Annotated in this window: 54 protein-coding genes and 1 tRNA gene (1 of these 55 only partly in view); 26 read left to right on the forward strand and 29 right to left on the reverse strand. The window is 66.0% G+C overall.

The annotated features are described in order from the left end of the window. On the reverse strand, positions 1–216 hold the beginning of the coding sequence (locus tag AC5P74_RS05520) for a hypothetical protein (protein ID WP_171957323.1). 768 nt of this gene lie to the left of the window's left edge; only the first 216 of its 984 coding nucleotides appear in the window; its start codon is at positions 214–216; its stop codon lies off the left edge, out of view. Positions 217–354: 138 nt separating this feature from the next. Between AC5P74_RS05520 and AC5P74_RS05525 the strand changes: the two genes are divergently transcribed. Continuing rightward, on the forward strand, positions 355–1,320 hold the full coding sequence (locus AC5P74_RS05525) for a DUF2268 domain-containing putative Zn-dependent protease (RefSeq protein ID WP_053497308.1): 966 nt from the start codon (positions 355–357) through the stop codon (positions 1,318–1,320). Positions 1,321–1,369: 49 nt separating this feature from the next. Continuing rightward, positions 1,370–2,152 (forward strand): SGNH/GDSL hydrolase family protein, encoded by a 783-nt coding sequence (locus tag AC5P74_RS05530; protein ID WP_495204833.1) that lies wholly within the window; start codon positions 1,370–1,372, stop codon positions 2,150–2,152. On the opposite strand, the gene AC5P74_RS05535 is transcribed toward AC5P74_RS05530, so the two are convergent. Beyond that, positions 2,127–3,011, reverse strand: coding sequence for a LysR substrate-binding domain-containing protein (locus tag AC5P74_RS05535; RefSeq protein ID WP_495204832.1), 885 nt, complete (start codon positions 3,009–3,011; stop codon positions 2,127–2,129). The genes AC5P74_RS05530 and AC5P74_RS05535 overlap by 26 nt on opposite strands. A 104-nt stretch (positions 3,012–3,115) precedes the next feature. On the opposite strand from AC5P74_RS05535, the gene AC5P74_RS05540 reads away from it, so the two are divergent. Continuing rightward, on the forward strand, positions 3,116–4,246 hold the full coding sequence (locus tag AC5P74_RS05540) for an agmatine deiminase family protein (protein ID WP_495204831.1): 1,131 nt from the start codon (positions 3,116–3,118) through the stop codon (positions 4,244–4,246). A gap of 67 nt (positions 4,247–4,313) precedes the next feature. Beyond that, entirely contained in the window at positions 4,314–5,036 is a 723-nt protein-coding gene (locus AC5P74_RS05545) for a hypothetical protein (protein WP_111127365.1), read from the forward strand. 3 nt (positions 5,037–5,039) lie between these two features. On the opposite strand, the gene AC5P74_RS05550 is transcribed toward AC5P74_RS05545, so the two are convergent. Beyond that, the gene (locus AC5P74_RS05550; RefSeq protein ID WP_053497299.1) at positions 5,040–5,585 is read right to left on the reverse strand and encodes a thioesterase family protein; all 546 of its coding nucleotides are present in this window, start codon (positions 5,583–5,585) and stop codon (positions 5,040–5,042) included. A 69-nt stretch (positions 5,586–5,654) separates the two neighbouring features. Between AC5P74_RS05550 and AC5P74_RS05555 the strand changes: the two genes are divergently transcribed. The 4 genes from AC5P74_RS05555 (at position 5,655) to AC5P74_RS05570 (ending at position 8,308) form a co-directional block, all read left to right on the forward strand. Beyond that, positions 5,655–6,230 (forward strand): TetR/AcrR family transcriptional regulator, encoded by a 576-nt coding sequence (locus AC5P74_RS05555; protein ID WP_495204830.1) that lies wholly within the window; start codon positions 5,655–5,657, stop codon positions 6,228–6,230. A gap of 53 nt (positions 6,231–6,283) precedes the next feature. After that, positions 6,284–6,667: a nuclear transport factor 2 family protein gene (locus tag AC5P74_RS05560; protein WP_495204829.1), complete on the forward strand. Its 384-nt coding sequence runs from the start codon at positions 6,284–6,286 to the stop codon at positions 6,665–6,667. Positions 6,668–6,865: 198 nt separating this feature from the next. Beyond that, complete coding sequence (locus tag AC5P74_RS05565; protein WP_495204828.1) at positions 6,866–7,600, forward strand: hypothetical protein; 735 nt, start codon at positions 6,866–6,868, stop codon at positions 7,598–7,600. 189 nt (positions 7,601–7,789) lie between these two features. Continuing rightward, the gene (locus AC5P74_RS05570; RefSeq protein ID WP_495204827.1) at positions 7,790–8,308 is read left to right on the forward strand and encodes a hypothetical protein; all 519 of its coding nucleotides are present in this window, start codon (positions 7,790–7,792) and stop codon (positions 8,306–8,308) included. Positions 8,309–8,354: 46 nt separating this feature from the next. On the opposite strand, the gene AC5P74_RS05575 is transcribed toward AC5P74_RS05570, so the two are convergent. From AC5P74_RS05575 to hutI, 6 genes are all read right to left on the reverse strand, one after another. Further along, positions 8,355–10,466 carry a TonB-dependent receptor family protein gene (locus AC5P74_RS05575; protein ID WP_495204826.1) on the reverse strand — a complete coding sequence of 704 codons (2,112 nt, stop codon included), beginning with the start codon at positions 10,464–10,466 and terminating at the stop codon, positions 8,355–8,357. Between the two features lie 194 nt (positions 10,467–10,660). Beyond that, positions 10,661–12,097 (reverse strand): serine hydrolase domain-containing protein, encoded by a 1,437-nt coding sequence (locus AC5P74_RS05580; RefSeq protein WP_495204825.1) that lies wholly within the window; start codon positions 12,095–12,097, stop codon positions 10,661–10,663. Positions 12,098–12,261: 164 nt separating this feature from the next. Beyond that, positions 12,262–13,929 carry a urocanate hydratase gene (gene hutU / locus AC5P74_RS05585; RefSeq protein ID WP_495204824.1) on the reverse strand — a complete coding sequence of 556 codons (1,668 nt, stop codon included), beginning with the start codon at positions 13,927–13,929 and terminating at the stop codon, positions 12,262–12,264. Beyond that, positions 13,926–14,780, reverse strand: a complete 855-nt coding sequence (gene hutG / locus AC5P74_RS05590) for an N-formylglutamate deformylase (protein WP_053497287.1) — start codon at positions 14,778–14,780, stop codon at positions 13,926–13,928. The genes hutU and hutG overlap by 4 nt, the downstream gene beginning before the upstream one ends. Then, complete coding sequence (gene hutH / locus AC5P74_RS05595) at positions 14,777–16,318, reverse strand: histidine ammonia-lyase (protein WP_070489023.1); 1,542 nt, start codon at positions 16,316–16,318, stop codon at positions 14,777–14,779. Before hutH ends, hutG begins: the two co-directional genes overlap by 4 nt. Beyond that, complete coding sequence (gene hutI, locus AC5P74_RS05600) at positions 16,315–17,538, reverse strand: imidazolonepropionase (protein ID WP_070489089.1); 1,224 nt, start codon at positions 17,536–17,538, stop codon at positions 16,315–16,317. Before hutI ends, hutH begins: the two co-directional genes overlap by 4 nt. Positions 17,539–17,605: 67 nt before the next feature. On the opposite strand from hutI, the gene AC5P74_RS05605 reads away from it, so the two are divergent. The 4 genes from AC5P74_RS05605 (at position 17,606) to AC5P74_RS05620 (ending at position 20,409) form a co-directional block, all read left to right on the forward strand. Beyond that, a complete protein-coding gene (locus tag AC5P74_RS05605; RefSeq protein ID WP_053497283.1) occupies positions 17,606–18,976 on the forward strand; it encodes a formimidoylglutamate deiminase in 1,371 nt (456 codons plus the stop codon). Positions 18,977–19,003: 27 nt separating this feature from the next. Continuing rightward, positions 19,004–19,732: a histidine utilization transcriptional repressor HutC gene (gene hutC / locus AC5P74_RS05610; RefSeq protein ID WP_049438039.1), complete on the forward strand. Its 729-nt coding sequence runs from the start codon at positions 19,004–19,006 to the stop codon at positions 19,730–19,732. Positions 19,733–19,826: 94 nt separating this feature from the next. Further along, positions 19,827–20,003 carry a type II toxin-antitoxin system HicA family toxin gene (locus AC5P74_RS05615; protein WP_235642167.1) on the forward strand — a complete coding sequence of 59 codons (177 nt, stop codon included), beginning with the start codon at positions 19,827–19,829 and terminating at the stop codon, positions 20,001–20,003. A gap of 13 nt (positions 20,004–20,016) precedes the next feature. Continuing rightward, the gene (locus AC5P74_RS05620) at positions 20,017–20,409 is read left to right on the forward strand and encodes a type II toxin-antitoxin system HicB family antitoxin (protein ID WP_495204823.1); all 393 of its coding nucleotides are present in this window, start codon (positions 20,017–20,019) and stop codon (positions 20,407–20,409) included. 165 nt (positions 20,410–20,574) lie between these two features. Here AC5P74_RS05620 and AC5P74_RS05625 read toward each other — a convergent pair whose 3' ends face one another. The 3 genes from AC5P74_RS05625 to AC5P74_RS05635 all read right to left on the reverse strand — a co-directional run bounded on the left by AC5P74_RS05625 (position 20,575) and on the right by AC5P74_RS05635 (position 22,664). Continuing rightward, entirely contained in the window at positions 20,575–21,579 is a 1,005-nt protein-coding gene (locus AC5P74_RS05625; protein ID WP_070489017.1) for a restriction endonuclease, read from the reverse strand. Positions 21,580–21,815: 236 nt separating this feature from the next. After that, positions 21,816–22,307, reverse strand: coding sequence for a phasin family protein (locus AC5P74_RS05630; protein ID WP_053497278.1), 492 nt, complete (start codon positions 22,305–22,307; stop codon positions 21,816–21,818). Between the two features lie 81 nt (positions 22,308–22,388). After that, positions 22,389–22,664: a polyhydroxyalkanoic acid system family protein gene (locus AC5P74_RS05635; RefSeq protein ID WP_005417302.1), complete on the reverse strand. Its 276-nt coding sequence runs from the start codon at positions 22,662–22,664 to the stop codon at positions 22,389–22,391. Positions 22,665–22,789: 125 nt separating this feature from the next. Here AC5P74_RS05635 and AC5P74_RS05640 point away from each other — a divergent pair, with 125 nt between their 5' ends. The 4 genes from AC5P74_RS05640 to aroA all read left to right on the forward strand — a co-directional run bounded on the left by AC5P74_RS05640 (position 22,790) and on the right by aroA (position 27,533). Beyond that, positions 22,790–23,596: an FHA domain-containing protein gene (locus AC5P74_RS05640; RefSeq protein ID WP_032954286.1), complete on the forward strand. Its 807-nt coding sequence runs from the start codon at positions 22,790–22,792 to the stop codon at positions 23,594–23,596. A gap of 216 nt (positions 23,597–23,812) precedes the next feature. After that, a complete protein-coding gene (gene serC / locus AC5P74_RS05645; RefSeq protein WP_005417298.1) occupies positions 23,813–24,898 on the forward strand; it encodes a 3-phosphoserine/phosphohydroxythreonine transaminase in 1,086 nt (361 codons plus the stop codon). 51 nt (positions 24,899–24,949) lie between these two features. Further along, positions 24,950–26,149 (forward strand): prephenate dehydratase, encoded by a 1,200-nt coding sequence (gene pheA / locus AC5P74_RS05650; protein ID WP_053497275.1) that lies wholly within the window; start codon positions 24,950–24,952, stop codon positions 26,147–26,149. Positions 26,150–26,225: 76 nt separating this feature from the next. Further along, positions 26,226–27,533, forward strand: coding sequence for a 3-phosphoshikimate 1-carboxyvinyltransferase (gene aroA, locus AC5P74_RS05655; protein WP_070489009.1), 1,308 nt, complete (start codon positions 26,226–26,228; stop codon positions 27,531–27,533). A 224-nt stretch (positions 27,534–27,757) separates the two neighbouring features. On the opposite strand, the gene AC5P74_RS05660 is transcribed toward aroA, so the two are convergent. Next, on the reverse strand, positions 27,758–28,330 hold the full coding sequence (locus tag AC5P74_RS05660) for an energy transducer TonB (protein ID WP_005417293.1): 573 nt from the start codon (positions 28,328–28,330) through the stop codon (positions 27,758–27,760). A 119-nt stretch (positions 28,331–28,449) separates the two neighbouring features. Further along, positions 28,450–29,088, reverse strand: coding sequence for an energy transducer TonB (locus AC5P74_RS05665; RefSeq protein ID WP_053497271.1), 639 nt, complete (start codon positions 29,086–29,088; stop codon positions 28,450–28,452). 113 nt (positions 29,089–29,201) lie between these two features. Between AC5P74_RS05665 and serS the strand changes: the two genes are divergently transcribed. Beyond that, a complete protein-coding gene (serS, locus tag AC5P74_RS05670; protein WP_053497269.1) occupies positions 29,202–30,482 on the forward strand; it encodes a serine--tRNA ligase in 1,281 nt (426 codons plus the stop codon). A 178-nt stretch (positions 30,483–30,660) separates the two neighbouring features. Here the strand turns inward: serS and AC5P74_RS05675 are convergent, their stop codons facing one another. After that, a complete protein-coding gene (locus tag AC5P74_RS05675) occupies positions 30,661–31,011 on the reverse strand; it encodes an SH3 domain-containing protein (RefSeq protein WP_329842466.1) in 351 nt (116 codons plus the stop codon). Between the two features lie 137 nt (positions 31,012–31,148). Then, on the reverse strand, positions 31,149–31,736 hold the full coding sequence (locus AC5P74_RS05680) for an FMN-dependent NADH-azoreductase (protein ID WP_005417285.1): 588 nt from the start codon (positions 31,734–31,736) through the stop codon (positions 31,149–31,151). Between the two features lie 127 nt (positions 31,737–31,863). On the opposite strand from AC5P74_RS05680, the gene AC5P74_RS05685 reads away from it, so the two are divergent. After that, positions 31,864–32,856, forward strand: a complete 993-nt coding sequence (locus AC5P74_RS05685) for a LysR family transcriptional regulator (RefSeq protein ID WP_005410175.1) — start codon at positions 31,864–31,866, stop codon at positions 32,854–32,856. A gap of 72 nt (positions 32,857–32,928) precedes the next feature. Here AC5P74_RS05685 and AC5P74_RS05690 read toward each other — a convergent pair whose 3' ends face one another. Next, positions 32,929–34,275 carry a DUF7256 domain-containing protein gene (locus AC5P74_RS05690; RefSeq protein ID WP_188239396.1) on the reverse strand — a complete coding sequence of 449 codons (1,347 nt, stop codon included), beginning with the start codon at positions 34,273–34,275 and terminating at the stop codon, positions 32,929–32,931. A 151-nt stretch (positions 34,276–34,426) separates the two neighbouring features. Here AC5P74_RS05690 and AC5P74_RS05695 point away from each other — a divergent pair. After that, a tRNA-Ser gene (locus tag AC5P74_RS05695) sits at positions 34,427–34,516 on the forward strand. 144 nt (positions 34,517–34,660) lie between these two features. Here the strand turns inward: AC5P74_RS05695 and AC5P74_RS05700 are convergent. The 3 genes from AC5P74_RS05700 to acuI all read right to left on the reverse strand — a co-directional run bounded on the left by AC5P74_RS05700 (position 34,661) and on the right by acuI (position 39,913). Beyond that, positions 34,661–35,623: a hypothetical protein gene (locus AC5P74_RS05700; protein WP_049436696.1), complete on the reverse strand. Its 963-nt coding sequence runs from the start codon at positions 35,621–35,623 to the stop codon at positions 34,661–34,663. 395 nt (positions 35,624–36,018) lie between these two features. Further along, complete coding sequence (locus AC5P74_RS05705) at positions 36,019–38,772, reverse strand: UvrD-helicase domain-containing protein (RefSeq protein ID WP_495204860.1); 2,754 nt, start codon at positions 38,770–38,772, stop codon at positions 36,019–36,021. Between the two features lie 151 nt (positions 38,773–38,923). After that, entirely contained in the window at positions 38,924–39,913 is a 990-nt protein-coding gene (gene acuI, locus AC5P74_RS05710; protein ID WP_171957348.1) for an acrylyl-CoA reductase (NADPH), read from the reverse strand. Between the two features lie 101 nt (positions 39,914–40,014). Here acuI and AC5P74_RS05715 point away from each other — a divergent pair, with 101 nt between their 5' ends. The 4 genes from AC5P74_RS05715 to AC5P74_RS05730 all read left to right on the forward strand — a co-directional run bounded on the left by AC5P74_RS05715 (position 40,015) and on the right by AC5P74_RS05730 (position 43,543). After that, positions 40,015–40,362, forward strand: a complete 348-nt coding sequence (locus AC5P74_RS05715; protein WP_014037677.1) for a winged helix-turn-helix transcriptional regulator — start codon at positions 40,015–40,017, stop codon at positions 40,360–40,362. Between the two features lie 488 nt (positions 40,363–40,850). After that, positions 40,851–41,258 (forward strand): hypothetical protein, encoded by a 408-nt coding sequence (locus AC5P74_RS05720; protein WP_053497258.1) that lies wholly within the window; start codon positions 40,851–40,853, stop codon positions 41,256–41,258. Positions 41,259–41,334: 76 nt separating this feature from the next. After that, positions 41,335–42,201 carry a Smlt3025 familytype IV secretion system inhibitor gene (locus AC5P74_RS05725; protein WP_053497255.1) on the forward strand — a complete coding sequence of 289 codons (867 nt, stop codon included), beginning with the start codon at positions 41,335–41,337 and terminating at the stop codon, positions 42,199–42,201. Between the two features lie 19 nt (positions 42,202–42,220). Beyond that, positions 42,221–43,543: a Smlt3024 family type IV secretion system effector gene (locus AC5P74_RS05730; protein WP_346607440.1), complete on the forward strand. Its 1,323-nt coding sequence runs from the start codon at positions 42,221–42,223 to the stop codon at positions 43,541–43,543. Between the two features lie 49 nt (positions 43,544–43,592). Here the strand turns inward: AC5P74_RS05730 and AC5P74_RS05735 are convergent, their stop codons facing one another. Both AC5P74_RS05735 and AC5P74_RS05740 read right to left on the reverse strand, forming a co-directional pair. Then, on the reverse strand, positions 43,593–45,734 hold the full coding sequence (locus AC5P74_RS05735; protein ID WP_329842472.1) for a TonB-dependent siderophore receptor: 2,142 nt from the start codon (positions 45,732–45,734) through the stop codon (positions 43,593–43,595). 72 nt (positions 45,735–45,806) lie between these two features. Then, positions 45,807–46,451, reverse strand: coding sequence for a TetR/AcrR family transcriptional regulator (locus tag AC5P74_RS05740; protein WP_206620419.1), 645 nt, complete (start codon positions 46,449–46,451; stop codon positions 45,807–45,809). 81 nt (positions 46,452–46,532) lie between these two features. On the opposite strand from AC5P74_RS05740, the gene AC5P74_RS05745 reads away from it, so the two are divergent. Beyond that, positions 46,533–48,056, forward strand: a complete 1,524-nt coding sequence (locus tag AC5P74_RS05745) for an FAD-dependent monooxygenase (protein ID WP_329842473.1) — start codon at positions 46,533–46,535, stop codon at positions 48,054–48,056. Between the two features lie 8 nt (positions 48,057–48,064). On the opposite strand, the gene AC5P74_RS05750 is transcribed toward AC5P74_RS05745, so the two are convergent. The 7 genes from AC5P74_RS05750 to AC5P74_RS05780 form a co-directional block, all read right to left on the reverse strand. Then, entirely contained in the window at positions 48,065–49,768 is a 1,704-nt protein-coding gene (locus AC5P74_RS05750; protein WP_188218750.1) for an ATP-binding protein, read from the reverse strand. 185 nt (positions 49,769–49,953) lie between these two features. Next, the gene (locus AC5P74_RS05755; RefSeq protein ID WP_346607449.1) at positions 49,954–50,136 is read right to left on the reverse strand and encodes a hypothetical protein; all 183 of its coding nucleotides are present in this window, start codon (positions 50,134–50,136) and stop codon (positions 49,954–49,956) included. Between the two features lie 10 nt (positions 50,137–50,146). Beyond that, positions 50,147–50,395: a hypothetical protein gene (locus tag AC5P74_RS05760; protein WP_346607441.1), complete on the reverse strand. Its 249-nt coding sequence runs from the start codon at positions 50,393–50,395 to the stop codon at positions 50,147–50,149. A 113-nt stretch (positions 50,396–50,508) separates the two neighbouring features. After that, entirely contained in the window at positions 50,509–50,754 is a 246-nt protein-coding gene (locus AC5P74_RS05765; RefSeq protein ID WP_053500195.1) for a hypothetical protein, read from the reverse strand. Positions 50,755–50,878: 124 nt separating this feature from the next. Continuing rightward, a complete protein-coding gene (locus tag AC5P74_RS05770) occupies positions 50,879–51,148 on the reverse strand; it encodes a hypothetical protein (protein WP_005417254.1) in 270 nt (89 codons plus the stop codon). Positions 51,149–51,298: 150 nt separating this feature from the next. Continuing rightward, positions 51,299–52,510, reverse strand: coding sequence for an MFS transporter (locus AC5P74_RS05775; RefSeq protein WP_346607442.1), 1,212 nt, complete (start codon positions 52,508–52,510; stop codon positions 51,299–51,301). A gap of 127 nt (positions 52,511–52,637) precedes the next feature. Further along, positions 52,638–53,057, reverse strand: a complete 420-nt coding sequence (locus tag AC5P74_RS05780; protein WP_049415052.1) for an HD domain-containing protein — start codon at positions 53,055–53,057, stop codon at positions 52,638–52,640. 130 nt (positions 53,058–53,187) lie between these two features. Between AC5P74_RS05780 and AC5P74_RS05785 the strand changes: the two genes are divergently transcribed. Both AC5P74_RS05785 and AC5P74_RS05790 read left to right on the forward strand, forming a co-directional pair. Further along, positions 53,188–53,445: a hypothetical protein gene (locus AC5P74_RS05785; RefSeq protein ID WP_005417248.1), complete on the forward strand. Its 258-nt coding sequence runs from the start codon at positions 53,188–53,190 to the stop codon at positions 53,443–53,445. Positions 53,446–53,480: 35 nt separating this feature from the next. Beyond that, the gene (locus AC5P74_RS05790) at positions 53,481–55,160 is read left to right on the forward strand and encodes a type IV secretory system conjugative DNA transfer family protein (protein ID WP_061480696.1); all 1,680 of its coding nucleotides are present in this window, start codon (positions 53,481–53,483) and stop codon (positions 55,158–55,160) included. Positions 55,161–55,507: the final 347 nt, after the last annotated feature.

The raw sequence follows: 55,507 nt of genomic DNA on the forward strand, positions 1-55,507 counted from the left end.
CACACCCTCCACGCCATAGTTGCTGCGCACTTCACGACGCGGCAGCGCCTGCCCGGCGAGGATGGCATTGAGGGCTTCGTTGGCGCGGCGGTCGGCGTGGGCCTGGGCCTGGGCAGGACCCTCATCGGACCAGCCGAAGCGGCGTACGACCACCGGCCGGCCACGGAAACGGGCCTGCAGGCGGGCTTCGGCCCAGTACGCGGGAACGATCATCATCGTGCGGTGCTCCATCATCCATGGCAGGTGCCTGAGTGAGTCTGGCACAGCCCCGAAGGGCCTGCATGTGCCCGCTGCGGTGGCCGGGGCGGAGTGATAGATTGCGCGCTTCGCATGCACTCCACCAAGGACGGAGCGATGTCCAGTTTCCTGCGTTGCCTGCTTGCCCTGGCCTGTGCCGGGGCGGTCGGCGTGGCGTCGGCGGGTACCCCGCCGGGGCCGCAGATCCTCACCACCGATGCCAGCCGCTTCTACGCGCTCTACGACAGCACCGGCGGCAAGCCCAGCGTCGCCCAGCTGGCCGGTTACCTGGCCGAAGGCAGTCCGGGCCTGAGTGAACTGGCGAAGGCGCGCCGGGTCACGCCCGAACGCATGGCCGAAGCCATTGCCAGCCAGCCCGGGGTGTATGCGCAGGGCCGCAGCTGCCTGGCGGAGCTGCCAGCGGTGAAGCAGCGCCTGGTGCAGGTGTTCGGCAACCTGCAGGCGATCTATCCGCAGGCCGCGTTTCCTCCGGTGACCCTCGCGGTCGGCCGTGGTCGGCCGGTCGGGTTGACCTCGAAGAGTGGGGTGATCATCGGCCTGGAAGCGTTGTGTGCAGCCGATTTCATGAATCCCAACGTGCAGGACCGTTTCGTGCACGTGATCGCGCACGAGTACGTGCACATCCAGCAGACCGGCCTGACCGATTTCGAGCCTGGCGACCCGCATGCGACGGTGCTGCGTGTTTCGCTGGGCGAAGGCATCGCCGAATTCATCGCCGAATTGATTTCCGGCAACGTCGGCAACAGTCGCCATGCGGCATGGACGCGCGGCCGCGAGGTCCACATTGAAAGCGCCTTTGCGCTGGATGTGGACAGTACCGATCTGTCGCCGTGGCTGTACAACTACAAGCCCGGTTCGCAGGAGCCCTATGACCTCGGGTACTGGGTGGGCTACCGCATCGCCAAGGCCTATTACCTGCAGGCCAAGGACAAGCGCGATGCGGTGCGTGCGCTGATCCAGCAGGACAACCCGAAGGCAATCCTGGCTGCCAGTGGCTGGACGCCCGGCATGTGGATGCCGGCCAAGGTGACCGGCGTGGCCGCGCGGTCGGCGGCGCGGTAAGCGCGGGGCCGCGCGCTAGACTGGCCCGGACATTCAAGGGAGAGACCCCATGCGTTCCTTGTCCGGCGGCCTGGCCGCAGTTGCCCTCGGTATCGCGCTGAGCGCCCACGGGGTGGCGGCCGAGATGCCCGCGATCAACCCTTTGCTGCTGGAGCCTGTCGAAAGCCTGCGCGCGGACGAAGTGCGCTTCATGCAGCAGCGCCTGGCCGATTGGCCGCAACTGCAGCGTTATCGCGACGCCAACGCGCGACTGCCTGCCGCTGTACCGGGGCAACCACGCGTGGTGTTCTACGGTGATTCCATCACCGAAGGCTGGGGCAGGGAAGGCAGCGCATCGTTCTTTCCCGGCAAGGGCTGGCTCAACCGCGGCATCAGTGGCCAGACCACGGCGCAGATGCTGGTGCGGTTCCCGCAGGACGTGCTGGCCCTGAAGCCACAGGTGGTGGTGATCCTGGCCGGCACCAACGACATTGCCGGCAACACCGGCCCGTCCACGCAGGCGATGATTGAAGACAACCTGCACGCGATGGTGGACCTGGCACGCGCACATGGCATCACCGTGGTACTGGCATCGGTGCTGCCGGTCAGCGATTACCCGTGGTTGCCGGGCACGGCACCTGCTCCCAAGGTGCGCGCATTGAACGCGGCATTGAAGCGCTATGCCGATGCGAAGCAGCTGATCTATCTGGACTACTACACGCCGATGACCAATGCCGCCGGAGGGCTGGATCCGCAGCTGGCCGAGGATGGCGTGCATCCCACGGCGAAGGGCTATGCGGTGATGGCGCCGCTGGCGGAGGCGGCGGTCAAGCGCGCGCTGCAGCAGAAGTAGCGTCAGCGGGCAGGCTCGCCAGCAACCACTCGCAGAAACTGATCACCAGCGGATCCGCCGCGCTGTCCTCGTGCACCAGCCAGCTCCAGCGCGGGCCGCGCACGCGTGCATCATCCAGGGGTCGCAGCAGCCCTTGTTCACAGGCGCGTGCGGCCAGCAGCTCGCTGACCAGCGCGATGCCCAGCCCTTGGCAGGCAGCATCCAGCAGCTGCCCGGGCTCGGAGAAATTCATGCCTTCGCGGCGCTGGCCAACATCGGCGCCACCTTGGACCTGCCACTGGCTCCAGTCCATTTCGCGCTCGCCATGCAGGGTGAGGCGTTCGTGCGTGGGCGTGGCCAGAAGGTCGGGATGGCAGGCCGGATAGAGGCGGTCCTGCAGCAGCACGCGGTGCTGGCACTGCGCCTGTGAGTCGAGGTCATCGCGTACCGCTACGTCCAGCGTCTGCGTGGTCATGTCCGGCGCTTCCTCGCTTGTCAGCAGCCACAGGTCGGCGCCGGGGTGCAGGCGGTGGAAGCTGGCCAGGCGCGGCACCAGCCAATGGCGGGCGAAGGCCGGGCTGGTGTTGACGATCAGTTGATTCGGCTTGCGGTACTGATCGAGCCGGCGGATGCCGCTGGCCAGCTGCCGCAGCAGGGACTGGGTGGTTTCCAGCAGGTCGATGCCGGCGTCGGTAAGGGTGACGCTGCGGCCCTGCCGGAAGAACAACGGCTGTTGTAGCGACGCCTCCAGGCCCCGGATCTGCTGGCTGATGGCCGACTGGGTCAGGTGCAGTTCCTCAGCCGCACGGTGGAAGCTGCCGAGCCGGGCGGCAGCCTCGAAACCCCGCAGGGCGTTCAGCGGTGGCCAGTGCTTGAGCATTCCAATAAGTAAAACTGTTCAATTGTTGGCTGAATCTATCGTTTGTTCTTATGTGTCGGCAAGCGCAGCATGGCGCCCATCCCACACCGGCCATGGAGCCTGTCATGAGCAACCGTCGTCACTTCCTCACCCAGCTGGCGGGCGCCGCCGGTCTTGGTGGCCTGGCCGCTCTTGGCCTGGCCGGGCTGCCGGGCCGCGTGTCCGCAGCGGGGCCGGGTGCGGGCATCTGGCGCATGCCGGACGAGCACGGCCCGCAGGAGCGCGTTTTCCTGGCCTTCGCCGCGCAGCCTCGGGTCTGGGGCGCGCAGGCTGATGCGGTGAACACCGCCGTGGCGCGGCTGGCCCGTACCATCGCCCCCCACCAGCCGGTCAGCGTGCTGTGCCGCCCGGCGCAGTTGAAGCAGGCGCAGGACCGCTGCGGCCGCGACAACATCGAGTTCCTCGAGGTTCCGCTGGATGACATCTGGGTGCGCGATTACGGCGGCTGCTTCGTCACGGATGGTCATGGCGGGCTGGGCCTGGTCGACTTCAACTTCAATGGCTGGGGCGGCAAGCAGAGGGCGCGCAACGATGGCGCCGTGGCGCCGTGGCTGGCGCAGGTGACCGGCGCCACGCTGTTGGAAAGCGACCTGGTGGGCGAGGGCGGCGGCATCGAAGTTGATGGCCACGGTACCGCGATTCTCACCGAGAGCTGCTGGGTGAACCGCAACCGCAATCCGGACTGGTCGCGCGCGGATATCGAGGCGGAGCTGAAGCACCACCTCGGCCTGCGCAAGGTGATCTGGCTGCCCGGCATCGCCGGCGAGGACATCACCGATGCGCACGTGGATTCCTATGCGCGCTTCGCGCGCCCGGGCGTGGTGATCGCCAACCTGGACAATGATCCGGAGTCCTACGACTACGATCTGACCCGCGAGCACCTGGACATCCTGCGCGGGGCCACCGATGCCGATGGCCGTCGCCTGCAGGTGCACACGCTGCCGCCGCCGCTGGACGGGCGCGACAACGTGCATACCCGCGACAACGACGATCTGGCCATGGGCTACATCAACTACCTGCCGATCAACGGCGCCGTGGTCGCGCCGCAGTTCGGTGACGACGAAGCCGATGGTGTCTGCCGTGAACTGCTGGAAGACATGTATCCCGGCCGTGTGATCGAGCAGGTGGACATCGATGCGATTGCCGGCGGCGGTGGCGGCATCCATTGCGTGACCAAGAACATACCGAAGGTGTAGTCGGCCAAGGTACAGTGGCGCCGAAGCTGGCCACGCAGCGTGGCCGCCAGGGACGATGGGGTGGGTGATGCGGAAGGGAATCCAGGGATGGCTGCGCCGCAGCGGCGCAACGATGGCACTGCTGCTGGCGGCCGTACCGGCGTTCAGTGCAGACACGGCGGCGCCTTCGCCGCTGACGCGTGAGCCGGTGGCCGGAGTTTCACTGGCCGAATGGACCGCCCGCTGGTGGCGCTGGGCCGACGCCCAGGGCGGCGCGCCCTATCTCGACCCGGATGGCCGTGTATGCGATGTGGGCCAGGAAGGCCCGGTCTGGAACCTGGCCGGCACCAATGGCCGTTTCCGGCCACATCGCGAATGCGTGGTGCCGGCGGGCAAGTACCTGTTGCTGCCGATCATCAACATGGCGCACTACCAGGTGGATGAGTCTGTGTCCTGCAAGGAGCTGCAGGCGGGGGCGGCGGTCAACAACGATTATCTGATCAGTGCAGTAGTGCTGCTGGATGGCCAACCCCTGGGCGACATGCGCATGCATCGGGTGCGCAGTGAAGGCTGCTTCCGCATGGATGACGATGACGCAGACTCACGGCTGGCCGCCGCCGACGGCTACTGGGTGATGCTCAAGCCGTTGCCGCCAGGCCGGCATACCCTCAGCGTGGGCGCCAACTACGGCGTGCCGGAGGGTGGCGCGTACAGCCGCATGCGGCAGTCCTTCGAGTACGTGCTGCATGTGGGAGGGCGCACCCAGGTCGTATCGCGCAAACTGCACGCGGTGCCGCTGGCCGCCCCCTGAAGCTCAGGCATCGTCCTGCTTCAACGCTGCATCGGCCGCCAGCAACGCTTCGGCGGCCGCACCGAGCGGCGGCGAGGGCGGGGCAACCACACCGATCGCTTCCATCATCTTCGGCATGCCCAGGAACTGGCGCGCGCGGCGGTCGTAGATGCCGGTGACCAGCAACGCGCGCGTGGCGATCTTCTGCTCGGCACCGATCAGCACGCGCTGCTCCATGATGCCGCGCGAGCCGACCCAGCCCACCAGTCGTGTTTCCAGGGTGAAGCGCTGGAACGGCTTCAATTCGCGGCGGAACTGGATGGTGCCGGCGCCGACGATCGGCGCCCACTTCTCGCGCAGCGCCACCCGGCCCAGACCCATGCGCAGGATCAGGTCCAGCCGGCCCAGGTCGAAGATGTTCCAGTAGCGGCCGTTGGTCATGTGCAGGTTGCTGTCCAGGTCGTTGGGCAGCACCCGGAACTGCAGCCGCGAGACCCCGAACGGGGCCTCCAGCTTCGGCCGGAACAGGCTGCACAGCAGCAGGTGGAGCAGACGGAACCAGAGATTCATGGCTATGACGACTGTTATAGAATCGCCGGTACGCTAATCTATGACGACTGTCTTAGCAAGGAGACCGCCGTGAGCCCGCGACCGTCCGATGCCCCACAGCGCGTGATCGATGCCGCGGCGCAGATGCTGGCGCGGGTGGGCCTCAATGCCACCAGCATCCGCGAAGTGACCAAGCTGGCCGAGGCGCCATTGGGCTCCACCTACCATCACTTTCCCGGCGGCAAGCAGGAGCTGCTGGCGCGCGCCACCCACATGGCCGGCGACAAGGTGGAGGCGCTGCTGGTGGAGCTGTTGAAGGGTGGGGCGGTACAGGGCCTGCAGCAGTTCCTTGCGATGTGGCGCGAGCGTCTGCTGCGCTCCGGGTTCCGCGCTGGCTGCCCGGTGCTGGCCGCTGCCGTGGAGGAGCCGGTGGAGGCGACACCCAGCCAACCCCGCGCGGCGGCCGCCGAGGTGTTCGCACGCTGGCACGGCCACCTCGCCTCGGCATTCGTCGCCGAAGGACACGCCCCGCCAGCAGCGGCTGAGCTGGCCAGCCTGGTGATCGCCAGCGTGGAGGGGGCGGTGGCGATGTGCCGTGCGCTGCAGGACATCGCCCCGTTCGATCAGGTGGCCGCGCAGCTGCTGAAGGCGGCCACGCGGCCTTGATCGGCCGGTGCCGACAGGCCAGACTCGCCAGCAGCCCACGACTGGATGCCGCCATGGACGAATCGCACCATCGTCAGTTGATCGAGCACTACCTGCAGGCCTACAACCGCTTCGATATCGACGCCATGCTGGCGGTGCTGGCGCACAACGTACGCTTCGAGAACCACAGCGGCGGCCAGCTGACGATGGTCACCGAAGGCGTCGATGCCTTTGGCGAACTGGCACGCCAGTCTGCGCGCCTGTTCCTGGAGCGCGAACAGCGCTTGCTGGCGCTGGTGTTCGATGGTGATCGGGCGACGGCGACGATTGGCTGGCGCGGCGTGTTCGCACAGGATGTTCCCGATGGACCGCGTGCGGGCACTGAGCTGGAACTGCAGGGCCAGAGCGAGTTCGTGTTCGCGGGTGACCGCATCGAACGGATCGTTGATCGCAGCTGAGGAACGGCCGCTTGGAACCGCCGTCTGGACAGCGGAGCTGCCCGCGGTAGAATCCGCCCAACACCGCCTACGCGTGCCCGGCAAGGATGTCCGCATGCAGCATCAGGTTCCCGAGGTCCCTGGCCGCGATGCCACCTGCCCCCTGGCGGCGGCGTGAAGCGCTCGCGCCATTTTTCACGCAGTTCACTGACATTGCCGATGAACCGCGGCAGCGAAGTCGTGCGTGCGCGCCGGCACCTGCAGCAGCGTGGTTGGCCACGCCTGCAGATGGCGCTGATCGTCGCCCTGACCGGCGCTGCAGGTTTTCTTGCCTCGCACCTGCTGCGCCTGGCCGGTATCGACGCGATGTGGTTTCGCTACCCGATGGCCGTCGTGCTGGCCTACGGCGTATTCCTGCTGCTGATGTGGATCTGGATCCGCTGGCGTTGGGACAACGTACTGGATGGCCTGTCGCCGGATGTGGGCGGTGGCAGCCCATCCCCTCGCGGCAGTGCCGTGGAATCACCGTGGAGCGGCGCCGGCGGCCGTTCCGGCGGTGGCGGTGCGTCGGCCTCGTGGAACGAGCCGGCATCGGTGAGCAGTGGCGACGCCGGAGAGCTGCCGTTGGCCGGGCTCGCTGAAGACGAAGCGGGCTTGCCGTTGCTGGCCATCCTCGGCATCGTCGCGCTGGTGGCGACCGTCCTGCTGGCCAGCGTGTGGGTGGTGTGGTCGGCGCCGGTGCTGATGGCCGAACTGCTGGTGGATGCGGCGATCGCCGGCGGCCTGTACCGGCGCATGCAGGGCATGCACGAGCAGGGATGGTGGCGGGTATGCGTGTCGAACACGGTCTGGCCGCTGATCGGCCTATTGCTGTTCTTCGCGGTGCTGGGCTGGCTTGCTGAGGAACTCGTGCCGGGTGCGAGCCACCTGCTGCAGGTCATCCAGGGGCTGTAATGCGGTTGCTTCCTGGCCTGGTCCCGACCTGTTTTCAGCCGCCCTGAACAGTGGGCTATGATCGCGGTCGCCGAGGATTCGTATCCTGGTGGTTTCACCTATCCGGAGCTTGTCGTACTGCATCGGGAACCGGGGCGCTGGATGGCCGAACGCCCACTGAGACACACAACCACTGACGAGGAAGAGCGCATGGATGTCGCTGCACGCAGGAACAGGACGTTGTTTCGCTGGATCATGGTGACGCTGCTGGCGGTGTGGTTGCCGTTTGCAGCACTGGCGCAGCCGGCAGCCGGGCAGGGCGATGGCGCTGAAGCCGGCACTGCCGCGGAAGAGGCGCAATGCCGCGCCTGCGCCTATGAGCGCATTGGACCGAAGGTTGATATCGGCCTGGTGGCACTGGTGTCGCTGCTGGTGGTGGGTCTGCTGGTAGCGGTGTCCCGCGAGTGGGGAACCACCTCGCAGCGCTGGACCTGCCGCACGCTGTCCCTGTTGCTGGTGGGCATCGGCGCAGCGTTGCTGTGGTGGGCCGGCAGCATCCTCTACCTGGGTTACAACCCTTGGCAGGAGCAGCTCGCACCCAGCGACGGCTCGCTCGGTTCCACGCTGCTGAGTACGTCGCCGAAGTGGCTGGCGGCACTGGTGCTGATCGGCTTCGCGCCTTCCATCTGGAAGCGCAGCGAGCGCCTGCCAGCGTGGCGTATCGGCTGACCCAGGAACGGCGGCGCCGGATCACGCCCGGCGCCGCCTTCTGCCATCAATCAAAGCGCCAGCGCACACCTGCGTAGACGCCACGACCTTCGCCCGGTGTCGAGCGGGCGACATCCCTGCCGGCATCGTCGTAGCCCGGTGTGACCGTGGCGGCATAGTGGCGGTTGCCGATGTTGCGCATCTCCGCCCAGGCCTGCCAGCGACCGCCGGGGGCGTCGTAGCCGATGCGGCTGCCGAAAATAAAATGGCTGTCGGCCCAGTAGCTGTTGGCGTAGTCCACCGCGATGCGCGAGGCGTATTCGGTGTTCAGTGCCGCGTACAGGCCGGATGCATGATCGAAGCGCAGCTCGGCCTGGTAGGCGTGGCGCGGCAGGCCGGGCAGGCGGTTGCTGCCGAAACGTGCATCGTGGCGGTAGCGGAAGTCGCTGAAGGTATACGCCTGGCGCAGCGACAGGCGGCCCGGCGCAGCCTGCCACAGCGTGCTGTCCAATCCGGCTTCGATACCGCGGTGCACGGTGGGGCTGGCATTGTTCTCGGCGATGAACAGGTTCGGCAGCGGTTGCAGTTCGACGCTCAGCAGTTCGTGGTTCACGTGGGCGTAGTAGCCGGTCAGTTCCCAGCGACCCAGCGCCGAATCACCTCGCGCGCCCAGTTCCAGCGTGGTGGCGGTCTGGTTCTGCATCGGCACCGGCGCGCGCTGGCGGCCGGTAGACGGGCCATCGCCCGGCCCGAAGTACTGGTTCGAGCCCCAGATCATCGACCACGGGTGCGGTGCCTCCACCGAACGGCTGAGGTTGCCGAACCACTGGGTCTGCGCGCTGTGCTGCCAGGTAAAGCCCAGTCGCGGTGCGTAGTCCCAGTCGTGGTCACGCAGGCGGCCGCCGCTGCTTGGCCAGGTCACCTGCACATCGCGGCGGGTGTTGATCAGCGCCAGCCCAGCCTGCATGCGCAGGCGGTCATTGAAGGCGAGGGTGTTGCTGACGTGCAGTGTGCTGTCGGTGCCGTGGTGGCGGAAGTCGCGCGTGCGCGTGCCGGCGGTATAGCCGTTGCTGGCAAAGCGCAGCGACTCGCGCACATCGGCATCCAGGTCATGGGTGACACGCAGGCCGACCGTGGTCTCGCTGTCCAGCCCGAACAGCCGGTGGCGGTGGCGGTAGTCCAGTGTGGCGTTGAGGTTGGCGTAGTCCAGCTGCTGGCGGTACAGGCTCTCGTTCAAGTCCATCGGGTAGGTGTGGTAGACCAGCCCGGCCTGCAGCGACGAATCCTCATCGATCTGCAGCGTGGTGACATTGCCCACCCAGGTGCTGCCCGGCTGCGGGCGGCGCGCATCGATGGCCAGGTTGGCCGCATTCGCGGCATGTGGATCGTTGCGGATCTGGTCGCGGGTCAAGCGACCGGGCGTTTCGTGATTGGTTTCGCGGTAGCGCACGAAGAAGCGCGTCTGCAGATCGGGCGTGATCTGCCAGCCGATGTTGGCCATCGCGCCCTTGCCGTCGCCGTGTGCATGGCGCTGGTAACCGTCGAACTCGGTATCGGTGTAGGCCAGGAAGTAGTCGACATCGCCGTTGACGCCGCCCCAGCTGAGGCCACGCTTCTGGTAGCCACGGCTGCCGGCTTCGTAGTGCAGCTGCACGCCCGCCGAATCACGGCCGCTGCGGCTGACGTAGTCGATGGCACCGCCCAGCGCGAGCGCGCCGCGCTCGAAGCCGTTGGCGCCGCGCAGGACTTCCACGCGCGACAGCCACAGGGGTTCCAGCAGTTCGTAAGGCGTGCCACCTGGGCCGGTCAGCGGCAGGCCGTCGATCGACACCGCAATGCCCGAGGCATGCGCGCCCGGCCCGCGGTTGATGCCCGAGCCCCGGATCGAGATCTTGGTGCCCTCGTTGCCCGGCGACTGCGCGCTGATGCCCGGCTGGTAGGCCAGCACATCGGCACTGCTGGACAGTCGGCTGTCGGCTTTGGTCACGTCGATGACGTTGCTGGCGCCGGGTACGCGCTTCAGCGCCTCGCGCGCCTGCGCGCTGGCATCGCCAGCAGCGGTGACCTGCACCGCATCCAGCGTGGTGGTCTGCGGGACTGCAGCGGCAGTGGAGGCGAGGCCAAGGGAAACGGTCAGAGACAGCAGCGAGGGGATGGGGCGGTACGACGAGAGCGACATACGGAAATGCTGTAAACCACGAATGTGGCGCGCAAGTTAACAGGTCGACGGCGCCACGTCACCCATCGGCGGCGTATGGCCGCCCGCCGCGTTCCTGTAGAGCCGAGCCCACGCTCGGCTAATCGCGCGCAGCGCGGGTTGTCTGCCATCGCGACGAAGAGCAGCCGAGCATGGGCTCGGCTCTACAGCAGGGTTTATGGCGAGGGTTTCGTCAGCGTCTTCGACTTTGCGTAGAACTGATCAGCTGCTTCCTTCTCGCCCAATGCCGCATGACACTCGGCCAGGCTGTCCCACACATTGGCCGAATCCGGATACAGCTCGGTGTTGAGGGCGAATACCTTCAACGCCCTGCGTGCACCAAGGCTCTCGCGGATGGCATAGCCGCTGGCGTTGATCGCTCGTTCCAGCTCGCTGCCCGCCACCCGGTTGTTATCGCGCAACCAACTGCGTATCGCCTGGGCAGCGCCTGCATCATCATCCAGCGCATACGCGACCAGCCGCTCGGACAGCACCGCGTGCGGAAACGCCTGCGGCGCCGCGACCGCCATCGTGCTCTCCACCAGCGTGCTGGACCAGACATTGCGGGCGCTGCCGTTGGTCAGGTACACGAACACCCAGTAGCCGTCGGCCAGCGTGTCCTTGTACGCCAGCCGCGCACGTACATGGGTGCCGCCATCATGGCCGACCTGGGTGTAGCCGTCGCTGCGGGTGGTGTCCCATCCGGTGGAGAAGAAATTGCTGCCGCCACCGCTCAGTTTCTGCGGCTGCCAGAGCTTTTCCAGGGTCTCCGTACGCACCAGCGTGCCGGTCGCCAGCGCCTGCAGGAAGCGGTTCATGTCGCCCACGGTGGTCTGCAGATCGGCATGGCCCCAGCCGTAGTCCGGCCAGGGATCTTCATTGGCAGGCTGCAGTTGGCCATCCTTGCCGATGTACGGCACCGCCGCGCGCCGGGCCGGCACGCTGGCAACGCCCCACGAGGTGCTGGCCATCTTCAATGGCTGCAGGATACGTTCGCGCGCGATGGCCGGGTAGGGCTTGCGGTAGTGCGCTTCCAGCAACGCCGTCAGCACCAGGTAGTTGGCCTGGGTGTACTGCACGCGGCTGCCGGTGGCGAACTGCATCGGTGCAGCGCCGGCCACCTTCAGCGCAGTGCCAAGGTCAGGCGCTACACCGGGGTAGCCCTTGCTCACCCAGCGGTTATCCACCCGATTGTAGTACTCGCCGATACCCGAGCTGTGGTTGAGGAAGTCGCGCACGTGGATTGCCTGCCATGCAATCGGCAGGTCCGGAACATAACGGCTGGCCGGCGCGTCAAGATCCACCTTGCCCTCGTCCACCAGTTGCATCACCAGCGTGCTTGTCAGCAATTTAGCCATGGACTGCGCGGCGAAGATGGAATCGACGGCGGCAGGTGTGTGCGTAGCGCGATCACGTTCGCCGCTGGCGCCCTGGTACAGCACCTGGCCGTTGTGGGCGACCAGTACCGCCTGACCGGCGATGCCGTAGCGTTCGAGGTTGGCCTGCAGTTGGGCGTCGAGCTGGGTAGAGAGGCCGGCGGAGAGGTCACTCGCTGATGCGGGCGGAGCAGCGAACAGGACGCAGAGCAATGCAGCAGCAAAGGTGCGGTACATCGCGGTGATCCATCAGCGGTGATGGCGCATCTTGGCATGTAGAGCCGAGCCCATGCTCGGCTGCCTTCGGGCCAGGCATCATGCACCCGGAAAAATGAGCCGAGCATGGCTCGGCTCTACAGGTGCTTTCGGGTAGTGCCGGCCGCGGGCCGGCACCCCTGCGATCAGCCCAGGATCCCCGGCAGATCCAGCCCCTTTTCCTTCGCGCAGTCGATCGCGATCTCATAGCCCGCATCGGCGTGGCGCATGACGCCGGTGGCCGGGTCGTTCCACAGCACGCGGCCAATCCGCTTCGCCGCTGCCTCGGTACCGTCGCAGACGATCACCATGCCGGCATGCTGGGAGAAGCCCATGCCCACGCCGCCGCCATGGTGCAGCGAGACCCAGGTCGCGCCGCTGGCGGTGTTGAGCAGGGCGTTCAGCAGCGGCCAGTCGGACACCGCGTCGGAGCCATCGGCCATCGCTTCGGTTTCGCGGTTTGGCGAGGCCACGCTGCCGCTGTCCAGGTGGTCGCGGCCGATCACCACCGGCGCCTTCAGTTCGCCGTTGGCGACCATCTCGTTGAACGCCAGGCCGAGTCGATCGCGATCACCCAGGCCGACCCAGCAGATGCGCGCCGGCAGGCCCTGGAACTTGATCTTCTCGGCGGCCATGTCCAGCCAGCGGTGCAGGTGGGGATTGTCCGGAATCAGTTCCTTCACCTTGGCATCGGTCTTGGCGATGTCTTCCGGGTCGCCACTCAGTGCCGCCCAGCGGAACGGGCCGATGCCGCGGCAGAACAGCGGGCGGATGTAGGCCGGCACGAAGCCGGGGAAGTCGAACGCGTTCTCCACGCCTTCTTCCAGCGCCATCTGCCGCAGGTTGTTGCCGTAGTCCACGGTCGGCACGCCGAGTGCGTGGAAGCCGAGCATGGCGCGGATATGGTTGGCCATCGACGCGCGCGCTGCTTTCTCCACTTCCTTCGGCGCGGACACGCGCTTTTCGTCCCATTGCTCGACGGTCCAGCCCTGCGGCAGGTAGCCGTTCACCGGGTCGTGCGCGGAGGTCTGGTCGGTCAGCAGGTCCGGCTTCACGCCGCGCTTGAGCAGTTCGGCCAGCACGTCGGCGACGTTGCCGAGCAGGCCCACCGACCTCGGCGTGCCGGCCTTGCAGGCTTCATCGATCAGGCGCAGCGCTTCGTCCAGGTTGTCGGTCCAGGTGTCCAGGTAGCCGGTGCGCAGGCGCATGTCGATGCTGCTCTTGCGGCACTCGACGGCCAGGCAGGAGGCGCCGGCCATCACGGCGGCCAGCGGCTGTGCGCCGCCCATGCCGCCGAGGCCACCGGTGAACAGCCACTTCCCGGTCAGGTCGCCACCGAAATGCTGGCGCCCCATCTCCACGAAGGTCTCGTAGGTGCCCTGCACGATGCCCTGCGCGCCGATGTAGATCCAGCTGCCTGCGGTCATCTGGCCGTACATGGCCAGGCCCTTTCTATCCAGCTCGTTGAAGTGGTCCCAGTTGGCCCAGCGCGGTACCAGGTTGGAATTGGCGATCAGCACGCGCGGCGCATCGGCGTGGGTGCGGAACACGCCCACCGGCTTGCCCGACTGCACGAGCAGGGTCTGGTCGTCGTCCAGGCGCTTGAGCGTTTCGACGATGGCATCGAAGCTCTCCCAGTCGCGTGCGGCGCGGCCGATGCCGCCGTACACCACCAGTTCCTGCGGGCGCTCGGCCACATCGGGGTGCAGGTTGTTCATCAGCATGCGCAGCGGCGCTTCGGTCAGCCAGCTCTTGGCGTTCAGCGTGGTGCCGGTCGGCGCGGTGATGGTGCGGGACGGGTCGTTGCGGGTCATGCGGCGCTCCGGTTCGTAGCGAATTCAAGGCAGGCATTGAGCACCTGCGCCAGGGTGTGGCGCAGCGGTGCGGCGTGGTCGGGGTCGAGCGGGGTGGGCCAGCTGTGCTCGTCCACCTGGTCCGGCAGGGGTTCGTGCATGTAGCCGCGGCAGGCCAGCTCCATCTGCAGGCTGTGCACGCCGCCGGCGATGTTGCTGTAGTGGCGGGTGATCCAGCCGCCCTTGAAGCGGCCGTTGCGCACCTGGCTCATGCCACTGATCTTCAGCAGGTTCTCCACCACGTCGCTCAAGGCGTTGTCGCAGGACGTGTCCGGCGCGCCAGACGGGCCAGCGGTACCCAGGTTGAACTGCGGCAGTTCGCCGTCGAACAGGTGCGGAATATGTGAGCGGATCGAATGTGCGTCGTACACCACCACCGTGCCGAACTTCGCGCGCAGGCGGGTGATCTGCGCGGTCAGCGCATCGTGGTAAGGCAGGAAATACGTGTCGCGACGCCGCGCGATCTCGGCGTCATCCGGTTCGCGTCCGGCGTGGTACAGCGGCTGGTTGTCGAAGGTGGTCAGCGGGCACAGGCCGGTCGTGTTCTGGCCGGGGTACAGCGAGACCCCGCTGGGGTCACGGTTGAGATCGATCACCGAACGCGAGATTGCCGAGCGCACCGTGGTCGCGCCCATGCCACGCACAAAGTCGTACAGATCGTGCACCCACCAATCGGCGTCACGACGGGCCAGCCACGGCGAGTGGTAGTCGCCCATCAGCTCATGCGGCAGCTCGCTGCCGGTATGCGGGAAGCTGACGATCAACGGGGCATCGCCCTCATGGACCGTCAGCCATTCGGGAAGGGTCGTCATGCCTGCGGTTCCACGGTCGGCAACAGATCGCCCAGGCCCTGCGCCAGCGCACCGCTGCGCACCAGATTCGTGGCGGTCACCATGTCCGGATGGAAGTAGCGGTCTTCTTCCAGTGTCGGCACCTGCGCACGCAGGGTGGCGCGCACGCTTTCCAGCGCGGCACTGGAGCGCAGCGGGGCGTGGAAGTCGCAGCCCTGTGCTGCGGCCAGCAGTTCGATACCGATCACGTTGGCGGCGTTCTCGGCCATCTGCATCAGGCGGCGTGCGCCGTGCGCGGCCATCGACACATGGTCTTCCTGGTTGGCCGAGGTCGGGATTGAATCAACGCTGGCCGGGTAGGCGCGCTGCTTGTTTTCCGAGACCAGTGCAGCCGCGGTCACCTGCGGAATCATGAAGCCGGAATTCAGGCCCGGGCGCGGGGTCAGGAACGCCGGCAGGCCGGACAGCGCCGGGTCCACCAGCATCGCCAGGCGGCGCTCGCTGATCGAGCCGATCTCGCACACCGCCATCGCCAGCATGTCGGCGGCGAAGGCCACCGGCTCGGCGTGGAAGTTGCCGCCGGACAGTGCTTCGCCGGTGTCGGTGAACACCAGCGGATTGTCGGAGACGCCGTTGGCTTCGATTTCCAGCGTGGTTGCGGCCTGGCGCAGGATGTCCAGCGCCGCGCCCATCACCTGCGGCTGGCAGCGCAGGCAGTACGGGTCCTGCACGCGCACATCGTTGTCGCGGTGCGATTCGCGGATGTCCGAGCCCTGCATCAGCGCGCGCAGCGTCGCGGCAGCGGCAATCTGCCCGCGCTGGCCGCGGATGGCGTGGATGCGCGGGTCGAACGGGGTATCCGAGCCCTTGGCCGCTTCCACCGACAGCGCGCCGGTGACCAGCGCGGCCTGGAACACGGTCTCGATCTCGAACAGGCCGGCCAGCGCGTAGGCGGTGGAGAACTGGGTGCCGTTGAGCAGCGCCAGGCCTTCCTTTGCGCCCAGCTCGATCGGCTGCAGGCCGGCACGCGCCAGTGCGTCGGTTGCCGGCAGACGTTGGTCACCAATGAACGCTTCGCCGACGCCCAGCATCACGCTGGCCAGATGCGAGAGCGGCGCGAGGTCGCCCGAGGCGCCGACCGAACCCTGCGCCGGCACCACCGGCAGCACGCCCTTGATGAGCATCGCTTCGAGCAGCAGCAGGGTTTCCTCGCGCACGCCGGAAGCGCCCTGCGCCAGGCTGACCAGCTTCAGCGCCATCATCAGCCGCACCACGCTGGCCGGCATTGGCTCGCCCACGCCGGCAGCGTGCGAGAGCACGATATTGCGCTGCAGGGTGGCCAGGTCCTCGCGCTCGATGCGCACGCTGGCCAGCTTGCCGAAGCCGGTGTTGATGCCATACACCGGTGCGCCTTTGGCGACGATGGCGGCCACCGCCGCAGCGCTGGCGCGCACCACCGGCAGCGCGGCCGGGTCCAGTGCAAGCGGCGCACCGCGATAGACCTGCCGCCACTGGGCGAGAGTGACATGGCCGGGGCGAAGAACCAGGGTGTTGCTCATGCGTTGCTCCAGGAGGCAGGCAGGTCGGGCTGCCCGCGCACCACGCGCGCGTGCAGCGGGTTGAATCCAATGCGATAGACCAGGTCGGCGGGCGCATCGATATCCCAGATCGCCAGGTCGCAGTCCATGCCCACGGCCAGGCGGCCGATGCGCTCGCCGTGGCCCAGTGCGCGCGCCGCTTCACGGGTGAAGCCGGCGATGCACTCATCTACGGTCAGGCGGAACAGGGTGGCGCCCATGTTCATCGCCAGCAGCGGGCTGGTCAGCGGCGAAGTGCCCGGGTTGCTGTCGGTGGCCAGCGCGAGCGGCACGCCGGCCGCACGCAGCGCGGCGATCGGCGGCAGGGTGGTATCGCGGGTGAAATAGAAAGCACCGGGCAGCAGCACGGCGACGGTACCGGCAGCGGCCATCGCGGCGATCCCGGCATCGTCCAGATGTTCGATATGGTCGGCGGAGAGCGCACCGAAACCGGCCGCCAGTTCGGCGCCATGCTGGTTGCTCAGCTGCTCGGCATGGATCTTCACCGCCAGCCCGTTGGCGCGCGCCGCTTCGAAGACCTGCCGCGCCTGCGCGGGCGAGAAGGCGATGTTCTCGCAGAACACGTCCACCGCTTCGGCCAGGCCTTCGGCGGCGATGGCCGGAATCATCACCTCGCACACCTCGTCGGTGTACTCCTGTGCCTCGCGGCCCGGCGGAATCGCGTGTGCACCGAGGAAGGTGGTCACCACGTTGACCCGGCATTCCTCGCCCAGCGTGCGTGCAACCTGCAGCTGCTTGCGTTCGTCGGGCAGGGTCAGGCCGTAGCCGGACTTGATCTCGATCGTGGTCACGCCTTCGGCGCGCATCGCCAGCAGGCGCGGGCGGCTCTCGCTGGCCAGTTGCTCGGGCGTGGCAGCGCGGGTGGCGCGCACGGTGGAGACGATGCCGCCGCCGGCGCGGGCGATCTCGGCATAGCTGACGCCCTGCAGGCGTTGCTCGAATTCGTTGGCGCGGTTGCCGGCGTAGACCAGGTGGGTGTGGCAGTCGATCAGGCCCGGCGAGATCCAGCGACCTTCGCCGTCGATGCGGGTGGTCGGCTGCAGGTGCGCATCGCTGCCGGCAGCGCCGACGTGGACGATGCGGCCCTCGGCGCAGGCCAGTACGCCATCGCGGATGACACCCAGGCCCTCGCCATCGAGGGTGATCAGGTGAACGTTGGACCAGAGGGTATCGACGTGCATGGCATCCACAGCGCGGCTGTGCTTATATGTCTATACAATATAGGCGTCCATTTCGGGTTGTCCAGCCATGTCCGATTCGCGTTCCCTGCTCAGTTTCCATGCCACCCACGCCCTGCTGGCCGAGGGCTGGGCCCGCGATGTCCGCCTGCAGGTGCGGGACGGCCGCATCACGGCAATCAGCAAGGGGCAGGCCGCGCAGGGCGGTGACACCCGCGTCGGCATCCTGGTGCCGGGCCTGCCCAACCTGCACAGCCACGCGTTCCAGCGCGGCATGGCCGGCCTGACCGAGATCGGCGGCGGTGACGGCGACAGCTTCTGGAGCTGGCGCGAGCTGATGTACCGCTTCCTGGCCCATCTGCGCCCGGATGCGGTGCAGGCCATCGCCGCCCAGGCCTACATGGAAATGCTGGAAAGCGGCTTCACCCGGGTCGGCGAGTTCCATTACCTGCATCACGATGCCGATGGCCACGCCTATGCCAACCGTGCCGAGATGAGTGCACGGATTGCCGCCGCCGCCGACCAGACCGGTATCGGTCTGACCCTGCTGCCGGTGTTCTATGCGCATGCCGATTTCGGCGGGGCGCCGCCGAACCCCGCGCAGCGTCGCCTGATCGACGATGTAGACGGCTTCGCGCAGTTGCTGGATTCCGCCAAGCCGGCGTTGGCCGCGCTGCCTGATGCGGTGCTTGGCATCGCCCCGCACAGCCTGCGCGCGGTTACCGGCGAGGAACTGGGCGCGCTGCTGCCGCTCACCGACGGCCCGGTGCATATCCATATCGCCGAGCAGGTGCGCGAAGTCGAGGCCTGCCTGGCCTGGAGCGGCCAGCGGCCGGTGCAGTGGCTGTACAACCATGCGCCGGTGGATGCGCGCTGGTGCCTGGTGCATGCCACCCACATCACCGACGACGAGCGCGCGGCCATCGTGGCCAGCCGTGCCGTGGCCGGGTTGTGCCCGATCACCGAAGCCAACCTGGGCGACGGCCTGTTCCCGATGCAGGCCTTTGCGCGCGAGGGCGGGCGCTTCGGCATCGGCTCCGATTCCAATGTGCTGATCAACGCGGCCGAAGAGCTGCGCCTGCTCGAATACGGCCAGCGCCTGACCCTGCGCGGTCGCAACGTGCTGGCGCCGGATGCCACCCGCAGCACCGGTCGCTTCCTGTTCGAAGGTGCACTGCACGGTGGCGCACAGGCGCTGGGCGTGGCGGCTGGCCTGCAGGTGGGCGCCAGTGCCGATCTGGTCGAACTGGATGCCGCACACCCCGCGCTGCAGGCGCGACAGGATGACGCATGGCTTGACAGCTGGGTGTTCGCCGCACGTAATGGCGCGCTGCGATCGGTCTGGCGGCATGGCCGCCATTGCGTGGCCGAGGGCCGCCACCTGCAGCGCGAGGCGATCACCACCGCCTTCGCCGCCGCCCTGAAGGGCGTGCTGGGCTGATCGCCTCCGCCACCGGGATCCCATTACGTGAAGGCCAGCAAGTCCGCCACGCTCAACCAGCGTATCCGCAGCGATCTGGAAAGCCGCATCCTCAGTGGAGAGTGGGCGCCGGGCTTCCGTATTCCCTACGAGCACGAGCTGATGGAGCAGTACGGCTGCTCGCGGATGACGGTGAACAAGGTGCTGACCGCGCTGGCCGAGAGCGGCATGATCGAGCGCCGCCGTCGTGCGGGTTCGTTCGTAGCGCGGCAGCCGCCGCACCTGGAGCAGGTGGCGCTGGAAATTCCGGATATCGCGATGGAAGTCGGCTCGCGCGGCCACCAGTACGCGTACCGCCTGCTGCAGCGCGAGCTGCGCCTGGCTGACGCCGGCAATGCCGGTGAAGTGGAGCTGGCCGGCAGCGAGAAGCTGCTGGCGATGCGCTGCCTGCACCTGGCCGATGGCCGTCCGCTGGCGCTGGAGCACCGCCTGATCAGTCCGGTCGGCGTGCCCGAGGTACTGGAGGTCGACTTCAGCACCACCGCGCCGGGCAGCTGGCTGCTGCAGAATGTGTCGTGGACCCGTGCCCAGCACCGCATCAGCGCCTGGGGTGCGGACACCGCCACGGCCAGGCTGCTGGACGTGAAACCGGGCACCGCCTGCCTGGTGATCGAGCGCCTGACCTGGCGTGGCGATCAGCCGATCACCCGCGTGCGGCAGGTGTTCCTGGGGGATGCCTGGGACCTGGTTGCGCGCTTCGCGCCGGGCGCTCGCTAGGGATTCCATCCACGCATGGCGTGGATCTACTGGTCCGGTACGGCTGTCGTCTTGAACTCTGTTGGTGCGTGTGTACGATGTGTATCGTCCCTGCATGAAGAGCAGGGACCTCATCCGGGATCTGGAGGCGGCAGGTTGGACCTGTTGCAGGATTCGCGGATCCCATCATGTATTCGTGCACCCGCAGTGGCCTCACATCATCACCGTGCCTCACCCAGAAAGGATCTGGGCAAGGGGCTGGTTCAGGCGTTGCGGAAGCTCGCAGGACTGACGTAGGAGGTCCCATGCGCTATCCAGTCTTGATTGAGGCCGGCGATGAACGCACCGCGTGGGGGGTCATCGTTTCCGATCTGCCGGGGTGCTTCTCGGCAGCCGACACGCTTGACGCTGCACTCAGCGCGGCCGAGGAGTCTGCGCTTGCCTGGATCGATGCGGCCCTGGATGAGGGGCGCTCGATTCCCAGTCCTTCTGCGCCACAGAAGATCGTCGCCGAGGCTCCCAGTGGTACGGCCTGGATTCTTGCCTACATCTGCATTGATCCATCTCTGCTGGACGACACCATCGAGCGGGTCAACATCAGCCTGCCGCGTCGCATCCTGGCCAGGCTGGATGCGCAGGCCAGGGCGGCCGGCGAATCCCGCTCCAGTTACATCGCCCATCTCGCAACATTGGGCTGAGCGGGCGCCTTGTAGAGCCCAGCCCATGGTCGGCTGCTGTTCGCGCGTTGCGCGATGAGTCGAGCGTGGCTCGACTCTGCAAAGGCATCCACGCATGGCGTGGATCTACCAGAGATTCGTGTATCGGGATTCAGTAGATCCACGCCATGCGTGGATGTTGCCCCATCAATACGTGGCGCACTGCCGCCAGCGCACCGGCTCATCCACGCCGGGGCGGGCATTGAGCTGGATGCGCACGTTGCGCAGGGCGGGGTAGTGCAGCACTTCCTCGCAGACCTGCGGCCACACCGCGTCCAGTTCGCCGGTGCGGTTGATCGCCAGCGTCTGCCGGGTCAGCCAGACACCGCTGGCGATGCCGGGCTTGCCGGCCAGAGCGCGGGCCAGATCGGCCTGGAAGCGCTCCAGCGTGGCTGCATCCGGATTGGGATTGCTGCGCGCGTCGACCGCCGGGGCGACGGCAGCCGCGGGTGCAGGGGCGGCCGGGAGCACTGCCGCGGTGCCAGCAGGTTTCGCCGCAGGCGCCGTTGAAGGCGTCGCCACCACCGGCGCTGCAGCAACCGGCGCGGCCTCTTCCACACGCAGGCCCTGCAGGCCCAGGCCAACCAGCAGCCCCAGCGTTGCCGAACCCAGTGCGGCGATGGCGATGCGGCGCAGCGCTTCGTGCCTGGCGCTGGCGCGCACGCGCGCTTCGATGTCGCCGGGCAGGTAAGGCTGCAGCAATGGCCACAGGCGCGGGCCGTCCAGCACTTCAACCGCCTGCTTCTCGGCGGCGCTGCGGCCGTCGCGCTCGATGCGGCCTTCGGTCAGCAGCACGCCGCCCTTGGCCCCGGCCAGGCGCGCGGCCGCACCCAGCTCGTTCACTGCGGCGGTGCCGATGCGGTAGGCCAGGCCATGCTTGCACGACACCAGCCAGTGGTTGGGGCCATCGCTGAGCATGAAATCGCTGCTTGGTTCGCGGGCTTCTTCCGCCGGATCGATCAGTTCACGCAGGCCGCGCTGTTCGCGCAGCATGCGCTTGACCAGAACGGAGAATTCGCGCCAATGCATGCCCGCCAGGGCCTGCAGGCCGAGTTGCATCTCCTTCTGCCGCCGCTTGACCCACCACAGATAGATAACGGCCAGGAAACAGCTAAGCAGGGCCGACAGCAGGGCCAGGATCCAGGGGAGCATGCAGGAGTAGGGCGGAAGGGGCGAAAGCGGAGAACGACAGTGTAAAGGTCGCGGTGCCTGGCCGGGTCAGGATGTTCCTGACAGAAAGCGTGATGGAGCGCGCAGATCGGCGTACAGCGGGCACGAAAAACCCGCCAATCCTGAAGCCGTGAGGGGAGGGAACAAACGGCAGCCGAAGCGATTGGCGGGTTGCTCGCGATTGTCAATCAATTTTTATTGCATTGCAACAATCGTGGTCAGGGCACGCTGTCCGGTGACTGATGGCTGCCCGGAGCAGGGGCATCGGTGCCGGACGCGGCGCGGTTTTCCAGCTTGGCCAAGCGCGCGTGCAGGGCATCAATGCGCGCCTCCAGCGCGGTCACTTCGTCGGCGGTGGGTACATGCAGGCGCTTGAGTACGCCCTGCACCTGGTCATCGAAGGCCTTCTCGACCTTGTTCCAGGTGCCGGAGGCCTTCTCGCGGGCCTCGTCCAGCGAGGTCTCGACATTGTCACGCCAGCCCGGGCCCTGGTCGCCGTTGCGTTCACGGCGGCGGGCTTCCCAGGCTTCGCCTTCCTTCACCAGGCCGTCGAAGAAGCGGCTGCCCTCGGCCTGGGCGCGACCCAGCGCACCCAACCCGGCCAGCCAGACCTGCTGGGCCGAATCGCTCAGCTTGCGCGAGAAGCGCTCGGCCTGGTCACCGAAAGAGGCATCGTCGTTGCGGCGGTCGTCGTTCTCGTAGTGGTTCATCGCACTTCCCGTGGGAGTTGGGCCTGCCCCCGAGAGTAGCGCGCACCGGCGTTGCACGGCCGTGACGGCCGCCGCCGGGGTTCAGCCCAGCTTTTCCTTCAGCACACGCTGGATCTCGCCTTCGACCATGCCCTTCATCGCCGACAGCAGGAAGCCCAGCTTGGCGGTTACGCGCACCGCGCCCGGCTGCAGTTCGATCGCACCGTCCACGCCGCTGCCGGAGAAGTTCAGTACGTCGGCGGTCCAGGACGACTTCAGGCCAAAGCGCTCGGACAGCTTGGCAGCGACCTGTTCGATCGCGGCGCGCGCCTGTGCATCGGGCAGGGCGTGGGCGTGGCGGACATCGATGGTGGACATGCAGGCTCCTGGCGCAGGGCGGGGATGGTCGAAGAGGGCAAGCATTGTGCGCATCAAGGGCCGCCGCGCCAAGCACTCATCGTGGGTTCTTCTTCGTTGGCGACCAACCTGCTAGGCTGCGCCGCGTGCAGAACCTGCTTGTTCACTTCAGTCAACAACAACAGCCCGACCAGCCCTTGCGGCCCGGGGTGCAGCGCATCGTGCGCCAGGCCAACGGCAGCGTGCGGCTCGGAGATCCTGGCCACGGCGCACTGCTGCTGGCCCAGTTCTGCATGGATGATCGCGGCCTCTGGCTGCAGGTCGGCAACGGCATCCGCGGCGTCCACGTCAACGGTCGCCCGGTACGCCGGATGGCCCTGCTGCGTGCAGGCGATGCGGTGTATGTGGATGGCGTGGAGATGGTCCTGCAGGGCGAGGTCGAAAGCCTGCTGCAGGCGCCTGCGCCGAAAGCCGAAGATGGCAGCGACGAGCAGCAGCGGCTGCTGCGCGGTGTCGGCGGTCTCCATCATGGCCGCAGCTTCACCCTGTCGCGGGCCCGCCTGATCGGGCGTGGCAACGAGGCCGACATCGCCATCGATGACCCGGCTTTTGCCGAGCAGCATGCCCGCGTGGAAGTGCACGGCGAACGCGTGCTGCTGCGCGACCTCGGCAGTGCCGACGGCACCCGCGTCAATGGCGTGGCCGTGCGCCATTGCTGGCTGCAGGCCGGCGACCAGGTGGTGTTCGATGGCCAGCACCGTTTCGTGCTGGAAGTGCCGCATGATCCGCGCCGACGGTCGTTGCCGGTCGAGGACGAGTCGGGCGAGGACGTGGAACAGGCGCCGGTGCTGCCGGCCGCGCCGCGCAGGGTGCGGCGCTGGCCGTGGCTGCTGGTCAGTGCGCTGCTGCTGGCCGCGCTGCTCAGCCTGCTGCTCTGGTTCGGCGCACGCTGATCTGTATCCGCTGGGCCCGCCCTGGCAGGTGCCGACCTTGGTCGGCACGCTCCGTCGGCGGGCATGACGCCTGACGGCGTATGCCGACCAAGGTCGGCGACTACCGGTCCATGCGGACGGCCAATGGATTCCGATGAAACCAAATTTCCCTTGCCGCACAAGGCCGCAAGGCTGGTGCACTGCGGCATACTAGGGGTCTTGCCCCACAGGTGTGACATGACGCGCGCGTTCAACTTCAGTGCCGGCCCTGCGACCTTGCCGGAATCGGTCCTGCGCCAGGCGCAGGCGGAAATGCTGGACTGGCACGGGTCCGGCGCTTCGATCGTGGAAATGAGCCATCGCGGCGCAGAATTCATGTCCGTGGCCGCCGAGGCCGAGGCCGACCTGCGTCGCCTGCTCGATATTCCCGAAGACTATGCGGTGCTGTTCCTGTCCGGTGGTGCCACCACCCAGCAGGCGTTGATCCCGCTGAACTTCGCCGCCCCCGGCCAGCGTGCCGACTACGTGGTCAGTGGCCACTGGGGCAAGACCGCGGTCAGGCAGGCCGGTGTCTACGTGGACGTCAACATCGCCGCCAGCAGCGAGGCCGATGGCTATCGCACGCTGCCGCCGCGCGCCGACTGGCAGCTGTCACCCGATGCCGCCTACGTGCACATCACCGCCAACGAGACCATCCACGGCGTCGAGTTCCGTGATGTGCCCGACACCGGCAACGTTCCGCTGATCGCCGACTTCAGCTCGTCCATCGCCAGCGAGCCGCTGGACGTGCGCCGCTACGGTGTGATCTATGCCGGCGCGCAGAAGAACCTGGGCCCGGTCGGCATCGCGGTGATGATCATCCGCCGCGACCTGCTCGAGCGCAGTGGCCAGCCACGCGCGGACATCTTCGATTACCGCTCGCATGTCGCCCGCGATTCGATGCTCAACACCCCGCCAACCTGGAACTGGTACCTGGCCGGCCTGGTGTTCAAGTGGATGCTGGCCGAGGGCGGCGTGGCCGAGTTCGCCAGGCGCAATGCCGCCAAGGCCGCGCTGGTGTACGGCGCCATCGACGGCTCCGGCGGCTTCTACCGCAATGAGGTTGCACACGCGGCCCGTTCGCGGATGAACATCCCGTTTTTCCTGCCAGATGCCGATCTCGATGCCCGCTTCGTGGCCGAGGCCAAGGCCGCTGGCCTGCTGGCGCTGAAGGGGCACAAGGTCGTCGGTGGCATCCGTGCCTCGCTGTACAACGCCATGCCGCTGGCCGGGGCCGAAGCGCTGGTCGCCTTCATGGCCGATTTCCAGCAGCGTCACGGCTGAGCAATGAACGGCGCGCACCGTCGGGTGCGTGCCCCGCAACAAGGAATTCCGATGGCAAGCAGCAAATCCAGCAAGAAGGCGCCGAAGAAGGCCGAACCGGCCAAGGACAGCGTGCCCACCAAGGCGAAGGGCAAGGCCAAGGCCATCTCGAACCCGGCACCCACCCTGGCGCCGCTGGCGCTGGCCGATGTGCGCTCGAAGATCGACCAGATCGACCGCGACATCCAGAGCCTGATCGCCGAGCGCGCGCGCTTCGCCCACCAGGTCGGCAAGGCCAAGGGCAAGCTCGCCGCCGCCGTCGACTACTACCGCCCCGAGCGAGAAGCGCAGGTGCTGCGCATGGTGGTGGACCGCAACGAAGGCCCGCTCAGCGATGAACTGCTGGTGCACGTCTACCGCGAGATCATGTCGGCCTGCCTGGCCCAGCAGGAGCCGCTGAAGATCGGTTACCTCGGCCCGGAAGGTACTTTCAGCCAGCAGGCCGTGCTCAAGCACTTCGGCCGCTCCGCGCTGGGCCTGCCGATGGCCAGCATCGAAGAGGTGTTCCAGGAAGTGGAAGCGGGCAACGCCGATTTCGGCGTGGTGCCGGTGGAGAATTCGGGGCAGGGCACCATACAGATCACCCTGGACATGTTCCTGACCTCCAACCTGAAGATCTGCGGCGAAGTGGAGCTGCGCGTGCAGCAGTACCTGATGTCGCGCAGCGGCCGCATCGAGGACATCGAGCGCATCTACGCGCATCCGCAGTCGTTCATGCAGACCTCGGCGTGGCTGCGCGCCAACCTGCCGAAGGCCGAGAAGATTCCGGTGTCGAGCAACGCCGAAGGCGCGCGCCGTGCGCGCAACGCCGACGACGCGGCGGCCATCGGCGGCGAAAGCGCCGGCCACGTCTACGGCCTGAAGAAGGTGGTCACCAAGCCGATCCAGAACGATGCCGACAACACCACCCGCTTCCTGGTGGTGGGCCGCAACATTTTCCCGACCTCCGGGCACGACCGCACCTCGGTGCTGGTGTTCATCCATGACAAGCCCGGTGCGCTGTTCGACGTGCTCAGCCCGTTCGCCCGCCACGGCATCAGCATGAACCGAATCGAGTCGCGGCCGTCACACCACGGCAAGTGGGAGTACGGTTTCTTCATCGACCTGGCCGGCCATATCGACGACGCGCCGATGCAGGCCGCGCTGGCCGAACTGGAAGCGCACTCGGCGCAGATCAAGGTGCTGGGCTCCTATCCGGTGGCCGTGCCCTGAGTGCTGCTGTGGCGGCAACAGCCGCCGCTCCCTGATGCATCGCCGGCGCTGCCGGTGTTTACGGAATGATCGAACGATGAGCAACGCGCAACACTGGATTGCCCGCAAGGGCCAGCCGCTGCAGGGCAGCCTGACCATTCCCGGCGACAAGTCGGTCTCGCACCGCTCGGTGATGTTTGCCGCGCTGGCCGATGGCACCTCGCACATCGAAGGCTTCCTGGAAGGCGAAGACACCCGCGCCACCGCGCGCATCTTCAGCCAGCTGGGGGTGCGCATCGAAACCCCCAGCCCGTCGCAGCGCATCGTGCATGGTGTGGGTATCGACGGCCTGAAAGCGCCGCAGGCACCGCTGGACTGCGGCAATGCCGGTACCGGCATGCGCCTGCTGGCGGGCCTGCTGGCAGGCCAGGCCTTCGACTGCACGCTGATCGGCGATGAATCGCTGTCCGGCCGCCCGATGCGCCGCGTGACCGGCCCGCTGTCGCAGATGGGCGCAAGGATCGACACCCAGGACGACGGCACGCCGCCGCTGCACGTGCATGGTGGCCAAGCGCTGCACGGCATCGATTTCGCCTCGCCGGTGGCCAGTGCGCAGGTCAAGTCGGCGGTGCTGCTGGCCGGGCTGTATGCGCAGGGCGAAACCAGCGTGACCGAACCGCACCCGACCCGCGACTACACCGAGCGCATGTTGTCCGCATTCGGCGTGGACATCGCGTTTTCGCCGGGCAAGGCCCGCCTGCGCGGTGGCCAGCGCCTGCGCGCCACGGATATCGTGGTGCCCGCCGATTTCTCTTCGGCCGCGTTCTACCTGGTCGCCGCCAGCATCATTCCCGGTTCCGAGCTGCGCCTGAAGCAGGTCGGCCTGAATCCGCGTCGCACTGGCCTGCTGCATGCGCTGCGCCTGATGGGTGCGGACATCAGCGAAGAGAACCCGGCAGAACAGGGCGGTGAACCGGTGGCCGACCTGGTGGTGCGCTACGCCCCGCTGAAGGGCGCACGCATTCCGGAAGCGCTGGTGCCGGACATGATCGACGAGTTCCCGGCGCTGTTCGTGGCCGCCGCGGCCGCCGAGGGCCAGACCGTGGTGAGCGGTGCGGCCGAACTGCGAGTGAAGGAATCCGACCGCCTTGCGGCGATGGCCACCGGCCTGCGTGCGCTGGGCATGCAGGTGGACGAGACCGAAGACGGCGCCACCCTGCACGGGGGCGTGCGCCTGTGTAGCGGCACCATCGAAAGCCACGGTGACCACCGTATTGCCATGGCGTTTGCCATTGCCGGCCAGATCAGCGACGGCGAAGTGCGCATCAACGACATCGCCAACGTCGCCACCTCCTTCCCGGACTTCGACGGCCTGGCACGCAGCGCCGGCTTCAACCTGGCCTGATCGGCCGATCAGGTTTTCCGGTAGGTGCCAACCTCGGTCGGCACGCTCACATCGCCCGGTAGGCGCCGACCTCGGTCGGCACGCTCACATCGCCCGGTAGGCGCCGACCTCGGTCGGCGCGCTCACATCGCCCGGTAGGTGCCGACCTTGGTCGGCACGCTTCTCCGCATAAAAGGACGGAGGCCGAAGCCTCCGTCTAAACATCACGAACCCCTCGTCCGCGATCAACGCTGTCCGGTACGGAAATCCACCGGGACCCGCACCACACTGGCCACTGCACGGCCTTCATGCATCGCCGGCTGGAACTTCCAGTTCTGCACGGCGCTCAGCACCGCACGATCCAGGTCACGGCTGCGCTCGCCGCTGCGCGAAACAATCGCAGCATTGGTGACCTGGCCGCGGGCATCGACATTCAGGCTGGCGATCACGCTGCCCTGCACGCCATTGCGCAGCGCGGCAGCGGGGTAGGTCGGCTTGCTGTTGCCTGCCAGCGGGCGTGCCTCGCGATTGCGTACGGCAGGGGGGGCCTTGCGCTGGTTGCCGGCCGCTGCGGCCTGGCGGGCCGCAGGCTGTTGTACATCGGCGACCGGCGCCTGCTCGGGCGCGGGCAGCATGCGCTCGCCGACCGGTGCCGGCGCCACGTCTTCCTGGTTCGAGTGACGCAGCCAGAGCAGCGCGGCGGCAAACATCGCCACGATCAGCGCGATCCACATCCAGGGCGACGTGGGCTTGTGCTGTTCGCTGGCGTCCTGCTGCAGCTGCGGCGAATGAAGGTCTTCGTGGGTGGTGGCGGTCATCGCAAACTCCTTCCGTCAATGGACGACGGGGAGAGTGTTGCGCGGGCCAGTGGCGGGAAGTGTCAGCGTTGCGTCAACGCGACCGGCAGGGTTCAGTTTGCCTGCCGGGAAACGTTCAGTTACTGGGTCTTGAAGTCGAACGGCACTTCAATGCTGCCCGGTACGGCCTGGCCGTTGCTCTGCGCCGGGGTGAAGCGCCAGCGGCGCACCGCATCGGTCGCGGCACGGTCGAGCTCGCGTGAGCCGCTGCGCTGGATCACCGTGGCATTGTTCGGATAGCCGGTGGCATCCACATCCACGCGCACCACCACGCTGCCGGTCTCGCCGGCGCGTAGCGCGGCGGCCGGGTAGGCCGGTGGAGGCGACTGGCCGGCAATCGGCATCGGCTGGCTGTTGCCTGTGGCAGCCGGCGCCGGGGCCGGTGCGACCGGGGCCGCTTCAGCGACGGGCGCCGGCGGTGGCGGCGGGGTTTCGACCAGCTTCGGGGCTTCCTCCTCGACCGGGGCCGGCTTGGCATCGGGCATGTCGCTGGAACCGGCGGCCGCAGCCAGCGGTTCGGGCAGCGGTTCCACCTGCGCCGTCTCCTGCGGGGTCTGTGCGGCCGGGTCGGCGCGGAAGAATTCCTTGTCGCGACCGGTGAACCAGACCAGCACGAACAGCAGCACGCCCACGCCGAAGGCGATGCCCGCGATCTTCAGGGCGTTGCGCGGGATATGCACGGTAAACGACTTGGCGGACGACGAGCGGGGTGCAGACATGGACCGGACCAGTACGGAATGCCCCGATTCTGCCACGGCGGGAATGAACCGGGCGGCAGAAATCCGTATAACAAGCGATAATCCCATCCCTGATACCCACCACGACACCTGCCATGCTTGATCCAGCCCTGCTCCGCCACCAGCCCGCCGACCTCGCCGAACGCCTGCGCACCAGCCGCGGCTTCGAGCTCGACGTGTCTGCCCTGGAGTCCCTGGAGGCCGATCGCAAGCGCATCCAGGTGCGTACCCAGGAGCTGCAGAGCCTGCGCAACAGCCGTTCCAAGGCCATCGGCCAGGCCAAGGCCAAGGGCGAGGACGTGTCGGCCATCATGGCCGAGGTCGCTGCATTCGCCGACGAGCTGAAGGCCTCGGAAGTGGCGCTGGACGAGCTGCGCGAGAAGATCGAAGCGATCTCTATGGGGATCCCGAACCTGCCGGCCGATGACGTGCCGGCCGGTGCCGACGAGAACGACAACGTCGAGCAGGCGCGCTGGGGTACCCCGCGCCAGTTCGACTTCAAGGTGCTCGACCACGTTGAGCTGGGTGCGCGCAACAAGTGGCTCGATGGCGAGACCGCGGCCAAGCTGTCCGGCTCGCGCTTCACCGTGCTGCGCGGCCCGCTGGCTCGCCTGCACCGCGCCCTGGCCCAGTTCATGCTCGACCTGCACAGCGGCGAGCATGAGTACCAGGAAACCAACGTACCGGTGATCGTCAACGCCGACAGCCTGTACGGTACCGGCCAGCTGCCCAAGTTCGAAGAGGACATGTTCATCACCCAATTGGGTGAGCAGAAGCGTTACCTGATCTCGACCTCGGAAATCTCGCTGACCAACATCGCCCGCGACGAGATCCTCGACGCCGAGCGCCTGCCGCTGCGCATGACCGCGCATTCGCTGTGCTTCCGTTCCGAAGCCGGCAGCGGCGGCCGCGACGTGCGCGGCATGATCCGCCAGCACCAGTTCGAGAAGGTCGAGCTGGTCTCGATCAGCCGCCCGGAAGACAGCGACGCCGAGCACCAGCGCATGACCCGCTGTGCCGAAGTGGTGCTGGAAAAGCTGGGCCTGCCGTACCGCAAGGTGCTGCTGTGCACCGGCGACATGGGCTTCTCGGCGGTGAAGACCTACGATCTGGAAGTCTGGCTGCCGTCGCAGGAGACTTACCGCGAGATCTCCTCGTGCTCGAACTGTGGCGACTTCCAGGCCCGCCGCATGCAGGCGCGCTGGCGCAACCCGGCCACCGGCAAGCCTGAGCTGGTGCATACCCTGAACGGCTCGGGCGTGGCGGTTGGCCGCGCGATGATCGCGGTGATGGAGAACTACCAGAACGCCGACGGCAGCATCACCGTGCCGGAGGCCCTGCGCCCGTACATGGGCGGCCTGGAAACCATCGCCTGATTCCCTGACCGGGTAGGTGCCATGCTTGCATGGCACCGCCGTGGCTCTGGTGGGGGCCATGCTTGCATGGCACCGCATCCACGCATGGCGTGGATCTACTTGAGGATGTTGCACGCGCCGGGCATGAATGCAACGATGCCCCAGTAGATCCACGCCATGCGTGGATGAACCCCCGCGATCACTCCACAGCGCGCAGCTTCTCCAGCGGCACCCATCCCGGTTCGCCGTTCTCCGGCACGCACCACGCCCAGCCATTGAGGATGCGCAGCCCGCGCAAGATCTGCCCGGGATCCACATCCAGCTCCCGCGCGGAGTAATCCTCCGTGGCAAACGCGCCACCCTGCGCATCGCGGCCGATCACAGGCGCCGGCACGAAGCCGGGCTGCTGCCCCTCGGCCTCGCACAGGAACCAGTCGTCCCAGCCCTCCGGGCCTTCATAGCGTTCGCCCACTACCAGCGCCTGGCCGCGGCGCAGGGTGATCGGGTGCGGAAATTCGCTGCGGTGCGCAGCGGTCACGATGTAGTTCATGCCCCCAGCCTAGCGCGTCGCAAAAGAAAACGGCCCCGCATAGCGGGGCCGCCAGGGTGGGCCGGGATGGGGGAGGGGATCCCGGCCCGCGTTCAGCGCCCAGACGAGGAGAGAGGGGCGCCGAACGTTGGAACGCGTTACGCAGCGACGGCTTCGGCCGCTTCGTGCGACGGAAGTGCCGCCAGCGCACCGGCAATGGCGTCTTCACGATGCTGCGGCGAATAGGCGATGCCTTCGGCGCGCACGAATTCGACCTCGTTGATGCCCATGAAGGCGAACACCTGGCGCAGGAACGGCTCCTGGAAGTCGGCCGGCGAGTCGGTGTAGATGCCGCCACGGCTGCTGGCGATGATCACCCGTTTGCCACCGGCCAGGCCCACCGGGCCGTTCTCGGTGTACTTGAAGGTGCGGCCGGCCACGGCCACGCGGTCGATCCAGGCCTTCAGCGTGGACGGAATGCTGAAGTTGTACATCGGCGCGCCGATCACCACGATGTCGGCGTCCAGGAACTGCTGCATCACCTGTTCAGCATCGGTCGCCTCGGCCGCGTCGGTCTTGGCCAGCGAGCTGCTGCGCAGATGCGGTACCGGATTGGCGTCAAGATCGCGATAATCGACCTGCAGGCCATCGATCTGGCTGGCGAAGCGGGCGACCACAGCGGCCGACAGCTGGCGCGAGACGGAGTTGTCGCCAAGCACGCTGGCGTCGAGATGCAGAAGCTTCATGGCAGTCACCTGTGTTCTGGGAGGAAGGGGCGGGGTGGCCCCGCCGACGGAGAGAACGATAGGTTGTTGCAAAGGCGGAATAAAGGTGGTTGAATGCCACGTATTGTTCTAGATATGGAACTCGGGTATGCATGACCTGAATGACCTGTACTACTTCGCGATGGTGGTCGACCACGGCGGATTCGCCGCCGCCGAGCGCGCACTGGGTATTCCCAAGTCGCGCCTGAGCCGCCGCATCAGCCAGCTGGAAACCGACCTGGGCGTACGCCTGCTGCAGCGCTCCACGCGCCGTTTCGCGGTCACCGATGTCGGCACCAGCGTGCACCGCCATGCGCAGACGATGCTGGCCGAGGCCCAGGCCGCACGCGAAGTGGTGGACCGCCTCAGCGCGGAGCCGCGCGGCGTGGTGCGCGCCAGCGTGCCGGTGTCACTGGCGCAGATGCAGCTTCCCAAGCTGCTGCCCAAGTTCCTTGAGCAGTACCCGAAGGTGCGGCTGCAGCTGAACATCAGCAATCGCCGCGTGGATATCATCAATGAAGGCTACGACGTCGCCCTGCGCGTGCGTTCACGCCTGGACGACGACGGCAGCCTGGTGATGCGCAGCTTCGGCCAGGTGCAGGAATTGCTGGTGGCCAGCCCGAAGTACCTGGACCGCGCCGGACGCCCCAAGGACCCGGAAGAGCTCACCCAGCACGTCACCCTCAGCATCAGCGAAGACGAAGCACGCCAGCGCTGGGAACTGCATGGCCCGGAAGGCGAAGTGCGCCGGGTCGACTTGCAGCCGCGCGTGGCCGGTTTCGACTTCCCGCTGCTGCAGAGCATGGTGAAGGACGGTTTCGGCATCACCATGCTGCCGGAGACCGTGTGCGCCGACGCCGTGCGCAACGGTGAGCTGGAAGTGGTGCTGCCGGACTGGTCGCTGCCGCAGGGCGTGTGCCACGCCGTGTTCGCCTCGCGCCGCGGCCTGCTGCCGGCGGTGCGCGTGTTCATCGACTTCCTGGCCGAGCACCTGCCGCCGCAGCTGGAGGCCTCGCGCCTGGATTGCGGTGGCGCCTGTGAAAAGGCCAAGGAGCGGATCAAGGCCAGTGCGCTGGGTGCGCTGGCGGTGGATGCCGGCTGAGGGCTGCTGCACTGCTTCCGTGAAGAAAAGCCCCGGCGACGTTCCGGGGCTTTTTGCTTCAATCCGACGGTGTCATCCGCACGCCCAGTCGATCTTCATCTGCTGCAGATCCAACTGTGCGTTGCCGCCACCGAAATTGAAGCCGCCAAAACCCTCCTCGAATTCGAGGTAGTAGGGGCCGAACTCAGGGTAGCCCTGCTGGGGCTGCATCGTTCCGCCGAGGTGGGCAATGGAATCCCAGCGACTCAGGTTCAGTTCCTCACCACGCTCGCTGAATGCCTCGATGTATCCACTGATGGCGCATTCGCTTTCCCACTCCCGCGGCGACCTGCCTACGTTGGGATCGTCAGTGCGGATGGATGCGCTGATCGGCAGTGCCACGGTCTCGCTGGAGGCGCCTCCGATTCCCGCGCCCGGGATGACGGCATTTCCGTTCCTGGTGTACAGCCAGCGCTCGTAGAAGTAGCTTGCGTAGTCCTGTTCGATCCAGGTCGGAGGGTCATGCAGCAGGGCTGAATTCGGCTTGGGCGGCAGGCTCAGCTCGCCATCAAACTCCTGCTGTGTAAGCCAGATGGCGCAGAATTGCGTTCCAAGGATGTCTTCCATGCTGTGGCTGTGCGCATGCTTGGCTTGGCGATGCTGCCAGAAGGGAAGCAGGTCGCTGCCCTCTGGCGGGGTCATGGAAAGGGGAGAGGCGAAGTATTCCGCGATTTCCTCGACGGTGCAGAGCTCCTCCTGCTGATCGTCTACGAACAGGGAGAGAGCAACCAGCTCATTTCCCTTGGTTCGGTACTCCGAGGGCAGGTGCAATGTAAAGGCGTGGCGCAACGGGTGCCCGTTGCTGGAACTCAAAGGCCATTGTTCACCGGTGATGCCTGGGGGAAGGCCCAGCGTCCAGCCACCGGCCCATTCGCTGCCGCGGCCTGCTTTGGGGAGTACGCGCTGAGGGCCAAGCGCGATGTCAAAGGCCTTGGTCAACGTCGGATCGAATATGGGCGATGCAGGCTCGCAGTAGGTGGCGTTCGGGTTCTCCAGGCGAATGCTCTTTACCGTGTTGTCCCGCGTGTTCACGTTCGTGGCCACCTGCAATCCGTCATCCGTGATGAAGCCGTAGGTCGCCCATCCTTCGCATGCGTCCTCTGGCTCTTCCGGCAGTACAGCGAGACGAGGATTGTTGGCGAGAGCGTCGCCGATGGCCATGCCCGTACGCAGGCCCTCGACCAGCACCGTCTTGGGCATTGAACAGGCGAAAATGACGTATCCAATGGCTCGATCGCTATCCAGTCGAACGAAAACGTCCTTGCTCAGGCAAGTCAGATGACCTTGTTCATCCGGCTCCTTCCATCGGGTGCCCAGAAGTTGGGCCAGGGCGCTTGAAGGCATGCCCGGGCGTATGTTCAGGAGGCTGGAGTTGTCCATGCGGGTAGGGGCCAGAGGGAATTGGTCACTCTAGCCAGCCGGGGCGTGGGAAGGCTATCGGATTAGTTGCAGATGGACGTGGTGCAGGGGTCTTGGGCAAATCGCCCGGCCGTGCGAGAATGCGTGCCCGGCCAGCAGGCTGGGCCGATACGGAGAGATGGCCGAGCGGTTTAAGGCACCGGTCTTGAAAACCGGCGAAGGGTTAAACCTTCCGTGGGTTCGAATCCCACTCTCTCCGCCAATAGCATTTGAGCCATCGATTTTGGATGGAGACCCTTGCTTCTTGCTTAGTGGCCCGTCGCCGAGCGGTGATATGACCACGCAGATCGAGTCATGCGATACATAGCTGCCAGCATTGGCAGCTATGCAGAAGGGTGCAATTTCTCTACACAAGAGGTAGCTGGTCGTCCGGATGGAGCGGGATAACATCCGAGACTATGACTGTCGGTCGTCTCTCTGCAGCATTTGGCTGCTTGTGCAAGCGCGAAATCCTACCCTCAACAATGCAAGGGAGGAAAAGTGCTGGCTTGTACTTTTTGATGTTACCGCTTTCAGGGACGCAGTTCAGCACGTGACCGTTGTATTCAAGACCTAGAGAGTTAGCGTTCTCGTTTCCTCGGATTAGCCTTCCGGCAAGGCGTACGGCATCCCCATGTTCGAGCTCGGGGAACAGAATTCCGCCATCGTCATTTGAGGCGGGAAGGTGTCCAAATAAGGACTTGTCCGCTACTGTGATGGTAGTGGTCTCAAGGTGACCATCCTCGGTCAAAGATCCGACTTCCAACGAGCGCCCTTCTCTGACGGCCGATGATATTCGCTTGAGCATCGCATGTGGGACGTCCATGTACCATTTGAAGTACTCGATGGGGATATAGATGATCTCGCCGGCTTCGTTTTCGATACCAACAACGCCATTGACCGTTTTCCAATGGAGGCGACTGTTCCACTCGCGGCTCCCTTTTGTATGCTTCAGGACTTCCAAGAGCTTTCTGAATGCATCCATCGACTTTCGGATCACGTCAGAAAGGCCCACGTCGCGGAAATCCTTCTCTGCCATTTTCTCAGCGGCTTTCTTCACATACGATCCGATACCATAGGTTGCAAGGCCCGAGGCAATCAGTACGCCGTGCTCTTGGATCCAGGCAATCCAAGATCCTTCCGAGGTTCTAACCGGGACCTCATACTCGATCGCAGCCAAGCCAGGAGACTGCATTCGGCAAAAGTAGCGAATGCACTCGTCGAGGCCGAGTAGCAGGTTCCCCGCAGCGGAGGCCGAAATTACCCCGGTCGGTACTGCCTCGCCATATAGCTTCAAATAGCCGATTCCCGGCCGATCAGTATCTTCCACCTTGGATCCCCTTCCAGCAGAAACAGCGAGCCCAGAACATCGGCGAATCCTAATAATTAGCGGGATTGTTCAGTTTCGTCAACAGTTTAATGAGGCGCGTGGAGGATAGCCTTGCGCAATTGTCACTTGAGCGAGGTGCGGCAAATTACGTTTGTCGACGTGGTTTTTCTCCGCGCTTTTCCCCTGCCCGAGCGTTTCCGCGCTTGGCGCAGCGGCAAGATGCGGCGTTGGCACGTGTCTGATCGCGGGAAGTCGGCAATATGTTCTCCGAGAAGAAGCTGTTTACGATCAGTCTTCTAGCCTTTGAGGCCCGGCCTCAAAATCGCGTGGTGCTCAGAACCTCGTTGGGCTTAAGAGGCGGTTCGCGCCCTTGCGAGTGCTGCTTTGGGCTGAAGTCAGTATCGACGCCCACCCTTCGGCTTGTTATGGCACAACGGATAACTCGAGCACGACCGGAACGCCCCGTGCGGCCCATTGCGGTCCACGAACACGCCCACCTTGCACACCGGGCAGCGCTCTTCGTGGATGGCCGCGCCTGAAATCGCGGTCACTTCCACTGCCCCGTCCTCCACCAGCTCATCCAGGAACGGCGAGTGCCTGCCCTGCACGGTGAACATCGCAACCGATCGTCGCGCACGCGTCAGCGCGACATAGAACAGGCGTCGTTCTTCGCTCAGCGGATAGGTATCACCATCCGGCATCGCCAGCGAAAGCACCGGGTCATCGGCGCGCAGGCTCGGGAAGCTGCGGTTGATCATAGCCGGCAGGATCACGTAGTCCGCCTCGCGCCCCTTCGATCGATGTGCGGTCAGGAACTCGACGTCCATCGTGCTGCCAAAGGCCGTCTTCCAATCCGAAGGCACCGCACCGCGATCCGCGCGATACCGCCCCAGAACGAATACAGTCACGCGCCCGTTGCGGCCCTGCGCCACCGCGCCTGACAATAGTTGCTGGTGCAGTTTCGACAGGTATTGGCGAACGCCATCCTGCACCTCCTCACGCCGGTTCATCTGGAACGCCTGCAGCACCGGGCCCATTGCCGGCGCAGCAGAGCGGACCTTCTTGGCGATCTGCGCGGGGTTGCGGCTGATGAAGCGGCTGGAAACATCACACAGTGCCTGCGGGCATCGGAATGTCTGCTCCAGTTTCAGCACCTGGCCATGCCCCATCCATTCACGGAATCCGGTCATCACCGAAACGTCGGCGCCAGCGAAGCGATTGATCGACTGCCAGTCATCGCCCACCGCAAACAGATAGCGGCCCGGTTGGCTGACCAGCGCACGGCAGAGGCGCGCACGGGCGCGCGAGGCATCCTGGAATTCGTCGGCCATCACCAGATCGTAGGGTGATTCATAGTGGCCCTGTTCCAGCAGCCCGGCGGCCATGTTGAGCATGTCCTCGAAATCGATGCTGCGCTCGTCAGCCAGTGCATCGTCCCAGGCCTGGAAAACCGGCCCGGCGATCTCCAGGAAGCGCCGGTAGCGTTCCTTGAACTGATCCTCAGGCATCTGCCGCAGGCGTGCGGCCATGTCATCCAGCGTCAGGCAGTTGCTCTTGGCATGCGCAATGAAGGTGCGCATCAGGCCAATCAGGTCTGCATCCGGCATCGGCTTGGCGCCCTGGTCAGGCAGCTCGCGGTCCGGGTGCGGGTCGAGTTCGACACCAGACGCACCCAGCCGCTCGGCAAGATGCTGCAGGGCCTGTCCACTGCGCAGGCCGAACGACGTCGTTTCGACCAGTGCGGTGCCGCGTGCCGCATGCTGCTGCCGCTTCCAGCGCATCCCTTCGCTGTAGTTGGCAAAGTGCTTCGGCGGCTGGCCATCGGCATCCAGCGCAAAGTGCTCGTGATACAGCTGGGCGTCCGGATAGTAGAAGTCAGGACGATACTGGCGGTGGGTATCCGTCGCGGTATCGAACTCGTAGCGCCGCTCGTAGTCGTACGCCACGCCGTTGTAGAACAGCCAGTCGGCGATGACGCACTCTTCCAGGCTCTTCACTCGCTCACCCTGCAGGGTACGCATGTAGGGCGTGCCATCGCGGTCGTAACCATCGGCCATCATGTCGGCACCCAACGGCGGCAGATCGCGTCCGAACACCAGGCGGAACATGTCCCACTGGGTGCGGAAGTGGGTCGAACGGTCCTTCAGGTCGTCCACCAGTTCGGCCAGCTTGTTGAAGCCCAGCGTTGCGTCGACCGCCCATTCCGGGATATCGGGCTTGCGCCCTGTGGCCTTGGCGATGAGGGACAGGCCCAGGGCGTGGAAGGTCCAGGCTTCCACCATGGTGTCGCCCATGCCGAGCCGGTCGAAGCATCGCTGCGCGCGCTCTTCCAGCTCCTGAGCGGCGTCCTTGTTGAAGGCGAGCATCACAATCCGTTCGGGCTGGACAAAGCCGCGATCGATGGCATAAGCGGCCTTGGCAACCATCGTGGAGGTCTTGCCAGAGCCGGCCGCGGCCACGACCTGCACCCGGTTGTCGAAGCAGATGACGGCGCGGGCCTGCTCCTCGGTCAGCGGCCTGCTCTCGACCCGGTCCAGGAAGGGCTTGGCCAGACCCAGTTCACGGGTCGCCATTGCCTCATTGGCGTCCGCCCACATGGCGGGCCAATCCAGCTGCCAGTCGTGCAGTGCATCCAGTGCCATGCGGTGGCGGTCCGAGTGCAGGTCGTCATGCACCTCCTCGTCGAGGAACAGCTGCTCCAGCTCGGCTGACGGGAGGGGCAGGGACGGGCGCTCGGCCAGCAACGCCTGCTGCTGTTCGTACGTGATCCAGCGGCGGCCGGTGGTGCCTCGGTCGGTAAGCGCGTCCGCCTCGGCCAGCCACGCCTGGATCTGCGCCAGAACGTGCTCAAACAGTGCCTTGCGCCCCCGCCTGGAGCGCGCGAAAAGCACGTGCTGAACGGCAGCGGCAAGCCGGTAGCCCTGGCTGTTTGGCAGCCCATCCACGGACAGTGCTTCACCGCGCTCGGTCGTCAGTTCGACCCTGGACCAGAGCACGCCGCGAACGACCCGCACGCTGTGTTCGTTCGCTACATGCTGGCGATACTGCCCGCCGTCGATCAACAGTGCGACCTGTTCGCCATCCAGCCGCAACTGCCAGTCCGGCGAGCGGGTCATACGCTGGCCCCAGACCGAGGGGCGCCATTCCATAGACATCCAGATACTGCCTTGCGTACGTCACCGGGCGTAAAGCGCCCTTGCCGCCCCATGATAAGGCGGCTTGGCGTGGCACGCTGCGTTTTCCGGTCAGTCGCGCGCGTGAGCCAGCGATGGCATTGCACCCTCGCCAGCGCGACAGGCGTCAGGCGTTCACATCCACGACGATGCGGCCGCGCACCTTGCCGGGGATGATCTGCTCATAGACATCCAGCACCTCGGCGAGGCCGATCTGCTGCACGGTGCTTTCCAGCTTTTGCGGGTCCAGGTCGGTCGCAAGCCGATCCCAGGCGCGCTGGCGAACCTCTTGTGGAGCATTCACCGAATCCACGCCGGCCAGGGTCACGTTGCGCAGGATGAAGGGCAATACCGAGCCGTGCAGAGCGTCGCTCTGCGCCAGGCCGCACGCGGCCACGGCACCGCGATACTTCGTCTCGGCGATGGCGTTGACCAGGGTAGGGCCGCCGGCCACATCCACCACACCGGCCCAGCGTTCGGCGCTCACGGGCCGGTTGCGCGGTTCCGAAAGCTGCGCGCGGTCGATGATTTCGCTCGCCCCCAGGTTGTGCAGATACTCAGCATGCTCCGGGCGCCCGGTAGCGGCCACCACGCGGTAACCCAGCTTCGAGAGGATTGCCACCGCGATCGAGCCGACGCCACCGTTGGCGCCGGTGACCAGCACATCGCCCTGTGCAGGCGTCACCCCTGCATGTTCCAGGGCCAGCACGCACAGCATCGCGGTGTAGCCAGCCGTGCCGATGGCCATTGCATCGCGGGTGCTCAGGTTGTCGGGAATCCGGTTGAGCCATTCGCCCCGCACCCGGGCGCGCTGGGCCAGGCCGCCGTGGTGGCCCATGCTCAGGTCCCAGCCATTGAGCACGACGCGGTCGCCTGGCTTGAAGTCGGTCCTGCTGGATTCCAGTACCACGCCTGCCAGATCGATGCCGGGAATGAGCGGGAACGTCCGGATGATCGGACTCTTGCCGGTGAGCGCAAGCGCATCCTTGTAGTTGAGCGTGGAGTACTCGACCTGCACCAGGACGTCGCCGTCCATCAGGTCGGCCTCGTCGAAATCGACCAGCTCGGTCGAGAGCTGGTTGTTCGTCTTGCGGGTCAGCAGTGCTTTGAACGTCATGGATGGCCTCACATTCATGGGATGGGGCCATGCTAGGCTCGCGCCTCTATCGCAACAAGAACGACGATTTTCCGTAGGTACTATGGTCTTCCGGAGTATGCATGCGTAGCAAGCGTTGGGATGGCAAGAGCGGGTGTGCGGTGGAAGTGACGCTGTCCGTGATCGGTGGCGTGTGGAAGCCGATCATTCTTTTTCACCTGATGACCGGCAAGCGACGTTTCATGGAACTGACCCGGCGAGTGCCCAATGCCACCCAGTCCATGCTGACCAGCCAGTTGCGTGAACTGGAAGCCGATGGCGTGGTGATCCGCCACGTGTATCCGGAAGTGCCGCCGAAAGTGGAATACGAGCTGTCCGAGTTCGGCCGCACGCTGGTGCCGGTGCTGCTTGCCATGCGCGAGTGGGGTGAAACCTATCGTGGCTATCAGAGCACCCAAGGCGATAGCTGAAAGCTGAGCGGCGTTGCGCTTGCCGCATGTGGGTTTCGCGAATGCCTACAGCCATCGGCGGGTCTTTGGCACCGCGAGCGCGCATGTCGTATACGGCTGGCCAGGGCGTCCGGAAAGTACGCGTCGATGGTAGTCGCCTGCTGGCGAAGAACGCCAGTCAATGGACAACTCGACATCCACTGACGCAACCAACGTAGCGACGTGATCGATCAGGATTTCCCTGCTTTCCACCGCCGGTTCAGGGCGGTAACCATGGCCGCGCCAGGGCATTCGCCGTGGCCGGGATTGGCGTCCCGAACGTACATGATGCGCGGCGTCACGGTTGCAGCCAGAGTTGCCACCGTGACAATGCATCGCCTGCCAGTTCATGGCGGACGGTGCGTGGGGATCTCTCGATCCGCCGGCTTCTTGCATCATGTATCCGGCACGCCAACCCGCACCGTCCGCCACCTTGCATCTGCAGGTGGCCACATCGTGAGGTTGCCGTCATGCCCGAACGTCTTCCCGATCATCCCCGCCTGCATGCGCTGCTGGGAGCCGCTGTACTTGATCTTCCCGCTGCCTTGGCCGATACGCTGGAGAACGCGCTCCGCGAATCCTCCGATCTCGTCACGCCATCGGCATTCTTTGCACACCTGAAAGGCTACGGCAGGAACCTGCGCGCCGATGGCGAGGTCTGGAGTGAAATGCGCCTGAGCCCCGGCCGCGCCTTCGACATGGCCCTGGCGACCCGCAGCGCGTCGGGCATCACGGCGTTGACCGCGGTGCTGCACGCCGCGCATGTGGCACGGGAGAGCGACGATCCCGCCTGCTATCCGTCCGCGGCGCTGGTCGAGGGCCTGTTCAACGCCTGCCAGGTGCTGTCGCTGCAGGTGGAGCGCTGTCTGGTTCCATGAAGGGCTACGATGCGGTTCCTGTTCCGTTGACGCCCGGTTCCCTATAGTGGCGCCGGAGCCCTGCAATGGAATGCCCATGCACGTGATGTCCCCCGGCCGTTGCCTGACGCTTGCACTTTCCGTCGCGGTGAGTGCCGGCGCGTGTGCGCGGCCGCCGTCCACCGAACACGAAAGGAATCCCGCCATGTCCGGCGCAACGCAGACCGGCCGCACGATCAACGGTCACACCTATACCGATGCCCCCGTGGACGTGAAGCTAGGGCCGAACACCTTCCGCATCCCGGCCAACTACCTGGACAGCCAGATCGCACCGTGGCCCGGCGAGGGCGTGACGCTGGTCATCGAATGGCCGGACATGACACCGACGGCGCCGGGTGCCCGGGCGAGTCCGCGTACGAATGATTTCCGGAAGGAAATTGCTGTGGCGATCGACTACATCGATCGTGCGCCAATCGAAACATCATTGGAGCGATTGTCCTCCAACCAGGCATCCACCGAGGAAGGATCGGTGGAGCGAGGGGATCCTCGGGATCGGCTCGATCTGCGTATTGCGCGGCCCGCCGTCATGGGACTGACGCCTTACGCCATCGATGAAACGAGGATGGGGATTTTCTCGAAGGAATACGAGGCACGCTATGGAAAACCGCCCACGCGTAATCCTGCCTATGAAGATGATTGGTACATCGCGCGCGCTCCAAACGGCAGTCTGACCACATTCATCAAATGCGAAAGCACGGCGTTTCGGGGGGATGGCGTTCGCCTGCAGGGCGATCAGGTCATCAGTGAGCAAGGGCAAGCCGCTGCGGGGTGCTTCCACTATTTCTCGGATGTGGAGAACAAGCTTTCCATCTCGCTGAACTACAAGCGGGCCTTCCTGGCGGACTGGAAGCGGATGGAAGATGCGGTGCGGGATATTCTCGCGCGCTCCCGCGTCCGGAAGTGAGTGCATTCAGGAGCAGGCGATGGGCGGATTGACGCAAGAAAATCTCAAGATTCTGGCCAGCTATGCCAAGGCCGGAAACCGCGAGTTGTACTGGAACTATCTGTCGCAGCTGCCAGATGCGGATGGCTATGGCACGCTTGCGCTGGGCGTCGTTCGCAACGACAGCTTGCCAGGCCGCGTTGCGAACAGCTACGCACAGGAATATGCCCGGAATCAGGAAGGCAAGGGCTCCGGCTTTCCCGACGCGCAGCTGAGCGAGTGCCAATGGGAGATGTTTGGGCAGACGCTTCTGCGCCAGGACCTGGAGCGACGCCTGTTCTGGATGGAGCAGGGGCGTCCCGAATTTGCACTGAATCTCCCCGGCAAGGATGTAATGCTGGCTCACGACCGGGCATTTGAACGGCATGAACTTGATCCCAACTGCTGGACGCCGCGCGTGTTGCTGCAGGCGGCCGAGCAGAAGAGCGGCCCCGAGAAGCTGGAACAGATCTGGACCAACATGCTCAACAACGACTATGCCGGCGGCCCGCGCGTAGGCAACACCAGCGTCGATGCCATCAGCCAGATGGGATGGGCGAAGGGTGGGCAGTACCTCACCCGGTTGAGCGTGCTGGAAGCCACCCAGGCACTGGAAGGGCGCTCAGCAGTCGATCCGAACGTCATCGGTGGCAACAGCTACTACGCGATGTATTTCGCAGCGGACAGGAAGTGGGCCAGTGTCACCGCGGGTGGTGGCCACATTTCGATGCGTGAGATCACCGATCCGGCCCGCATCGCCGAGCTCAACGACGCGCGCGAGGTTCGTCTGGAGCGCCAGGAAAAACGCACCCAGTTCCACCCGGACGACCCGTACCGGACCATCACCCGCAGCCCGCTGACCGCCGCCGTGGACGACGTGCCGGATCCCTCGCAGGCACCGACCCGCCTGGCCGACATTGGTCCGGGCCACCGCGACTACGCACTGATGCAACAGGTGCGCGAAGGCGTGGCCGCGATCGACGCCCGCGCCGGGCGTACCCACGACGAGAACAGCGAGCGCCTTGTGGCGAGCGTGATGGCATTGGCCCGTCGCAACCAGCTTGAACGGGCCGACCATGTGCTGCTGAGCACGCAGACCGCCGAACATCCGGCCGGCCGCAACGTGTTCGTGGTGCAGGGCGAGATGAGCGATCCCGCGCATCTGCGTGCCGTCATGCCTACGGACACGGCAGTGCAGACGCCGGTCGAACACTCGCTGCGGCAGATCGAGGCCGCCAGCCTGGAGCGACAGCAGGCGACCATGCAGCGCCAGCAGGACAACGACGTCCACGCGCGTGACAACCCTGCGATGCGGATGGGCTGAGGTTACGCAGCAGAGCCGCGCGGGCGCCCGGCTCTGCTGGAAGGCCTTCTCAGAAGCGGTAGGCCGCCTGCACATACACCCGCCGTGGCTCGCCCGGGAAATGCCCGTTGCGTTCGATGAAGCCACTGGCTGCGTACACCTTGTCGAACAGGTTCTTGACGTTGGCCTGGAACTGCCACTGCTTCCACGTGGTCTTCCAGCTCATGTCGAATACCGTGTAAGCCTTGACCGTCTGCCCATCCAGGCTGACACGCTCGCCCACATGGTCGGCGCCGAAGCCGATGGCCGAGTTGATCGACGGCAGGTCGTAGCGTGTCCACAGGCCGAGCTTGTTGCGTGGCGCATTCGCGAAGCGGTCGCCGGAGGCATTGGTGATGCCATTCGGTCCGGCGTCCTTCACCCGTGCGTCGTTGTAGGCGTAGGTCAGATTCACCACCCAGCGCTCGGTCACATCGGCCAGCAGGTCCAGTTCCATGCCTGTGCTGCGTACCAGGCCCAGCGCGGCCAGCTGGTTCACGCCGTCTCTCACTTCGCCGGTGGCCTGCACGATGTTGCTGCGGTCGATGCGGTAGGCCGCCATGTTCAGGGTCACACGGTCGGCCAGCAGGGATTTCAGGCCGATTTCCCATTGCCTGCTGCGCTCAGCGTCGAAGGGCCCACCGGCCGCCGGATTCTGGTTGGCGGCACTCTGCGGCACGAAGCCACTGGCGACGTTGGCGTACAGGTTCACGCCGTCCCGGGCGGCAAAGGTGCTGCCCAGACGCCAGCTGAGCGCATTGCCATCCACGCTGCTGCCACCCATGCGGTCCTCGTCCTTGAAGCCATCCCAGCGCAGTCCGGCCAGCACATGCCAGCGCGTGCCCAGTGCCAGCTCATCCTGCAGATAGCCGCCGTAGCGCTTGCTGCGGGTGGCGGTGCTGCGCCAGGGCAGGGCGGCCAGGTTGTAGTCGTGCCAGGTGCTCGCGCCATAGACCGGGTTGAACAGGTCGATGCCGCGCACAGGGCCGGCGCCGCGTGCCAGGTCGGCACTGTTGGCGGTCTGCGCGGTGAAGTCGGCGTCGAGTTGATACACGTCGGCACCGAACAGCACCTTGTGTTCGATACGGCCGGTGTTGATCCGCCAGACGGCATTGCCGCTGGCGGTGAAGGCCTCGTTGTCGCGGATCTGGTTGCGCAGCTGGCGCGTCATCCACTCGGCCACGCCGTCGCGATCACGATCAATCAGCCCCATCGGCTCGTGGTACATCTGGTGCTCGTTGTTGCTGAACCAGCGCGCGGCAATGTCCACGTCCAGGTTGTCGCGCGGTGCGAAACGATACTGCGCCAGGGCGACCTTGGCGCGCATGTCGAGGAAGTCACTGGCCTCGTTGTGGTTCCATCGCCGGTCGGTCAGGAAGCTGCCGGCATCGTTCACCGGCACGCCGCGCAGGCGGTTGCCGCCCAGGTTCTGGGTGATGTCGGTGAACTGCAGCACCAGTTCGCCGGTCTGGCCGACATCGAAGGCCAGCGAGGCATCGCCGATCACGCTTTCGCTGTCGGCATTCCAGCGCACGCCCTGCTCGCTGTCGGCATACAGGCCGGCGCGATAGCGAATGCTGCCGCTGGCATTCAAGGGGCCGGTGCCTTCGATCGATCCGGCGCGGAAGTCCCTGTCGCCTGCCTGCAGCTCGATGCGGCGTTCGGCGCGCGCCTTGGGCTTGCGCGTTACATAGTTGATGACACCGCCCGCATCACCACCGCCGTACAGCGCACCGGCCGGACCTTTCAGCACTTCCACGCGTTCGATATTGAACAGTTGCGGCACCGAGAAGCCTGCATAGGGATCACCGCGAAGGCCGTCGTAGAGCACGTTCTCCTGGCGGAACCCGCGCAGGGTGACGCCGGCATAGCTGAAGAAGCTGATGCCGCTGATGCTGCGGTACAGATCGGTGACCTGGCGCGCCGCCTGGTCGTCGATCAGATCGCGCGGCACGACCTGGATCGACTGCGGTACCAGTTCCAGCGGGGTATCGGTGCGGGTGCCGACGGCCGCATCGTTGGTGCGATACAGGGTCTGCGCGCGGCCGCGGACTTCCACTTTGTCCAGGTCCTTCGGGGTGTCAGCGGAGGCCTCGGAAGCCAGTGCAGGTGTAGCCAGGAAAAGGGGCAGCGCCAGGCAGAGGGCGTGCTTGAGCGGGGTTGGAAAGGGCATGAGGGGCGAGGCTGGGCTGCAAATGAGAAAGATTAGCATTTGCAGTGCTTCGGGACCTATCCCCCGGATGCACTATGGACGCGGGCCCGGGTCGGTATACGGGGTGCCGGCCAGGGCCACCAGCACGCCGGTCCCGCCGCGCACGATCAGCTGCAGCATCGCCTGGCGCGGATCCTCACCCTCCTGCTGGCTGGCCAGGCCTCCCTGATAGGCCGCCACCATCGACGCCAGCAGCATCGCCGCACCCAGGCGTGCCTCGGCATCATCCGCTGGCCGCCCGACCGCGCTTGCCATCAACAGCGTGAGGTCGTCGGCCAGCAGTGCCTGCAGCCGTCGCGCGTGCGCCACCAGCACCGGACTGTCGGCCACGGTGGCCCAGAAGGCCGCTGCACCGGAGTTGATCCGCAACAGGGGATGGCCGCTGTCGAGCAGCTCCCTCACCAGCGACTGGAAAGCGGCCAGCGGCGTCATGCCGCGGCGCGCCGCCATGCCCTCGCGCAGCAACACCCGCGCCTCCTCGTCGCGGTCGAATACCAGGTCCTCCTTGCTGGCGAAATAGTTGAAGACTGTCTTGCGCGAGACCCCGGCGGCCTCGGCGATCTCGGACATCGACACCGCCTCGAAGCCACGCCGGATGATCAGCGCGGTGGCGACATCGGAAATTGCCTGTCGGGTCTGTGCCTTGCGTTGCTCGCGACGGCCTTGGGGCGGGGTCATGGCGGTTGGCTTGTGTAAACGTACACCCAGTGTAACATTGTGCGCACCAGAGCGCCGGGCCGGCGCAGGCCGGGGAACCTGATGCTGTACGACGTTGTCATTGCCGGGGCCGGCCCGGTCGGCTTGTTCCTGTCCTGCGAGCTGGCCCAGGCCGGCTGTTCGGTCCTGCTGCTGGAGCAGGCTGAGTCGCCCGATTCAGCCCTGAAGCGCCTGCCATTTGGCCTGCGCGGCTTGAACGCGCCCACGTTGGAAGCGCTGGATCGGCGCGGCCTGCTGGACGCGGTCGCAGCCCGCCAGGTGCTGAAGCCGGACAAGGGCGCACCGCCGCCCGGCACCGCCCATTGGCTGGCACAACCGCGGCCGTTGGGAGGCCACTTCGCCGGCATTCCGTTCGCGCTGGATGACGTGGACAGCGGGCGCTGGCGTGATCGCCTGCCGACCCCGGTACCCACCCAGATGGCGGTGGAGCTGCAGTCGCTGGAGACGGTGCTGGCCGAGCGCGCAGTGTCGCTGGGTGTGCAGATCGAGCGTGGCTGTTCGGTGCAGGCAGTGCAGGCACACGACGCACAGATGCAGGTGCAGACCGGTCGCGGGCTGATGCGGGGCCGATGGCTGGTCGGTTGCGATGGCGCCCGCAGCACGGTACGCAAGCACTCCGGCTTCGAGTTCGCAGGGACGGCGCCCGAGTTCACCGGGTACACGCTGCAGGTTGAACTGGCCGATCCGTCGGTGCTCACCCCGGGGCGTCAGTTCACCGAATACGGCATGTGCAATTTCAACCCGCCGGGCGTGCTGGCGCTGGCCGATTTCGACGGTGGCGCAGGCCACCGCGGGCCACTGGACCTGCACGCCGCCCAGGCGTTGCTGCGGCGGGTGTCCGGGCGCCAGGCAACGATCACCGCGTTGCATCTGGCCACCACATGGACCGATGCCGCGCGCCAGGCCACGGCCTATCGCAGCGGCCGCGTGCTGTTGGCTGGTGATGCGGCGCACATGCATTCGCCGCTGGGAGGCCAGGGCCTGAATCTCGGCATCGGCGATGCGATGAACCTGGGGTGGAAGCTGGCCGCCGTGGCGCGAGGCGACGCCGCCGAGACGCTGCTGGACAGCTATCAGGCGGAGCGCCATCCGATCGGCGCGCGGGTACTCGACTGGTCGCGTGCGCAGGTGGCGCTGATGCGACCAGGCCCAGGGCAGCGCGCGCTGGCGGCGGTCTTCGCCGACCTGGCCGCGACCCGCGACGGCGCCACCTATCTCGCTGAGCGTTTGTGGGGCGTGGCACAACCACCGGTGTTCAACGGCGAGCATCCGTGGGTTGGCCAAAGCGTGCCTGACGTCCAGCTGGCCAATGGCGATCGCATGGGGGAGCTGCTGCGCGCAGGGAAGGGCGTGCTGCTGGGGCTCGATACCGGCGTTTCACTCGGCCCGATCTTTGCGCGCTGGCAACGCTCGGTTCCCTGCGTGATATCCACGGCGCGCGATGCGATGGGACTGGGTGCGTTGCTGGTCCGCCCTGACGGTATTGTGGCCTGGGCCTGCGATGCTGGCGGCGACACCTCGGGGCTGGAGCCTTCGCTGGAACGCTGGTTCGGTTTGCCGTGGTGAACGGCGCGCTAGGGGGATGCCACCATGGCCTGGGCGCGGTGCCCGGTCTCGGTCATCACCGAGGCCAGCTGCTTCAATGAGTACGGCTTGCGCAGCAGGGTGAAGCCATGGCCAGGATCCCGCGCCAGCAATTCGCTGTAGCCGCTGGTGAGGATCACCGGAAGCTCCGGGAAGCGGGCGCGGATGGCACGGGCCAGATCCAGGCCGTTCATGCCCGGCATCACGACGTCGCTGAACACCACATGGAAGCGCGCGGCATCCCGTTCCAGCTCGGCCAGGGCCTCGTCCGCATTGCGTGCAAGGACCACGCTGTAGTCGAGTTCGCGCAGGGCGCCCACCGCAAATTCGGCCACGTCGACGTTGTCTTCCACCACCAGCACGCAGACGCCATGACCATGCTGCAGCCCCGATTGCGCCGCCGGCCGTTCCGCCGTTTCTCCTGCCTGCGCCAGTGGCAGATACAGCGTAAAGCGGGTACCGGCGCCGGCCTGGCTCTGCACGTCCACCTCGCCTTCTGACTGCTTGACGAAGCCGAATACCTGGCTGAGACCGAGCCCGGTCCCAGCGCCCACGCTCTTGGTGGTGAAGAAGGGCTCGAAAATGCGGTCAACCACCGCAGGGTCGATGCCCGCTCCGGTGTCGGTCACACTGATCGCGGCAAAGTCGCCCTTCATCGGCGCGGCGAAGCGCACCGAAGGCACGGCGGTTACCCGTTCCACTTCGATGGTCACCCGGCCGTGTCCCTCGATCGCGTCGCGGGCATTGACCGCGATGTTGATCAATGCGGTGTCCAGCTGGGTCCGGTCCAGCAGTACCGGCATCGGTGTATCGGGCAATGTCAACGACACCTGGATGCGCGCGCCAAGTACCGTGGTGATGATATCCGAGAGCGCGTGCACGCTTTCGCAGAGGTCGAAGACCTCCGGCGACAGGCTCTGGCGACGCGAGAATGCAAGCAGTTGCGCGGTCAGCTTGGTGGCGCGGTCCGACGCTGTTGCAATGGCCTGGATGTAGCGGCGCCGGGTGTCGTCTGCCGGCCACGTGTGCAGGAGCATGTCTACCGAACCGGTGATGACCTGCAGCAGGTTGTTGAAGTCGTGGGCCACCCCGCCGGTGAGCTGGCCGATCGCCTCCAGCTTCTGCGACTGGCGTAGCTGCTCGCGGGCGCGCACCAGTTCCAGATGGGCCTCCCGCGCCTGCTCGGTGATCGCCGCGACCTGGCGGCTGTGCAGGTCGCGCTCGATCACCCGTTCGGTCTGTTCGCTGACCACGCACAGGATGCCGGCCACACTGCCGCAGCCGACGCGCAGCGGCGAATAGGAGAACGTCCAGAATGTTTCACGCAGCGTGCCGTCGCGATCCATCATCAGTGGGAGGTTCTTGAAACTGCGGCTGGTGCCGGCGAAGGCATCGTTGACGGCCTGCACCACGTTCGGCCATACGTCCGCCCAGACATCCTCCAGGCGATTGCCCATCGCGCCGTGCAGTTTTTCCCCCAGCATGGGCAGGTACGCATCATTGAAGAAGAACGCCTTGTCTTCCTTGCCCCAGGCAAGCCACAGGGGTTCTGGCGAATCCAGGATCATCGCCAGCAACGTGCGAAGTTCGGCGGGTGCGCTTGCGGCAGTGGCCGAGCGGGCCCAGTCACTGTCCTGCAGCAGTCGGTAAGCGAGCTGATCAGGTGCAGAGACTGGCAGGGGAAAAGGATGCATGGCCGCCATTGGCGCAGGAAGGTGGCGCAGCATAGCCGAGCGCATGTCATGACGCTCTGCACACCGCCGACATGAAAGGCCTCGCCACTTCGCCATCGACGTGGCAGGGATGCACCCTTTGTTCCGCAGGTTGCCGCTATCGCGGCGCAGCGCGAAGGGAGGCGAAGCTGGCCTGAGCGGCGGGTCTAGCCCTCACGACCTGCCTGCGCGGTGAGCGCATCCCGGCCAGCCTCGGTGAGATCGATATCCCCGTCCTCTGCCTGTACCGCCCATCCGGCGGTCACCGCCCACGTTGCGGCATCACCGCGCACCGGTTCTGCAGCGGCGATGGCCTGGAGTATTTTCCGCTGTTCCACAGTCATTATCACGTCGCGGTCCTCAGATACCCAGCAACGACGCCGGTTGCCAGTCCGACAGACGGGCATGGCTGACCGGTTGATGGCAGCCGCACCCGTCGCAGCGGAACAATGCTCCACCTGGCAAGTGCACCAGATTGTCCTCACTGGCCGAACTGGTCGATGCGCAATGCCGGCAGGTGACCGTGAGCGCGGTGATGCGCTGCACGCCCCCTGACAGATCGAACACGGCCTCGAACGCGCGAATGACAGGGTGGGCAGTGTCCGGCATCTGAATCTCGACAGGGTGGGGAGACCTCATCGTCGCGCGCCGGTTGTGATGGGCCAGTCAGCCAGGTGCATGGACATGATCAAGACAGCCGCGGCAACCGGCAGCGCTCCATTTCAGAGATCCTTTTTCTTTCCGCTCAGGTCCAGCGGCTTGTCACTGCCGCCGCGCTCGCTCGACCACACTTCCACACCCTTGTTGCAACGGCTCTCGCGGGCAGCGACCTCGCGTGGCAGATCCTTCAGATGGGGTGACTCCTGGCAGGCCGGATGCATGGCGCTGTCGTCGTAGGTGGCGCAGGCGCTGAGCGACGCCAGAGCGATGACAGTGAGGGTGGCGCGGAATGAAGGCTGCAGGTTCATGGGATGGCCTCGGGTCATGCCAGGATGGCCATGGAATTCAAATCCGTGACGCCGGGCATGCACAATCGGACCCATTGCACTTGTTATTCTGTAACAAATGCGCGATAGTCCGGCCCCTGCTGGGTCAGGCGATGCAGATCATCAGCACCATGCACAGCGCCACCATCAGCACGAACACACGACGGCTCAGCGCCAGGCAGGCCAGATAGGCTGCGAGCGCCCAGGCAGCCAGCAGCGCGCAGGCCACCACCCACAGCCCGATCCCCATCATCGAATCGGCTGCCAACGCGGACAAGGCGATGGCCTTGGACAACGCCACCCCCAGCACGCTGCCCAGCATGCCGGCCTGCAAGGCGATGGCATCGTGGCGGGCAGGGGCGCGAGGGTGGTGCATTGCGGGTCCGGTGCAGGCCGAGAAAACGGCGTCGGCTGCACTGTGCCCAAATGCACATCCACGAAATGTGTTCATCGCGCGTCAGGAGCGCGACGAAGCCGGCTCAGTCGAACGGTTGACCTGTGGATGCGGTGGTTGGACGCCCGTTCTTCAGTGGGTGACGGCGACGGGCGGGTTGCGCTTCTTGTCCAGCATCACCGCCACGCACCACAGCAGCAGGCCGCCGATCGCGGTGGCTGCGCCGACATAGCCGGTACTGGCCGGGCTGAAGCCGGCGCTGATCGCCATGCCGCCCAGCCACGGGCCGAGTGCGTTGGCGGTATTGAAGGCGGCGTGATTGGAGGCCGCCGCCAGCGTCTGCGCTTCGCCGGCCACGTCCATCAGGCGCGTCTGCAGCACCGCCGCCAGCGCACCCATGGTGCCGACCGTGATGATCATCGGGCCGATGGTCCACACCGACTGTGCGGCCAGCGGATACAGCAGCAGCATCACGATCGACCACAGCAGCACCACGGCGGCGGCCTTGAAATGGAACTTGTCCACCAGCCAGCCACCGGCGATGTTGCCGATGATCGCGCCGATGCCGAACACGCCTACTGCCAGCGGCATCCACGATTCGGCCACGCCGGTGACCTGCACGAGGGTGGGTGCGAGGTAGGTGAACACGCAGAACATGCCGGCGAAGCCGACCGCACCGATCGCCAGCGCCAGCCACACCTGGGGAGTGTTGAAGGCGCGCAGTTCGCGCATCGGCGAGGTACGCACTTCGTCCGGGTCCGGCAGCAGGAAGCGCGCGATCATCGCCACCGTGGCAATGGCCAGCACGCTGACCAGGGCAAAGGCGGTGCGCCAGCTCAACTGCTGGCCCAGCCAGGTGGTCAACGGATTGCCGACCAGGATCGCGATCGACAGGCCCAGCAGCACCCGCGACATCGCCTGGCCGCGCTGGCCGGCAGGGCTGATCGCAGCGGCCACCAGCATCGCAACGCCGAAGTAGGCGCCATGCGGCAGACCGGCGACGAAGCGTGCCACCAGCATCGTGCCGTAATTCGGTGCCAGCGAGCTGGCCAGGTTGCCGATCGCGTAGAAGCCCATCAGCGCCAACAGCAGCTTGCGGCGCGGGAAGCTGGCACCCACGAAGGCGAGGATCGGGGCACCGACCACCACGCCGATGGCGTAGGCGCTGATCAGGTGCCCGACCTGGGTTTCGGAAATCGACAGGCCGCGGCTGATCTCCAGCATCAGCCCCATGCTGGCGAATTCGCTGGTGCCGATGGCAAATCCACCCAGCGACAGGGCGAGGATGATCAGGGTGCGCTGGCGGGGCGTCAGCCGCGCAGCCAGGGAAGAGTTGGGGCTCATGCGGGGGCGCGATGGGGCGGGGGAGCCGTCCATTGTACTGCTGCACTGCAACAGGAGCAGCAGCACTCAGGGTAAATCAGCGTTTGATCGGTGACACGCCGGCCCTCCGCGCCGCCTCGCGGCCGGCTCAGATGCCCAGCGCCGCCCGGGCATGAGCGTATTTGTCGCGAAGGCGCCCTGCCGTGGTCCCGTCCAGCATCGCCAGCCGCTGTGGATCGGCGTTGTCATCCAGATCGGCGCGCTTCACTTTCAATGCAAGCGGGTGGGCGGCAATGCGCGCGTAGTAGCTGTCCGCATCAGGAGCTGCATCGCGGTTGAGCAGTTGCACCGCCTCGCGCAGCGGCGCCGGAAATACCTCGATCCGCGCGGCAAACGCCGGGCAGTCCTCGGCCACGTCATGCAGCCAGGCCACCACTTCGGCGTCATCGTCGCCGCGCACGGCGGCCGCCACCCGCGCCACATGGCCGATATAAGGCTGGCCGGCCTTGTCGATCTGCCCCGCGTGGGCCTCGGTGGCCAGCGTACGGGCAAGTGCTACCCAGTCCATTGCAGTCTCCTTGGATATCCGCGCACAGTTTCGCGCAAAAGCCGCAGCGGTTGTGGATGCGCCCATGACGCTGCCACGGGCATGATGGCGAGGCAGGGGACGCAGTGTTGCCCCGACAAGGAGGAGTGCGATGCAGGAATTCAGGCATGTGCTGGAAACCCGTGGCCGCTATCAGCTGGTAGCGGTGTCCTACGAGCCGGTGTACGCTCCCGGCGATGTGGTCGGCCATGCGGTCGTCGCCGACGATGGGGATCGTCTGACCGACCTGATATCACTGGCCGAAGCGCGCCAACGCTTGCTGCAACTGGTGCGTGAAGAGGGCGAGGAGCCCGGGCTGGAAAACGAGAACCACCTGCGGAAGAAGGCGTCGCGCTGGCGCCACCGCTAGGCCGTCGCGCCGCGTGCGCATCATGGAGGATTCGGGTGTTGCCCAGTAAGAAGTATCTGCTCATCGCCATCATCACGCTGGCGACCCTGCTGCTCGGTTTCGTGTTTTCCGGCTATCTGACCCTGCTGTTCCTCGGGCTGGACACCCAGCTGTTCACCTGGAACACCTACTACCAGTACGTCCACGCCATCGGCCAACCGCAGGTCGCGCCCTTCGTGGGCAAGATCAAATGGGCTGGCTACGTGGGCTTCGGCCTGCCCCTGCTGGTGCTGCTGGTGGCCGGCCTGGTGCTGCTGCTGAAGAAGGACAAGCGCTCGCTGCACGGCGACGCGCGCTTCGCCACCGGCGCCGACCTGGCCAAGCACGGCATGTTCAAGAAGACCGGCCAGAGCATCGTGGTCGGCAGCCATGGCGGCAAGCTGGTGCGCCTGGATGGCCAGCAGTTCGTGATCCTGGCCGCGCCGACCCGCTCGGGCAAGGGCGTGGGCGTGGTCATCCCGAACCTGCTGGAGTACGGCGAATCGCTGGTGGTGCTGGACATCAAGCAGGAGAACTTCGACCTGACCAGTGGCTGGCGCGCCAGCCAGGGCCAGGAAATCTACCTGTTCAATCCCTTCGCCGAGGACCGGCGCACGCACCGCTGGAACCCGCTCAGCTACGTCTCCGATGATCCGGCCTTCCGCGTGTCGGACCTGATGAGCATCGCCGCGATGCTGTATCCGGACGGGGCCGAGGACCAGAAATTCTGGGTCAGCCAGGCGCGCAACGCGTTCATGGCCTTCACCCTGTACCTGTTCGAGAACTGGGACGACGAGCGCAGCAGCGGTTTCCCGGGCGGCGCCGGCACCCCCACGCTCGGTGCGGTGTACCGTCTGTCCTCCGGCGACGGCACCGACCTGAAGAAGTACCTCAAGACCCTGTCGGAGCGGCCGTTCCTCAGCGCCAACGCCCGTTCGGCGTTCGCCAACATGCTGTCGCAGGCCGATGAGACCTTCGCCTCGATCCTGGGCACCTTCAAGGAACCGCTCAATCCCTGGATCAATCCGGTGCTGGACAAGGCCACCAGCTGCAACGACTTCCTGCTGACCGATGTCCGCAAGAAGAAGATGACCATCTATATCGGCATCCAGCCGAACAAGCTGGCCGAGAGCCGGCTGATCATCAACCTGTTCTTCAGCCAGCTGATCAACCTCAACACCAAGGAACTGCCCAAGTCCAACCCGGACCTGAAGTACCAGTGCCTGCTGCTGATGGACGAATTCACCTCGATCGGCAAAGTGGAGATCATCGCCTCGGCGGTGTCGTACATGGCTGGCTACAACATCCGCCTGCTGCCGATCATCCAGAGCATGTCCCAGCTCGACGCCACCTACGGCCGGGAAGTGTCACGCACCATCATCACCAACCATGCCCTGCAGATCCTGTACGCGCCGCGTGAGCAACAGGATGCCAATGACTATTCGGACATGCTGGGCTACACCACGGTGCGCAAGAAGAACGTCACCCATGCCCGCGAGAAGACCCACAACTTCACCGAGGAACGGCGCGCGCTGATGCTGCCGCAGGAGCTGAAGGCAATGGGGCCGGACATGGAGGTGTTCCTGTATGAGGGCATACCGCATCCGGTGAAGTGCGACAAGATCCGCTACTACAAGGACCGCTACTTCACTTCGAGGCTGCTGCCGAAGGTGGACGTTCCGATGCTGAACGTCTAATTCACGACGCTTAATTTGTGAATTCGATTCGAAGTTAAGAATGTGAATTCGTGATTTCGGTCAAGAATTTGGCATTTGTTCATGGATTTTCAGACTTGTCTGACATGGAATTGACGCGTGGTTGTGCGACCCTGTGCATGTCGTCCAGAAGTGTGTGCTGGATGTCGAAGATGTAGCAGCAGGGTGGCCAGGAGTTTGTGCCATGGAAACAAGGATGGTTTCGACGTTGGTGAGGTATGCGGATGTGTTGTCGGCTGCGCCGATGGCCCCGCGACCTGGTTGGCAGCCTTTGGGCTGCAGGGGAGCCGGAGTGGGTGCGCTGCACACAGCGTGTCGCTCCGATTCCG

The organism is Stenotrophomonas sp. YJH_SMC_94-11 (genome assembly GCF_059370435.1).

Coding starts and splice junctions, on each gene's coding strand:
- AC5P74_RS05750 (WP_188218750.1), bottom strand. CDS start 49,768: ATGCATCCTTTTCCCCTGCCAGTCTCTGCACCTGATCAGCTCGCTTAC.
- AC5P74_RS05745 (WP_329842473.1), top strand. CDS start 46,533: ATGCTGTACGACGTTGTCATTGCCGGGGCCGGCCCGGTCGGCTTGTTC.
- AC5P74_RS05735 (WP_329842472.1), bottom strand. CDS start 45,734: ATGCCCTTTCCAACCCCGCTCAAGCACGCCCTCTGCCTGGCGCTGCCC.
- AC5P74_RS05660 (WP_005417293.1), bottom strand. CDS start 28,330: ATGACCGCCACCACCCACGAAGACCTTCATTCGCCGCAGCTGCAGCAG.
- AC5P74_RS05765 (WP_053500195.1), bottom strand. CDS start 50,754: ATGAACCTGCAGCCTTCATTCCGCGCCACCCTCACTGTCATCGCTCTG.
- AC5P74_RS05615 (WP_235642167.1), top strand. CDS start 19,827: ATGAAGAGCAGGGACCTCATCCGGGATCTGGAGGCGGCAGGTTGGACC.
- AC5P74_RS05620 (WP_495204823.1), top strand. CDS start 20,017: ATGCGCTATCCAGTCTTGATTGAGGCCGGCGATGAACGCACCGCGTGG.
- AC5P74_RS05770 (WP_005417254.1), bottom strand. CDS start 51,148: ATGCACCACCCTCGCGCCCCTGCCCGCCACGATGCCATCGCCTTGCAG.
- AC5P74_RS05530 (WP_495204833.1), top strand. CDS start 1,370: ATGCGTTCCTTGTCCGGCGGCCTGGCCGCAGTTGCCCTCGGTATCGCG.
- hutG (WP_053497287.1), bottom strand. CDS start 14,780: ATGACGACCCTTCCCGAATGGCTGACGGTCCATGAGGGCGATGCCCCG.
- AC5P74_RS05675 (WP_329842466.1), bottom strand. CDS start 31,011: ATGAACTACATCGTGACCGCTGCGCACCGCAGCGAATTTCCGCACCCG.
- AC5P74_RS05760 (WP_346607441.1), bottom strand. CDS start 50,395: ATGCCGGACACTGCCCACCCTGTCATTCGCGCGTTCGAGGCCGTGTTC.
- AC5P74_RS05740 (WP_206620419.1), bottom strand. CDS start 46,451: ATGACCCCGCCCCAAGGCCGTCGCGAGCAACGCAAGGCACAGACCCGA.
- AC5P74_RS05635 (WP_005417302.1), bottom strand. CDS start 22,664: ATGTCCACCATCGATGTCCGCCACGCCCACGCCCTGCCCGATGCACAG.
- AC5P74_RS05605 (WP_053497283.1), top strand. CDS start 17,606: ATGTCCGATTCGCGTTCCCTGCTCAGTTTCCATGCCACCCACGCCCTG.
- AC5P74_RS05725 (WP_053497255.1), top strand. CDS start 41,335: ATGCACGTGATGTCCCCCGGCCGTTGCCTGACGCTTGCACTTTCCGTC.
- AC5P74_RS05690 (WP_188239396.1), bottom strand. CDS start 34,275: ATGGACAACTCCAGCCTCCTGAACATACGCCCGGGCATGCCTTCAAGC.
- hutI (WP_070489089.1), bottom strand. CDS start 17,538: ATGCACGTCGATACCCTCTGGTCCAACGTTCACCTGATCACCCTCGAT.
- AC5P74_RS05540 (WP_495204831.1), top strand. CDS start 3,116: ATGAGCAACCGTCGTCACTTCCTCACCCAGCTGGCGGGCGCCGCCGGT.
- AC5P74_RS05570 (WP_495204827.1), top strand. CDS start 7,790: ATGGATGTCGCTGCACGCAGGAACAGGACGTTGTTTCGCTGGATCATG.
- AC5P74_RS05730 (WP_346607440.1), top strand. CDS start 42,221: ATGGGCGGATTGACGCAAGAAAATCTCAAGATTCTGGCCAGCTATGCC.
- hutH (WP_070489023.1), bottom strand. CDS start 16,318: ATGAGCAACACCCTGGTTCTTCGCCCCGGCCATGTCACTCTCGCCCAG.
- AC5P74_RS05785 (WP_005417248.1), top strand. CDS start 53,188: ATGCAGGAATTCAGGCATGTGCTGGAAACCCGTGGCCGCTATCAGCTG.
- AC5P74_RS05705 (WP_495204860.1), bottom strand. CDS start 38,772: ATGGAATGGCGCCCCTCGGTCTGGGGCCAGCGTATGACCCGCTCGCCG.
- AC5P74_RS05575 (WP_495204826.1), bottom strand. CDS start 10,466: ATGTCGCTCTCGTCGTACCGCCCCATCCCCTCGCTGCTGTCTCTGACC.
- pheA (WP_053497275.1), top strand. CDS start 24,950: ATGGCAAGCAGCAAATCCAGCAAGAAGGCGCCGAAGAAGGCCGAACCG.
- AC5P74_RS05565 (WP_495204828.1), top strand. CDS start 6,866: ATGAACCGCGGCAGCGAAGTCGTGCGTGCGCGCCGGCACCTGCAGCAG.
- AC5P74_RS05525 (WP_053497308.1), top strand. CDS start 355: ATGTCCAGTTTCCTGCGTTGCCTGCTTGCCCTGGCCTGTGCCGGGGCG.
- AC5P74_RS05550 (WP_053497299.1), bottom strand. CDS start 5,585: ATGAATCTCTGGTTCCGTCTGCTCCACCTGCTGCTGTGCAGCCTGTTC.
- AC5P74_RS05715 (WP_014037677.1), top strand. CDS start 40,015: ATGCGTAGCAAGCGTTGGGATGGCAAGAGCGGGTGTGCGGTGGAAGTG.
- AC5P74_RS05580 (WP_495204825.1), bottom strand. CDS start 12,097: ATGTACCGCACCTTTGCTGCTGCATTGCTCTGCGTCCTGTTCGCTGCT.
- AC5P74_RS05665 (WP_053497271.1), bottom strand. CDS start 29,088: ATGTCTGCACCCCGCTCGTCGTCCGCCAAGTCGTTTACCGTGCATATC.
- AC5P74_RS05775 (WP_346607442.1), bottom strand. CDS start 52,510: ATGAGCCCCAACTCTTCCCTGGCTGCGCGGCTGACGCCCCGCCAGCGC.
- serS (WP_053497269.1), top strand. CDS start 29,202: ATGCTTGATCCAGCCCTGCTCCGCCACCAGCCCGCCGACCTCGCCGAA.
- AC5P74_RS05545 (WP_111127365.1), top strand. CDS start 4,314: ATGCGGAAGGGAATCCAGGGATGGCTGCGCCGCAGCGGCGCAACGATG.
- hutU (WP_495204824.1), bottom strand. CDS start 13,929: ATGACCCGCAACGACCCGTCCCGCACCATCACCGCGCCGACCGGCACC.
- serC (WP_005417298.1), top strand. CDS start 23,813: ATGACGCGCGCGTTCAACTTCAGTGCCGGCCCTGCGACCTTGCCGGAA.
- AC5P74_RS05720 (WP_053497258.1), top strand. CDS start 40,851: ATGCCCGAACGTCTTCCCGATCATCCCCGCCTGCATGCGCTGCTGGGA.
- AC5P74_RS05630 (WP_053497278.1), bottom strand. CDS start 22,307: ATGAACCACTACGAGAACGACGACCGCCGCAACGACGATGCCTCTTTC.
- AC5P74_RS05535 (WP_495204832.1), bottom strand. CDS start 3,011: ATGCTCAAGCACTGGCCACCGCTGAACGCCCTGCGGGGTTTCGAGGCT.
- aroA (WP_070489009.1), top strand. CDS start 26,226: ATGAGCAACGCGCAACACTGGATTGCCCGCAAGGGCCAGCCGCTGCAG.
- AC5P74_RS05625 (WP_070489017.1), bottom strand. CDS start 21,579: ATGCTCCCCTGGATCCTGGCCCTGCTGTCGGCCCTGCTTAGCTGTTTC.
- AC5P74_RS05680 (WP_005417285.1), bottom strand. CDS start 31,736: ATGAAGCTTCTGCATCTCGACGCCAGCGTGCTTGGCGACAACTCCGTC.
- AC5P74_RS05780 (WP_049415052.1), bottom strand. CDS start 53,057: ATGGACTGGGTAGCACTTGCCCGTACGCTGGCCACCGAGGCCCACGCG.
- AC5P74_RS05685 (WP_005410175.1), top strand. CDS start 31,864: ATGCATGACCTGAATGACCTGTACTACTTCGCGATGGTGGTCGACCAC.
- AC5P74_RS05560 (WP_495204829.1), top strand. CDS start 6,284: ATGGACGAATCGCACCATCGTCAGTTGATCGAGCACTACCTGCAGGCC.
- acuI (WP_171957348.1), bottom strand. CDS start 39,913: ATGACGTTCAAAGCACTGCTGACCCGCAAGACGAACAACCAGCTCTCG.